Genomic DNA, 55,835 nt, shown 5'->3' with positions numbered 1-55,835 from the left:
TGGAAAAAATACCGTAAGGGTCAGATAACGATCCGACAGGCATTTTCCTCTATTTCACGACTCATTAAAGATGAATGGTGGGTTAATCAGCTTAAGGCACAGCGGATGCGCTGGCGCGAGGCGCTACTCATCGCTGCTGGTGAGGTCAACAAAGACCGTTCACCTTACGCAAGCAAAATGGCGATCCGCGATGTTCACGCGCGCCGCCTTGCTAATCTCGAATACCTTAAATCTTGCGAACTGGAAAACAAAGTCACCGGCGAACGTATCGACCTCATCAGTAAGGTCATGGGGAGTATTTCTAACCCTGAAATACGCCGCATGGAGCTGATGAACACTATCGCCGGGATTGAACGCTACGCGACCAGCGTTGGTGACGTGGGGATGTTTATCACGCTGACCACGCCATCGAAGTATCACCCGACCCGTCAGGTTGGCAAAGGTGAAAGCAAAACTGTGCAGCTCAATCACGGCTGGAACGAAACAGCATTCACACCCAAAGACGGCCAGCGCTATCTATGCCGAATCTGGAGCCTGATGCGTACAGCTTTCAAAGATAACGATCTAGAGGTTTACGGGATGCGCGTTGTCGAACCGCACCACGACGGCACGCCACACTGGCACATGATGCTTTTTTGCAAACCCGGTCAGCGTAAAGCCATTAACGATATTATGCGTCGTTATGCCCTCAAAGAGGACGGACACGAAAAGGGCGCGTCAAAACAGCGCTTTGAGTCACGCCATCTTTATCAGGGCGGAGCAGCGGGTTATATTGCTAAATACATTGCAAAAAATATCGACGGTTACGCGCTCGACGGTCAGCTCGATCACGACACCGGCAAGCCTCTGAAAGATACGGCCGCAGCCGTCACCGCATGGGCGTCAACATGGCGTATCCCTCAGTTTAAACCGATTGGTCTTCCGACGATGGGCGCTTATCGCGAGCTGCGCAAACTGCCGCGTGGGGTGAGTATTGCCTGCGAGTTTGACGACAGGGTCGAGGCCGCGCGAGCTGCTGCAGATGAGGGTGACTTTGAGCGGTACATCATCGCGCAGGGTGGGGCAAACATGCCGCGTGATGCTCAGGCCGTCAGGGTCGCCCGTAAGGTGACTGATGAGGTCAACGAATACGAGGAAGATATCGAGAGGGTTGTCGGGATTTATGCCCCTCATCTCGGGGCTCATCGTGTCCATGTAACCCGTACAGCCGAATGGCGCATCGTTCCAAAGGTTTTGGCCGTTGAGCCTTTGACCTTAAAAAGCGGCTCTGCCGCGCCTCGGAGTCCTGTCAATAACTGTGGAAAGCACACCGGAGGTGGCGATCCAGTTATGACCCCCACACCGTCTGAGCAAGCCGCAGCGGTGTTAAATCTGATTGAGCGCGGGGTTATCGGCTGGAATGAGCCGGACGTCGTGACGGTGCTTAACGGGGCGTTAAAGGCTGGCGCACCGCGCAAACGTCGGCAGCAAAGAAGCAATGCGCCGCTCAAAACCAGCGAGCGAGCACCATCAGCCAGGATGACAAAGCCCGAAAGGGAGCTCGTCGCTAAAATTCGTTTCGATTTGGCCCAGCAAGGCATTATACCGGAACGTTGGGCGCTCGACGTGCTAGCCCGAGGGGCAACAGTGATTTTTGATGGGACAAGGTGTTGCTACTCGCACAGGGATGATTTTTGTGATGACATTAATTCATTGAATAACTGGGCTGTAAGTTAAAGAAAAAATGAATCATAATTCATTCTGAATGCAAATATTTAACCCGCCCAGAATCTTTTTGAAAGGGATGTTTATGCTCATATATCAAGGTGGTAAGGAAATTGATGAGGATGATTTCCGTTCTCATGTTTATTCGCTGTGCCAATTAGACAATGTTGGAGTGCTCTTAGGTGCCGGCGCTTCGGTTGGTTGCGGTGGGAAAACCATGAAAGAAGTCTGGCAGTCCTTTAAGCAAGATCATCCAGATCTTCTATCGCTTCTTATAGAACGTTATCTTCTCGTTTCTAAGACTGATTCAGATTCTGATTCAGTAAATGTCGAGCTTTTAATTGATGAAGCAACAAAATTTTTATCAGTAGCTAAAACAAGACATAATGAGGCTGAAGAAAAAGAATTCAGAACGATATTAAGTGCATTATACAAAGGAGTAACTAAAGCAGCGTTATTAACAGGTGATCAATTCAGTCAAAAAAATCAAGGAAAAAAAATACAGTTTAAATATCACAAAGAATTAATATCAAAATTAATTTCAAATCGGCAGCCGGGTCAGTCAGCACCAGCACTTTTTACAACAAATTATGATTTGGCTTTAGAATGGGCTGCGGAAGATCTCGGTATTCAGCTGTTCAACGGCTTTTCAGGGCTACACACAAGACAGTTTTATCCACAAAACTTTGATTTGGCTTTTAGAAATGTCAATGCGAAAGGAGAGGCTAGGTTTGGTCACTACCACGCCTATCTTTATAAACTGCATGGTTCCCTCACATGGTATCAAGATGACAGTTTGACAGTTAATGAAGTAAGTTCTTCTCAAGCTTATGATAATTATATCAATGAAATTATAAATGGTGATGATTATTATCGAGGCCAGCATTTGATTTATCCCGGAGCAAACAAATATAGCCATACAATCGGGTTTGTTTATGGTGAAATGTTTAGAAGGTTTGGGGAGTTCCTTTCGAAATCCCAAACGGCTCTTTTCATAAATGGTTTCGGTTTTGGTGATTATCATATTAATAGAATAATATTAGGTGCGCTTTTAAACCCTTCTTTCCATGTTGTTGTGTATTATCCAGAATTAGCCAAGGCTCAACTCAATGTTGAGGCTGGTACTGCTTCGGAAGGTGAAAAAGCAATAATTACATTAAAACATTTAACATTAAATCAAGTGACCGTCGTAGGAGGCGGAGGTGATGCTTACTTTGATAGTTTTGTAAAACATCTACCATATCCAGTTCTTTTCCCTCGCGAAAATACTGTAGACGATTTGGTTGAAGCCATCTCAAAACTGTCTAAAGGAGAAGGTCATGTCCCATTTTAAACTATCAGAGCTTTCTGCTATCGGCTATGTAGTTGGGTTGGAAGGTGAAAAAATTAGAATAAATCTTCATGAAGGTTTACAAGGAAGATTAGCATCACATAGGGATGGGATTAGTTCGGTTACTCAACCAGGAGATCTTATTGGTTTTGATGCAGGTAATATACTGGTGGTTGCTCGCGTTACGGATATGGCATTTGTTGAAGCGGATAAAGCCCATAAGGCTAATATAGGAACTTCAGATATAGCGGATATGCCCCTGAGGCAAATCATTGCCTACGCTATAGGTTTTGTTAAAAGGGAGGTTGACGGGTATGTATTTGTTTCTGAAGATTGGCGATTACCAGCACTGGGGGCTTCTGCTGTCCCTTTAACCACTAACTTCTTAAACACTATCTATAGCATTGACAAAGGAGATTTAGATAAAGCAATTGAACTTGGAGTTGATTCACGTACAAAATCTGTACGAATATTGGCTAGTGTCGATAAATTGCTAACAAGGCATATAGCCGTATTAGGTAGTACTGGCTACGGTAAATCAAATTTCAATGCATTACTTACTCGTCGAATAGCTGAGAAATATACTAAATCGCGGATAGTTATTTTTGACATGAATGGTGAGTACTCTCAGGCATTTGTGGGACTACCAAATGTTAAACATACCATTTTAGGTAAGCGCCCAGACGGCGAAGTACCTCACTCACCTTTATTGCCGGGTGTCGCATACACAGAAAAATCGTATTTTTATAAGCAGATACCATATCAGGCACTTGGCTTTGCAGGTTTAATAAAATTATTGCGCCCTAGTGATAAAACTCAATTGCCAGCGCTGAGAAATGCTCTCAATGCTATTAACAGAACTCATTTCGATAAAAAAATATACTTCCTAAAAGATGCAAGTGGTAATTGCTTTAATATTTATGATGACTGTAGAGAAGATAATCAACTGCATCTTGCCGCTTGGTTAGCAGGTTTACGTAACAGAACATTGGATAAAGCTGGTAGGTGGGCACCATTTAAATGTTTAGCAAGTTTGGTAGCAGAGTTTGGCTGTGTAGCTGCGGATTCTAAGACGGGAGGAAGCAAGCGTGATGCATTTTGCTATGGTAATGTACTTCCTCTAATAAAAATCATACAGCAATTAGCGGACGATATAAGATTCAAAAATATTGTCGATATGAATGGTGGTCAAGTCTTGGCTGACAATGGAATGCATTGGGAAGCTGCTATGAAAGAAGAAGTGGACTATTTTTTTGGAACAGAAAAGGGAGAGCCAAATGGTTGGAATGTTCATATAGTCAATCTGAAAAATCTATCACAAGACCACGCTCCATTGCTGTTGAGTGCATTACTCGAAATGTTTGCGGAAGTTCTTTTCTTGAGAGGACAAAACAAAGCCTTTCCAACAGTGCTACTTCTTGAAGAGGCTCATCATTATTTGAGGGATCCCTACTCTGAGGTTGATGCACAAATCAAAGCTTACGAGCGTCTGGCAAAGGAAGGTCGCAAGTTCAAATGTTCCCTGATTGTAAGTACTCAGCGACCTTCTGAGTTGTCTTCTACAGTATTAGCCATGTGCTCGAACTGGTTCACATTGCGACTGACTAATGAGCGTGATTTACAAGCACTCCGTTATGCAATGGAAAGCGGGAACGAATTAATGATTCGCCAAGTTTCTGGCCTACCAAGAGGAGATGCTATCGCATTTGGTTCTGCATTTAATCTCCCTGTGAGGATTTCTATTCATCAAGCTGAACCCAGCCCACGTTCATCAGACGCAATATATTCTGAGGAATGGAAATAACCTTTTTTTCTTTGCTTGTTGCTTTGAATTAGGGGTGCATTAATTTGCATTCTGTTTACATGTCATGATTTGGATGCAATAGCCACACCTGGGGTTGCTCGGGGCTCCTGATACATCTGCATTAAAAGCATCTGGTTAAGCGGGCAGGCGAGGCGGGGATAGCACTGCGCGCCAGACGGAGTGACAGGATTTATTTTGCGCGTCTGTGCGCGTGGTGGCGGCGCGCTGAGCGATGAGGTCGAATCTCAGGCGGTGGCGGGGTTGCGTCGCGTGTGCGGCGTCTGACTTGCTCTGAGGGTGTGCCGCCCGGAGGCGGCATTTTGGGCGGGTTTAGTCGGTCTCGATGCTGTAATCCTTAAAGCGGATCACCTCCATTCCTAACCAATCATTAATCTCTTTAAACCGCTCCTGCAGCGGCGTCAGCTCGTTACGCACAAACACCCGCGCCACCTTCTCAATATCGCCCATTGAGCCGATATTCTCGGGCTTGCCGCCCATGAGCTGGAACGGTACGCGGTGCGCATCGAGCAGGTCGGCGGCGCTCACCTTCTTGATGTTAAAAAAATCATCCTTTGTTGCGACTTCACTCAGCGGCACGATCTTGATGCCATCCGGTTTCCCATTCGGGGCATAGAAAAACAGGTTTTTGAAATTCCCGAGCCCTTTCGAATCCCTCATCGCGGAGCGCAGCGACTCAACGTCAGTGCTGCTCTGCGCCGCGTCGGTGACGTACATGATGTAACCCGCGTGCGCGCCGTTCTGGTAATACTTGCGACGAAACAGCGTGGCGGATTCATTCAGCCAGGCTGAATTTAGCGCGCTAAGGTATTCCGGCATCCCGTAGAGCTCCTGATTGATGTCAGGCTCCAGCAAATGGCACACCGAGCCGGGCGCGAACTGGTGCGGGTGAGTGAAGTCCGACACGTACCAGTAAACGCCATCCTCGACGCCACGGCGGGTATATTTGGCCGGGGAGGTTTCCAGTTTAAAAAGCTGGCCGGTGACGCTCATGCGCTTTTCAAGATAGCCGTTTGCAAAGACCAGATAATCGAGCACAAGGCGGCTGAAATCCTGACGTGACAGCAACGGGTGCGGGATGTAGGTACTCGTCAGGATGTTGCGCTTTACGTAAATCGGAGAGCTGTGGTGCACGGCGGCGCGCAGGCTTTTCGCCAGCCCGGAGAAGTTGACCGGCGGCTCGTACCATTTGCCGTTATTAATGCATTCGACATAGTCGAGGATATCGCGGCGATCCAGAACGGGTGACGGTTCGCCAAAGGTGAACGCCTCGATTTTCTGCGGTTCGATGGCGGTCATGTTGGTCTGCTTTGTCTGTTTCTTTTGACGTTTTTTCATCTTAGTTAATGTCCAGAATTGAGCTTGATTGCATACCGCTACCGGCTGAAAGCGGCTCGTTTAACAGGGCGTGCATGGTCGCCCACGCGATATCCGCGTGGCTGGCTTCCTCACTGCGGCTGGCTTCATAGGTGGCGCTGCGGCCACTGCTGGTCATGGTTTTGCGGATAGCCATAAATGACTGAGTGATGTCGGTCGCACCGGCGTCATATTCCAGACATCCGCGCCTGATGGTGTCTTTTGCTTTCAGCACCATCGCGGTTTTCATTTCCGGCGTGTAGCGGATGGCGCGTGCCGCCGGGAAGAATGAGCGCACGAGCTGGTAAACACCCTGGCCGATGCCGGTCGCATCGATGCCGATATAGTCGACGGTGTATTTTTCGGTCAGCGCCCGGATGGCCTCGGCCTGCGCAGCAAAGTCCATGCCTTTCCACTGGTGACGCTCAAGAATGCGGAACTTGCCACCGGCAACCAGCGGAGGAGCCAGCACCGCACAGCCTGCGCTGTCGCCGGTGTGTGACGGGTCATAACCAATCCACACAGGACGCCAGTTAAACGGACGGTCGGCGAATGGCTCGAAGTCTTCCCATTCCTCCATCGCATCGACCATGCAACGCTGCAGCTCCTCGAACGGGAATACCGATGCCTTATCGTCGACGAACTCGCACATAAACAGGTTACGGAAGTCATCCGCGCTGTTTTCCTGCTTAAGCTGGTCAAGGTTAAACAGGGTACAGCCACCGGCAAGCGCGTCCTCAATGGTGACAATCTGCCGCCACTGTCCGTCACCGCACAGCACGCCACCGGCGAGCGCCTGATGACTGATATCGATGTCGACACGTTCGTCGCGGTTGCTGCGGCCACGGTTAAACAGCTCGCCTGACCAGAACGGATAAGCGCCGTGCGCCAGCGTCGACGGGGTCGAAAAATAGGTAGTGCGCAGGTGTGACTGCGAGGCCATGCCCGAGGCGACTTTGCGCAGCTTCTGGAAATTGGGTATCCAGAAAATTTCGTCGACGTACAGGTCGCCGTTGTGGCTCTGCGCGGTGTTGGAATTAGTCCCGAGAAAAATCAGCTCAGCGCCATTGTTGCCGATGACGATCGGGTCGCCTGACAGGTCGACGTCAACCAGACGGGCAAAGGCGATGATGTACTTACGGAACACGTAAGCCTGCGTTTTACTGGCCGACAAAAATATCTGGTTCTGCCCGGTCTTAAGCGCGCGCAGGAGGGACTCGCGCGCAAAGTAGAACGTCGCGCCAATCTGTCGCGATTTCAGGATATGACGGATGCGGTGCTCTAATCCCGCTTTATGCCAGCGGAGCTGATAGTCAAACGACTGGTCGAAGAAAATCTCTTCCAGCTTCTCAATTGCCTCCTCGCTGAAATAGTTTCGTTTCGGCTTTTTGCGATCCCCTTTGTTGCGGCTGGCGATCTTGGGATTTAAATCCACCTCGTTTCCGGTCTGGCCGTAGCGGTTCACGCGAGCAAGGCGCTCCATCTGGCGCGACAGAAAATCAGCGACCTTGAAGTCATGCGCCGTCAGGTCGGACTTAGCGTATATCTGAATGAGTCGCGCCTCTAACGTCGATTCCACGCGGTTAATCGGCGCGGTGTCCTCCCATCCATCACGCTGTTTCCAGCTTTGCACGGTAGGGCGCTTGAGCTGCAGTATGTCGCAGATTTGCGGCACGGCGAAGCCCTGCCAGTACAGCAATCGCGCCTGTCGTCGCGGGTCATTTAACAGTGAAAGGTCCGTTGAAATGGTCATGCTTACCTCGTTTTTTTCTCACGAGGCAAGGCTAATTAAATGGCCGGGTATTATCGCTAAACCCTTGTTGTGTAGGATCTAATCGGATCGCAATCGGTGGCTGATACGGGTCAGAGTCGGGAAACTAACCCCGACCCGAAAACCCAACATCAGGACACCTGAACAATGGCAAAGAAAGTTTCTAAATGGTTTCGCATCGGCGTCGAGGGTGACACCTGCGACGGCCGCGTCATCAGCGTCGATGATATTCAGGATATGGCCGACACGTTCGACCCGCGCGTCTACGGCTGCCGCATTAACCTCGAACATATCCGGGGGTTGATGCCTGACAGCCAGTTTAAACGTTATGGCGATGTGACCGAGCTTAAGGCGGAGATTATCAGCGATGGCTCTGCGCTCGATGGCAAAAAAGCGCTGTTTGGCAAAATTCAGCCGCTCGACGAGCTGGTCAGCATGGTGAAAGCCGGTCAGAAGGTTTACACCTCGATGGAGATCCGCCCGAACTTTGCCAACAGCGGCAAATGTTACCTCGTTGGCCTTGCCGTTACCGATGACCCAGCAAGCCTCGGCACGGAATACCTCGAATTCTGCAGCCGCGCCACGCAGAACCCGCTCGCCGGTAAAAAAGACCAGCCGGACGACGTTTTTTCTGTCGCCTCACTGGCTGAACTGGAATTTGAGGACGTTCCCGACACCATGCTCAACAGCCTGACCGACAAGGTTAAGGCCATCTTCAGCCGCAAACAGGCCAGCGATGATGCACGTCTCGCCGATGTGCATGAGGCTGTCACCACTGTCACCGAGCTGGTGCAAACCAACCTCACCGCCACCGACCAGCGCATCACCGAGCTGGAGACCGCTTTTGCGCAGCTTAAGCAGGACGTGACCAGCAAAGTCGATGAAAACGCGCAGGCGTTTACCTCACTGAAAAGCTCCCTCGACTGCACCGAAAGCCAGTGCCAGCCGCGCCGCGAGCTTTCAAAAGGCGGTACCGGCGACGAGCTGCTGACCAACTGTTGATAACCCGCCGGGCGTGCAGCCCGGCCTGATACCTATTACCCGAACAGGAATAACCATGCGTAAAGATACCCGCTTCAAATTCAATGCCTACCTGTCCCGCGTTGCGGAGCTGAACGGCGTTTCCACCGATGACGTGGCGAAGAAATTCACCGTCGAGCCGTCGGTCACGCAAACTCTAATGACCACGCTGCAGATGTCATCCGCGTTTCTGACCAAAATCAACATCGTGCCGGTCGATGAGCTGAAAGGCGAAAAGGTCGGGGTGGGCGTTAACGGTACGATTGCCAGCACTGCCGACACTGCCGGTGATGATGAACGTAAGACCGCTGATTTCACCGCGCTGGAATCCAATAAATACGAGTGCGCGCAGATTAACTTTGACTTCCATATCCGCTACAAACAGCTCGACCTGTGGGCGCGATTCCAGGACTTCCAGACGCGTATTCGTGACGCGATTATCAAGCGCCAGTCGCTCGATTTCATCATGGCCGGTTTCAACGGCATCGAGCGTGCGGCGACGTCCGACCGTAAAAAAAATCCACTGCTTCAGGATGTAGCCGTTGGTTGGCTGCAGAAGTACCGCAATGAAGCGCCAGCGCGCGTGATGTCAAAAATCACCGACGAGGAAGGGGCAGTGATTTCTGAAGTGATCCGCGTAGGTAAAAACGGCGATTATGCGAACCTTGACGCGCTGGTTATGGATGCCACCGGCAATCTGATTGACGAGATTTATCAGGATGACCCGGAGCTGGTTGTCATCACCGGGCGTAAGCTGATGGCGGATAAATATTTCCCTATCGTTAATCAGGAGCAGGCAAACACCGAGTCACTGGCCGCTGACATCATCATCAGCCAGAAGCGCATCGGCAACCTGCCAGCCGTGCGCGTGCCGTACTTCCCGGCAAATGCCCTGATGGTGACGCGTCTCGACAACCTGTCGATTTACTTCATGGATGACGCACACCGCCGCGCCATCATCGAAGAACCGAAGAAAGACCGCGTCGAAAACTACGAGTCAATGAATATCGACTACGTGGTCGAGGCTTACGCCGCCGGGTGCCTGATTGAAAACATCACGATCGGTGACTTCACCGCACCTGCAGCACCGGAAAGCGGAGAGTAAGCCATGACGAGTCCCGCAGCGCGTCACATGATGCGGGTCTCGGCCTCTGAAACTGCGCAGCGGGCTGCTGTCCCGCTGCGCAATGCAACTGCCTATGAGCAGATGCTCGTTAAGCTGGCCGCAGACAACCGCACGCTAAAACAAATCAGTTCAAAAGAGCGAAAAGCCGCGAAAAAACGCGAGCTGCTACCGTTCTATCTGCCGTGGGTAGCTGGCGTTCTCGAAAGTGGTAGAGGGGCGCAGGATGACATCGTCATGACGGTCATGCTGTGGCGTCTCGATGCTGACGATATCGCCGGGGCGCTGGATATTGCCCGTTACGCCATGACCTACGGCCTCACCATGCCGGTCGGCCGCCGTCCGACGCCGTGCCTGCTGGCCGAAGAGGTTACGCTCGCCGCGCAGCGCCTGCTCGCTGCAAAACAGCCGGTCGAACTGGCGAACCTGCTCGACACCATTGCGCTGACGGAGCGCGCGGATATGCCCGATATCGTGCGTGCGAAGCTGCACAAAATCACCGGCTACGTGCTGCGTGATGCGAAGCAACTGCCCGAGGCGCTGGCGCACCTGCAGCGTGCGATCCAGTTAGAAAGCACTATCGGGGTGAAAAAGGATATCGAGCAGTTAGAGCGTCAGCTCAGGCCAAAAGCCGAACCCGCCCCGAAAACCCAAAAGACTCAACCGCGCACGCGCAAACCTGCCGCTAAACCGGCGGCACGGCGCGGGCGTCCACCAAAGGCGGCAAAAGCCGCAGGTTAACCGAGCGCTCCCCGAGCCGGGCGGCACGCCGTTCAATGCGGGTATTCCTTACCCTGACAGCGAACGGCGTCCACCGCCCACCCATTACCCGAGGTTGTCATGACGACGCTGATTATTGAGCCAAAACAAGAGCCGCAGGATGTGCCGGGCGTGGTGATACCGCCACCGGGCGTGAGCGAGCCGGTAATCAAAAACACCCCGTTTTTTCCTGACGTGGATCCGAAGCGCGTGCGGGAGGAAATGCGGTTAGAACAGACCGTTTCCCCCGTGCGCCTGCGCCGGGCGATTAAGACCGCCATCGCGGAGACGAATGCGGAGCTGGGCGAATGGCGCGAGCGTCAGCTCGAAGCCGGTCACGCCACGCTGGCGGATGTCCCGACCGACCAGCTCGACGGCGAGAGCGTGCGCGTTTTCCACTATTTCAACGCCGTGTGTGCCATGACGACCGCCACGCTCTATGAGCGCTTTCGCGGCGTGGATGCGACCGCCAAAGGTGACAAAAAGGCCGACAGTATCGACAGCACTATCGATGAGATGTGGCGGGATATGCGCTGGTCAGTGGCGCGTATCCAGGATAAAGCGCGCTGTATTGTGGGGCAAATCTGATGAAAGCGTATGCGCTGCAGGGCGACACCCTCGACGCGATTTGTGCCCGGTATTACGGGCGCACCGAGGGGGTAGTCGAAACCGTCTTAGAAGCGAATCCCGGTCTGTCCGAGCTCGGCGTCATTCTGCCGCACGGCACGGCAATAGAGCTGCCCGAGACCGAGAGCGCGGCCAGAACCGAAACGGTGAATCTATGGGACTGAGCATGGAAAAAATCACCACGTTTATAGCCTACTGGCTGGCCGTTGCGCTGGCGTATCTCGGGGCAATTTCACCCGAAAAGATGGCGCTTTACGTGGGCGGCGGATGCGCCATTTTTACCGCGCTGACGAACTACTGGTTTAAGCGCAAAACCTATCTCTATCTGACGTCACTCGGACTCGATAAGGGGGCTATTCGTGAAATCAATCGTTAAAAAATGCAGTGTGGCCGCCGTGCTGGCGCTGGCAGCACTGGTGCCTGACTTTCGTCTGCTTAACACCTCGCCCGAGGGGCTGGCGCTGATTGCCGACCTCGAAGGTTGTCGCCTGACGCCTTACCAGTGCAGCGCGGGAGTGTGGACGTCGGGCATCGGCCACACTGCAGGCGTCGTCCCGAAAGGGGACATCACCGAGCGTCAGGCGGCGGCGAACCTTGTCGCGGATGTGATGAACGTCGAGAAACGTCTGGCCGTATGCGCGCCGGTGGAAATGCCGCAACAGGTTTACGATGCGCTGGTCAGCTTCTCATTCAACGTGGGAACCGGCGCGGCCTGCCGCTCAACGCTGGTCTCGTACATCAAGCGTCATCAATGGTGGCAGGCGTGCGACCAGCTCACCCGCTGGGTTTACGTGAATGGCGAAGTTAACAAAGGGCTGGAAAACCGCCGCGCGCGTGAGCGTGCCTACTGCATCAGGGGTATTCAATGAAAGTGATGTTGTTTTTACTGGCCGCGCTGATGGCGGTTGTGCTCTGGCAGCGCCATGAAAACGGCAACCTGATGCGCTCCTTTGAACGGGCAAACAAGGTGGCAGTTGAACAGAAATATGTGATCGGGATGCTGAAAAATCAGCTTTCCGTTTCGCAGGGAATTGCCAGGAAAAACGAAACCGCGCAGGTCACTTTACGCGGTGAGTTAATCGCCGCCGGTGCAATGGCCGTGCGACGGGAAGAAACCATTACAAGGCTGATAAATGAGAATGAAACGTTACGCCGCTGGTATAGCGACAAGCTGCCTGATGTTGTGCGCAGGCTGCACACCCGCGCCGGTTGCGCCTCCGCCGGTCATTGTTTACAGCGCCTGCCCGAAGGTGAGTTATTGCCCGATGCCGGAAAGCGATCCGGCCACTAATGGCGACCTGAGCGCCGACATTCGCAGGCTTGAGCACGCGCTCGCCGCCTGCGCGCTGCAGGTTGAAACCGTCAAAGACTGTCAGGATAAACTCGATGAAGAAAGCAATCAGCCTGCGCAAGGCGTTAACTGACGCCGTCCCGCAACTTAAAACCAATCCCGAGATGATGCGCATTTTTGCCGACGAGGGGAATATCGATGCGCGACTCGCGGCCTCGCTGTCACACGAAAAAAAATACACACTCAATGTGATCGTGTGTGATTTTGTTGGCGACCCTGATTTGATATTCGTGCCGGTGGCCGCATGGCTCAGGGAAAACCAGCCGGATATCTGCACGCTCGATGAGGGACGCAAAAAGGGCTACTGTTTCCTGATGGATTTGAACGACGAGGATAGTGTCGATATCAGCATCAGCCTGCAGCTCATCGAGCGCACCATCATTAAGGAGGAAAACGGCGCGCTGCATGTCAGTTATGCCCCGGAGCCGCCACTGCCTGAGCCCGTCACGCGCCCGAAAGAGCTCTATATCAACGGCGAACTGGTGAGCAAGTGGGATGAGTAACTTTAAGCCTTTTGATAACCAACTCGCCGGACTGCTTGCTGCCCTGTCACCCGCTGGGCGTCGAAAGCTTGCCGGTGAGATAGCAAAGCAACTCAGAACGGCACAACAGCAGCGTATCAAACAGCAAAAAGCCCCAGACGGGTCGCCCTATAAGGCAAGAAAACGCCAGCCACTTAGGGCAAAGACCGGGCGAATCAAAAGGGCGATGTTTCAGACATTGCGCACAAGCCGGTACATGAAAGCCAGTGGCCGTGAAAATAGCGCGGTGGTGGAATTTACCCGCAAGGTGCAGCGCATCGCGCGAGTTCATCAGTTCGGGCTAAAGGATCGGCCAAACGCTAGCGCGGAGGAGGTACAGTATTCAGAGCGACAGTTGTTGGGTTTTGGCAGACATGATGAAAAACTTGTTGAGAGGCTTTTACTCAAATGGATAGAATGAAAGCCTATCAATTCATAATGTTATAAACAAAATATCCCCTTTCCAAAGTCTTTGGTGCTGCATTTTCAGTAGGGGGTTATTATATAGTGAACTTGAAATTTTTATTTGCGTGATTAAATTTCAGTGCCTGAGATAACCCGGATATCGAAGGGTATATTTTTGATGTGACAAACCCAAGCTGAATTAATTCTGTTTTTATTGCGTAGGGGTTTGATATTAAAATCTTCTTAAGGTTTTGAGAGTGTTTTGGTGTGAATGGTTTTAATATATTATTTTGGAAGGTAAACATGCATTCCTGACCATCCATTCTTCTATCGAATTTAAAGTGTGTAATAGATATTGGAGTCTGAGGTACGAAGCCTATCATCTCTACCGCTAGTTTTCTGAATTTATAGGATGATATTTTGCCGGAACTCAAAAAGTTAAACGTCCCACTTTGAAGGTCTGGCAGTGAATCTAATGCTTTTTTGTCATAAGCATTGTAACCACATTGAAATCCTTCATAAAATTCTTCACCTGTGAGTGTTTCTTCACCTGTGTAGCTATAGACTGCAGCATTGTTTTGTGTTTTTGGCTCTGAAAACTCAACAGCAAAAAATAGAGCCACGAGTGGATTTAAACTCCAGTCAATAAAGCGAGTAGGAAATCCATAATGTTGGGCGAGTAGTAAAAGTGATAGGTCAGAGTTAAGGATGAACTCCTTATTTTCTATTTCATTAAGGAATGGAGGTAAGAGGTTTTTGAAGTTAACATACCCGTGAAATATGGTATTTAACTTTTCATTTAATTGCTTATTATATTTTTCAGTTTTAAATAGATCTTCAAACCTCTGGGAGTTTATAGTGATCTTGCCGTATTTGCTTTCTATATCTTCAATTGAAGGTATTACGCTTCGTGTAAGGGATGACAATATAGGCCATTTGGCGTCATGCTGCCCTCTAAATAAATTTCCATAAAGCCATTCACCGTTTGAACTTTTTACAAGTTTAAGAAAGTCTGCGACGTTTGAAATTGTTCCTACGCAATTTGTAGTATCATCTAAATACAATTCTTTCATAATTCACCTAGGTGTTGGGGTTGTCATATATATTGTAACTTGATGTTTTACCAATATAAACTTAATTGTTGTGAATGCAACCTAATTTATTGAGATTTGGAAGGGGACGCGATTCGCTAATTTAACATAGGGATGTATTGGGCGATGAAGAGTACGTTTGAATTGACTTCATTTCGTCCTCTTTTTAAATACTGAATAAGTGCGAGGTTGTGCTATATCTCACAAAACTTGGCTTCATTGCCGCTGGCCTCGCCCGGCGGCATCCTTTCCCTATGAATAATTTAAATTCTCTGCAGGAAATCGCACGCGCGATCCGCAACCTTATCCGCACCGGCATTGTGACCGACGTTAACCTCGACGAGGGGCTGTGTCGTGTCCAGACCGGCGGCATGCAAACCACTTGGCTTAACTGGCTCACCTGTCGCGCCGGTCGTTCTCGCGTGTGGTGGGCTCCCTCGGTCGGTGAGCAGGTGTTATTGCTGGCCATCGGTGGCGAACTCGATACGGCCTTTGTGCTGCCGGGCATTTTCTCGGATGAACATCCCGCGCCGTCTACCTCGCCCGATGCGATTCACGTCGCCTTTCCTGACGGGGCGGTTATCGAGTACGAGCCCGAAAGCGGCGCGCTCACCGTGACAGGTATTAAGACCGCCGACGTCACCGCGTCGGATTCTATTACGGCGACTGTGCCGCTGGTACTGGTGAAAGCCGAAACCCGCATCACGCTCGATACGCCCGAGGTGGTGTGCACCAACAAGCTGACGACCGGCACGCTCGAAGTAAAGAAAGGCGGGAAGATGTCCGGGAACATCGAGCATACCGGCGGGACATTTACCTCAAACGGCGTGCAGGTGGATGACCACGACCACGGCGGCGTCGAACGGGGCGGAAGCTGGACGGAGGGTACTAAATGACGGTGCGTTATCTGGGCATGAACAGCCAGACCGGCCTCAGTATCTCGGAGGTCGAGCACATCAGGCAAAGCGTGCGCGACATTCTGATTACGCCGATTGGCTCGCGCGTCATGCGCCGTGAATACGGCTCGCTCCTGTCGGCGCTGATTGACCAGCCGCAGACCAGGGCGCTGCGCCTGCAGATTATGGCCGCGTGTTATTCCGCGATCCAGAAATGGGAGCCTCGCGTCAGCCTGACAAGCATCACCTTTGAGCGGTCGGAGGATGACGGCGGGCTGTATGTCGACATCACCGGCACGCGCGCGGCCAGCGGCCAGCCCTTTTCCCTCACCATTCCACTGAGTTAAACGCTATGGCAATTGTTGACCTGAACCAGCTCGCCGCGCCCGATGTCGTGGAAGTGCTGGATTATGAGAGCATCCTGAGCGAGCGCAAGGCAACGCTCGTCTCGTTATACCCCGAAGAACAACAGGAGGCCGTCGCGTGCACCCTGACGCTCGAATCAGAGCCGATTGTTAAGCTGCTGCAGGAAAACGCCTACCGGGAAGTTATCTGGCGACAGCGCGTCAACGAGGCCGCGCGTGCGGTCATGCTGGCGTATGCAGAAGATGCCGACCTTGACCAGATAGGCGGAAATTATAACGTCGAGCGCCTCGTCATCACGCCTCCAGATGACACGACGTTTCCGCCCACGCCAGCCGTGATGGAATCGGACACTGACTACCGCCTGCGCATTCAGCAGGCTTTTGAGGGACTGAGTACCGCAGGCTCAACCGGCGCATACCAGTTTCATGGCCGCAGCGCTGACGGGCGTGTCGCGGATATTTCCGTCATCAGTCCCGAGCCTGCGTGTGTGACCGTGTCGGTGCTGTCGCGTGAAAATAACGGCGTGGCCTCTGACGAGCTGCTCGCCATTGTGCGCACTGCGCTTAACGACGAGGACGTCCGGCCGGTTGCAGACCGCGTGACCGTGCAGTCAGCAAAAATTGTCGACTATAAAATCACCGCGTCGCTTTACCTTTACCCCGGTCCCGAAAGCGAGCCGGTGCTCAGTGCGGCAAAAGCAAAGCTGCAGGCGTATATCACCGCGCAGCACCGCCTCGGGCGTGACATCCGTAAATCTGCCATCTATGCGGCGCTCCACGTCGAGGGCGTGCAGCGCGTTGAGCTGGCCGCGCCGGTGGCTGACATCGTGCTCGACGAGACTCAGGCGTCATGGTGCACCGAGTACAGCGTGACCATCGGGGGCAACGATGAGTAATACCCGACTGCTGCCGGTGGGCTCCTCGCCGCTGGAGGTCGCCGCCGCGCGCGCCTGCGCTGAAATCGAAAACACGCCCGTACCCCTGCGCCGTCTCTGGAGTCCCGACGACTGCCCGGCAAACCTGCTGCCGTGGCTGGCGTGGGCGTTTTCCGTCGACCGGTGGGATGAGAGCTGGCCGGAGGACACAAAACGGGAAGTGATCCGCGCGGCGTGGTTTATCCATGCGCACAAGGGAACGATTGGCGCAGTGCGCCGCGTGGTGGAGCCGCTCGGCTATCTGATAAACGTCTCTGAATGGTGGGAGACAAACGACCCGCCCGGCACGTTTCGCCTCGATATCGGCGTGCTGGAGACCGGCATCACCGAGGAAATGTATTACGAAATGGAGCGGCTTATCGCCGATGCAAAGCCAGCCAGCCGCCATTTAATTGGCCTCAATATTATTCAGGATATCCCCGGCTACCTCTACACCGGCGCTCTGTCCTATGACGGCGACATCATCACGGTTTACCCCGGATAAGTGAGAGCACAATGACAGTGAAATACAAAACGGTCATCACCAAAGCCGGTGCAATCAAGCTGGCTGCAGCGACCATCCCGAACGGGAAAAAGGTGAACCTGACGGCGATGGCCGTGGGTGACGGTGGCGGCACGCTGCCGGTGCCTGACCCGAACCAGACAAAACTCGTCAAAGAGGTCTGGCGTCACGCGCTGAACAAAATCAGCCAGGATAAAAAGAATAAAAACTACGTCGTGGCGGAGCTGCTTATCCCGCCGGAGACCGGCGGTTTCTGGATGCGCGAGCTCGGGCTCTATGATGACACCGGCACGCTGATTGCGGTCGGCAATATGGCCGAAAGCTACAAGCCAGCGCTGGCGGAGGGGTCAGGCCGCGCGCAGACCGTGCGTATGGTTATCATGGTAAGCGACATCGAGTCAGTCGAGCTGACGATTGATACCTCAACGGTGATGGCAACGCAGGACTACGTCGACGACAAGATTGCGGAGCATGAGCAGTCCCGCCGCCATCCTGACGCCACGCTCACCGCAAAGGGCTTTACTCAGCTAAGTAATGCGACCGACAGTGCGTCTGAGAGCGTCGCAGCGACGCCGAAAGCGGTTAAAGCGGCATATGACCTTGCGAAAGGTAAATACACGGCTCAGGACGCCACCACGGCGCAAAAGGGTATCGTCCAGCTCAGCAGCGCGCCCGACAGCACGTCTGAGAGCGTCGCAGCGACGCCGAAAGCGGTTAAGGCAGCGTATGACCTTGCGAAAGGTAAATATTCGGCTCAGGACGCCACCACGGCGCAAAAGGGTATTGTCCAGCTCAGCAGCGCGACCGACAGTACGTCGGAGGCGCTGGCGGCGACACCGAAAGCAGTTAAGGCTGCGTTTGATGCCGCTAAGTCTGCGAATCAAAATGCTGAAGGTCGCGTGCCAAAGGGTGCTGGCCTGAATACCTATGCTGAATCATTTGCCGATGTTGCAGTTGATTTAAGAACGCGAAGCGGTTTTTTTAACGGCTCCTCTGTAAAAAATGGCATGCCCGGCGGCCATGCGTGGAAGCAATACATCAACTCCGCACACTCTAATACTCAGGGCTATAACACCGTCATTGGGATTGATTTTGATGGCAATGTCATTGGTTTTGCCGCTGTTACGGCAGGCGTTTTTAAGGGCTGGAAACTTCTTCATCATGACGGATATAACAATTACCCGGTAGGTGCGCCTATTCCGTGGCCGTCTGATACGGTGCCAGCCGGTTACGCCATTATGGCCGGTCAAACGTTTGATAAATCAGCATATCCACTTCTGGCGGCGGCATATCCTTCAGGCGTCATCCCGGATATGCGCAGCTGGACGATTAAGGGGAAACCCGCAAGCGGACGCGCAGTGCTGTCACAGGAGCTGGACGGCATTAAGTCGCACGCCCACGGTGCATCGGCTTCATCAACCGATCTCGGCACTAAAACGACCAGCGCATTCGATTACGGGACGAAAACGACCAGCGCCTTTGACTACGGAACAAAGTCATCAAACAGCACGGGCGCACACACGCACAGTATTTCCGGTACAGCAGCAAGCGCGGGGGCTCATAACCACTCCGTTCCTGTTTGGGTTGGCAGCGGGGGAGCCGGTGCTGGCCGATATGTGGATCGTAATGAGTTTAATAACGCACAAAATAACAACCCAAATGGTCCGCCTACAACGAGTGCGGGTGCGCATACTCATACCGTTTCAGGCACGGCGGCCAGCGCTGGCGCGCATGCGCATACGGTAGCCGTAGGGGCTCACACGCATACGGTGGCCGTAGGCTCGCACACTCACTCGGTTGTTATGGGGTCACACACCCACACCATCACCGTTGCCGCCACCGGTAACGCAGAGAACACTGTCAAAAACATTGCTTATAACTACATTGTGAGGCTCGCATAATGGCTTTTAAATTTTCTGGTAAAGACCGCACTATCCGAATTTATAACCTCCGCGCAGACACTCGGGAGTTTATTGGCGCGGGTGATGCCTATATACCGGCTAATACGGGTCTACCGGCAGACTGCACCAGTATTGCGCCGCCTGACGTGCCGGAGGGCAAGGTCGCTGTATTCAACGGAACAACGTGGGCGCTGGTCGAGGACTACCGAAACCAAACGCTCTACAGCAAAGAGACAGGCGAGCGCGTTTATATCGCCGCGCCCGGTGCTTTACCTGCCGATGTGACGACCATTGCCCCTGACGGAAACTATATGCGCTGGGGTGGCGAAAGCTGGGAGAAAGACACAGAGGCAGAACGCGCCGCAGAGGTGTCATTTGCTGAAGGTGAAAAAAAACGGCTGATGCAGGAAGCTACGCTCACGATTGAAACATTACAGGATGCTGTCGATTTGGGGGAGGCGAGCGAGAACGAGGTCAGCATGTTGACGGTGTGGAAAAAGTACCGTGTTTATCTTAGCCGGGTTTCCCCTGATGCCGCGCCGGATATTGAATGGCCTGCACTCCCGGTGTGAAAGGTTTCTGACAGATATAAAAAACCCGCGTTAAGCGGGTTTAGTCATAGGGGCATTCTTCATAGTCTTTTTCTGTTTCGTCACCGGCAAACAGTCTGAGCCAGCAAAAGCCAAAGAGCCACCATGCAGCCAGACCACCAACAACCCAGAGTAAAATCGTCATTATCGCTTCCTCGTTAATGCCGAAACGATAGCGACAATACCCATTCATTGATAATGGTTATCAGCGATCAATTTACCGTGATTGATCGCTGATAACGATCAATGACGCTTTCCTCACACGGCAACCGGTCACTGCGCGTTGTGCTGTCACTCCCCCAACGGCCTTTCGTTTCTCATGTCCCGCACACAACAGAAAATAGTCGCACCCCTTAACCACGGAGTTAAACGGATGAGCGACTATCATCACGGCGTCGAGGTCATCGAGATTAACGATGGCACGCGTACCATTTCCACCGTTTCGACAGCTATCATCGGCATGGTCTGCACCGCCAATGATGCTGACGATTCAACATTTCCGCTAAATGAGCCGGTGCTGATTACCAGCGTGCAGAACGCTATCGGTAAAGCCGGTAAGCTCGGCACCCTGTCAAAATCCCTGCAAGCCATTGCCGACCAGTGCAAGCCGGTCGTTGTGGTTGTGCGCGTTGCCGAAGGTATTGAAGACCCGGACGACCCGGAAGCGGCGCAGAAAGAAACCATTTCCAACATCATCGGCACGACCGACGAAAACGGCAAATACACCGGTCTTAAAGCGCTGTTGACCGCCAAAACTGTCACCGGCGTTAAGCCGCGCATTCTCGGCGTGCCGGGGCTGGATTCTCTGGAAGTGGCGACCGCGCTCGCGGCGACCTGTCAGAGCCTGCGCGCGTTTGGCTATATCAGCGCGTGGGGCTGCAAGACCATTTCCGAAGCTATCGCCTACCGTGAGAATTTCAGCCAGCGTGAGCTGATGGTCATTCACCCTGATTTTCTGGCGTGGGACACCACGGCGAATCAGACCGATATTGCATGGGCGACCGCCCGCGCGCTCGGCCTGCGTGCCAAAATCGACCAGGAGACGGGCTGGCACAAAACGCTCTCTAACGTCGGCGTGAATGGCGTCACCGGCGTCAGTGCCTCGGTCTCGTGGGACTTGCAGGAGAAGGCCACCGACGCGAACCTGTTAAATCAGGCCGGTGTCACCACGTTGATCCGTAACGACGGCTTTAAATTTTGGGGCAACCGTACCTGCTCCGACGATCCGTTATTCCTCTTTGAAAACTACACCCGCACGGCGCAGGTACTTGCTGACACGATGGCGGAGGCGCACGCCTGGGCGATTGATAAACCCGTCACCGCAACGCTTATCCGCGACATCGTCGCCGGTATCAATGCGAAATTCCGCGAGCTGAAAAACAACGGCTATATCGTTGACGGCTCCTGCTGGTACGACCCGGAGTCAAACAGCGTGGAAACGCTCAAGGTGGGGAAACTGTTTATCGATTACGACTACACCCCCGTCCCGCCGCTGGAAAACCTGACCCTGCGCCAGCGCATCACTGATACCTATCTGGCGAACCTGTCAGAGTCGGTCAACAGCTAAGGAGCTCTGAGCATGGCATTACCACGCAAACTGAAATACCTGAACATGTTCAACGATGGCCTGAGCTACATGGGTGTTGTTGAATCCGTCACCCTGCCGAAGCTGACCCGTAAGCTTGAGAAATACCGCGGCGGCGGGATGCCGGGCTCGGTGTCGATTGACCTCGGTCTCGATGACGATGCGCTGTCGTGCGAGTGGACGCTCGGCGGTCTGCCTGACGTCGAGCTGTGGGCGCAGTACGCCTCACCGGGCGCAGACAGCGTACCGTTGCGCTTTACCGGCTCATACCAGCGCGATGACACCGGCGCGATTTCTGCCGTTGAGGTGGTCATGCGTGGCCGTCACAAGGAGTACGACGGCGGCGAAAACAAACAGGGCGAAAGCGGCACGACCAAAATCTCGACCGAATGCGCGTACTACCAGCTCACGATTGACGGTAAGGAGGTCATCGAGATTGACGTCATCAACATGGTGCTGAAAGTCGACGGCGACGACCGTCTGGCAGAGCACCGCAAGGCCATCGGCCTGTAACCCCTTAACCGGTCAGTCAGGCTGGCCGGTCACTAACTTTGACGAGACCAACATCATGGAAAACATCAACGAAACCGAAAACTCAAACATTGTGATCCTCGATAACCCCATCATGCGCGGTGAGCAGAAAATCGAACAGGTGACCGTCACAAAACCCAACGCGGGAACCCTGCGCGGTGTGAGTCTGGCCTCGCTGGCAAATTCTGACGTCGATGCGCTGATTAAGGTGCTGCCGCGCATGACGTACCCGGCACTCACCGAGCATGAGGTCACGCGTCTGGAAGCGTCAGACCTGATTTTGTTCGCCGGTAAGGTGGTCGGTTTTTTGTCGCCATCTTCGGCTCGCTGACGTTCCCCGATAACCTTTCGGTCGATGACCTGATGGCGGATATCGCGGTGATTTTTCACTGGCCGCCATCAGAGCTGAATTCCCTGAGCGTGACCGAGCTCATCACATGGCGCGATAAGGCGCTGCAGCGAAGCGGAAACCACCATGAGCAATAACGTCAGACTTGAGGTGCTGCTTAACGCAGTAGACCGGGCAAGCCGACCGCTCAAAGCTATCCAGAACGCCAGTAAATCCCTTGCTAGCGATATCCGCACTTCTCAAAACACCCTGCGCGATCTGAATGCGCAGGCGTCACGAATTGACGGATTCAGGAAAGCGAGCGCACAGCTTGCCGTGACCGGTCAGTCGCTTAACAAAGCGAAACAGGAGGCCGCAGCGCTGGCCGTCCAGTTTAAAAACACCGAAAACCCCACTAACGCGCAGGCGCGCGCGATGGAGGCGGCAAAGAAATCCGCCGCTGACCTGCAGCTCAAATATAACGGGCTCAGGCAGTCGGTGCAGCGCCAGCGCACGGAGCTCGCGCAGGCCGGGATAAATACCCGCACGCTGTCGGCAGACGAGCGCCGTCTGAAATCCAGCATCAGCGAGACCACCGCGAAGCTTAACCGGCAACGTGATGCACTGGCGCGCGTCAGTCAGCAACAGGCCAGACTCAGCGCGGTAAAAAGCCGCTATGAATCCGGGCAACAGCTCGCCGCCGGTGCGCGTAATGCCGGGATGGTGGGCGTCGGGGTGGCGACCGCCGGGCTTTATGGTGCGTCACGCTTTATTGCGCCGGGTATCGGTTTTGATAAGCAGATGTCAGGCACGCAGGCGATCCTCGGGCTCGATAAGGGCGACGATAAGCTCGCGGCCATTCGTCAACAGGCGCGTGATATCGGTGCGACAACCGCCTTTTCACCGGGTGATGTAGCGCGCACGCAGACCACGCTCGCACGCTCGGGCTATAACGCCGATGACGTGCTGGCCGCGACCGGTTCGACCGTAAACCTCAGCCTCGCGGCCGATGTGGATATCGCAGAAGCCGCCGACATTATCACTAACATGCAGTCGGCATTTAACCTGCCGACCACCGAGATTGAGCGCGTCGCGGATGTGATGACGAAAGGCTTTACGTCATCTAACACCGGTCTCGTCGAGTTGGGCGAGGCGATGAAATATGTCGCGCCAATTGCTGAGGCTGCAGGTGCGAGCATCGAAGACACGACCGCCATGCTCGGCATTCTGGCGGATAACGGGATTAAAGGCTCGATGGCCGGGACGGGCGCGAGTGCCATTTTCAACCGTCTGCAGGCTCCTATGGGTAAGGCCGTTGTGGCCATTTCAGAATTAGGCGTGATAACCCGCGACGGCAAAGGGAACATGCTGCCGGTCGAGAAAATCCTCAAAGATATTCACAAGTCCTTTGCGAAAAACAAGCTCGGCACCGCAGAGCAGGGCGAATATCTGAAAGTCATTTTCGGTGAAGAGGCCATGAAGGGGGCGATTAAACTCGTCGCCGCTGCCGGTGATGGCTCGCTCGACAATAAGCGTCAGCAAATCCGCGACTCAAAAGGCACGACCGAGCGCATTGCGAAAATACAAACGGATAACCTCGACGGCGATCTGAAAAACCTGCAGTCAGCATGGGAAGACCTGCAGATTGAGGTTTTCGAAAAAGAAGACTCAGCACTGCGTCGCCTGACGGTTTCCGCGACAGACTGGCTCGGCAAGGTGGCCGCGTGGGCGAAAGCTAACCCTGAACTGACGCAAACCATGTTTAACCTTGTCGCCGGTGGTCTGGCGCTGGTTGGGGTGCTCGGCGGGATTGGTCTGATTGCATGGCCTGTCATCGCAGGAATAAACGCGATTATCGCTGCTGCTGGCATGCTGAGCGTTGTTTTCACTACTGCCGGAAGTGCCATTGTCGCGGCATTAGGGGCAATCATTCTGCCGGTGGTCGCGGTGGTCGCTGCCGTGGTGGCCGGTGCGCTGCTTATCCGTAAATACTGGGAGCCAATAAGCGCATTCTTTTCGGGTGTGGTGGAGGGGCTTAAAGCGGCCTTTGCGCCGGTGGCTGAAATTTTCTCGCCGCTCGCGCCGGTGTTTGATTCCATCATCGAAAAACTGCGCGGGGTCTGGCAGTGGTTCACTGACCTGATAGCGCCGGTTAAGGCAACGCAGGAGACGCTCGATAGCTGCAAAAATGCGGGGGTGTTGTTCGGTAAGGCACTGGCCGACGCGCTGATGTTACCGCTCAATAGTTTTAACAAACTGCGCGGCGGCGTTAACTGGTTACTGGAGAAACTCGGGGTTATCAATAAAGAGTCGAGCGACCTTGACCAGAAAGCCGCAAAAGCCAATGCCGCAACGGGTTCAGTTAAAGAGTCCAGTATCAGATCAACCCCGTTGTTTGGCGATTCTCAGTGGTATCACCCGGTGCCGGCTCCTGCCGGAAAGACCTATGTTGACCAGAGCAAACCTGAATATCACATCACTTTACAGGGGGGCGTCGCCCCGGGCAGTGACCTCGACCGCCAGCTCAGGGAGGCCGTCGATAAACTCGACCGGGAAAATCGTGCGCGCCAGCGCTCAAGTATGCGCCATGACTGATGAGGGCTAAAACATGTTAATGGTACTGGGTTTATTTGTATTTGAGCGCCGAACGCTGCCGCATCAGTCGATGCAGTATTCGAAGGACTACCGCTGGGCGTCTAACGATCGCATCGGCAAACCACCGGCCTATCAGTTTCTTGGGGAGGGGGAAACCTCGCGCACGCTCTCGGGCGTGCTCTACCCGAAATCACCGGCGGTCGCCTCTCACTGACCGCCATCGAGCTGATGGCCGACGAAGGCAGGGCGTGGCCGCTGATTGACGGAACGGGCATGATCCACGGCATGTATGTCATCGATAAAGTGACCCACACGCACAGCGAATTATTCAGCGACGGCGCGGCCAGAAAAATCGAGTTTAGCCTCTCGCTGAAACGGGTCGATGAGTCGCTCGCGGCAATTTACGGCGACCTGAAAACGCAGGCCGACAATCTGGTGACGTCTGCCGGTAACTGGCTGGGAGGGCTGGCGGGATGATTACGGGTATGAATATTCAGGCCGGGGTGCAGATTGCCCCGGCGTTTATGCTGACGCTCGATGGCGATGATATCACGCAGAATTTCAGCGACCGGCTAATCAGCCTGACCATGACGGACAACCGCGGATTCGAAGCCGACCAGCTCGACATCGAGCTCGATGACAGCGACGGGCTTGTCGAGTTGCCTCCGCGCGGTGCAAAGCTGACGCTGTGGTTAGGCTGGCAGGGATCCGCCTTGCTGAATAAAGGGAGTTTCACGGTCGATGAAATCGAGCACCGGGGCGCGCCTGATACGCTCACCATCAGGGGGCGCAGCGCTGATTTTCGCGGGTCGCTTAATTCACGCCGGGAACAGTCATGGCATGACACCACGCTCGGGGTCATTGTGGAGACCATTGCGGCACGCAACAAGCTGACGGCCAGCGTGGCGGAAACGCTGAAAGCGATCCCCGTGCCTCACATTGACCAGACGCAGGAATCTGACGCGGCATTTCTGGCGAGGCTGGCGGAGCGCAACGGCGCATCTGTCGCGGTGAAGTTTGGGAAACTGTTATTCCTGAAAGCCGGTAGCGCACAGACGGCCAGTGGCAAGCCTATCCCGCAAATGACCGTCGAGCGCGGCGATGGCGACCGGCATCAGTTCGCCATCGCTGACCGGGAAGCCTACACCGGGGTAACGGCAAAATGGCTGCACACCAAAGACCCGAAGCCGCAAAAGCAAAAGGTGAAGCTCAGACGCAAACCAAAGGCGCAGCACCTGCGCGCGCTGCAGCATCCGAAAGCGACCAAAACCACTGCAAAGGCAAAAGCCCAAAAAGAGCAGGAAGCGCGTGAGGGTGAGTATATGGTCGGTGAGTCTGACAACGTGCTGGAGCTGGTGACCATCTACGCGACAAAGGCGCAGGCCATGCGCGCCGCTCAGGCAAAATGGGACAAGCTGCAGCGAGGTGTCGCGGAGTTTTCAATCTCGCTGGCGCTCGGCCGCGCAGATTTATTTCCTGAAACGCCGGTGGCGGTGAAAGGCTTTAAGCGCGTTATAGACGAGCAGGCATGGATAATCAGCCGGGTGGTGCATAACCTCAACGGGAACGGCTACACAACGGGCTTAGAGCTTGAGGTTAAGGTTTCGGATGTGGAGTACGAAAGCGAAGAATTAATGCAGTGATTTGATTTTAACTATTTATTATATAAAAATAAAGTGAGTAAAATTAACGCATCGGAAATTTTATGAGGTGCTCGCCATGTTTCACTGTCCAAAATGCCATTTCGCCGCTCACGCCCGCACAAGTCGCTATTTTACTGACACGACCAAGGAGCGTTACCACCAGTGCACAAACATCAACTGCAGCGCGACGTTTGTGACCACCGAAACGGTCGAGCGCTTTATCGTATCACCGGGGGTTGTAGTGCCAGCGGCACCGCATCCGACAACGTCAGGCCAGCAACAGATCCACTGGATGTGACCAAAAGATAGCCCCGTGTATACGGGGATATCTATTTTTTGTAGTTGATAAAACATCATTAATTGCTAATAATCTCATTGCGAATAACTTATTGATACAAATATTGCTTTATTGAAATGAGTATGAATAATATGTAAATATCTTTTCACTATTGCCTTCCTGTATTCAAAAAGGTTTTTCACTGAAATTATTTGCTCGATTCCGATTGGAAAATTTATTGCCACACATGTCGGTTTCTTGAGTTCACTTTTTGACTCTAGCCCATGGATAAAAATGAAAAATATTAAAGTTAGTACGCTTAATGAGTTGGAAGCGTTGATAGACGAATTTGGTCAAGACGTACTGTTTAGGGGGCAACTTACTCACTATGGTGAACCTGGAGAGCCATCCATTATCGCTTCATTTGATCGGCAGGATTGTATTCCAACAGAAACAATCAAATGGTCCCGTTATGCGAGCAAGGTTCTTGAGGTGCTAATTGGTGAGCATGTCAATGACATAGGTTATGTTCAGGCCCTTTTGCAACATTATGGATGGAGATCATTTTATATAGACTGCTCTTCTAGTCCTGCTGTAAGTGCATGGTTTGCTAGCCATAAGTATACCGAATCACCCAGCATCGACATGTGTGAAGATTGTGATGAAAACTTTCTATGGGAAAGAAAAAAATACGTTAGTTATGTCTATGAAGAGGGTGAAGGTCACCTTTATGTGATTGATAAATCGATTGCTAATGAGGTGGGGCTCATAGATCTTGCCACTTTAACAATTAAGGCGTCTCATCCTCGAACTGAAGCGCAAAAGGCGTGGCTCTTGGGACCTACGATGGGAAAGGTCGTTCCAAAAAATTGCTTCATTGCTCAAATAACAGCAAGTAGAGCTATTTTTCGTGATTATGCAGCCTTACATGGTTTAACGAAAACTGATTCTCTTTTCCCGCCTGTGTCAAAAGACCCCATTCTCAAAGCACTTTTAGATTTACCATGGAGAGAAATAGAGTCGCTACGTGATCCGGAATTCCCTGTGCCTGTATTTAAACGCGCGCTTGAAATACCTGAGTATCAGGATAGTTTTAAAAAAATTGCGTCACCAGATACAGCATTTTACCAAGGCGGTAAAATTAGTGAAATTTTCATGTCGATTGATACGGTTAAAGGTGAATTGACAGGGGGGAAGGTTGTTTCAGCTCCGGGGGTAATTATTTTTGGAACTGCACCAGCCGAAACTCCAATGAGATTTCCTAAAATCGAAAAAATGATTGAAGGTAAAACTTACCTTGCATTCGAAATCGATGAAATTATTAAGCATCCCGGCATGGGCCATAACGTCGTATATCAAAAAGGAATAGGTATAATCAATCATGCGCAGGATCTTTTTGAGGTTTGTGAGTTGGTGGTCATGCATCCTGGATTAGAGATGACAAACGCTGGTTTATGCCCTGGATGGTATTACCGCAGACAACCTTCTGGCTTATGGGAGCGTGAACATAACGCTAATGAATGTGACTGCAAAAACGACAGTATCCATCAACGACATATTTCAGCTCTTATTATAGCTGAGCATGAACTTCGTTAACTCTAGCGAAAACGATTTAATTAATGGATTTCTATTCACTGAGGACCGAAATTTGCTCATCAAGAGTAAGCCCCGCTACTGCTGGGCTTCTTGTAACGATGTGGTCAATCTGTGGACATGGCATGAAATAAATCCTTTTATTTCATTGTGTTGAGGCGCATAAAAAAGCTCCCGAGGGAGCCTTTTTAATGTTTGTATTCAGCCGCTGCACAATCTCCTTCAGCCAATACTGTTATCCATACAACGCCGCTATCACATAAATTTTCTCTTTCCCCGGCAATATTTCTGTTTCTCATCCGTCTACCTCATCAGAGACCATAATCATTCAACATAAACGAGGCACACATGAGAAATTTTGATATGCACGGAAAAGGTCACGGGCGTGGCTTGGGCCGCCATCGTATGGGTAAGGGCATCGTGATTGGCGCAGTCCTGTTCGTGGTGCTTGGCCTGCTGGTCATGTCCCTGTGGAACGCGTTGCTCCCGGCCATCCTGGGGGTTAAAGCCATTGGCTTCTGGCAGGCGTTGGGGATCCTGCTGCTGAGCCGCATTCTTTTCGGTGGGCTGGGTTTCCGTCCCGGTATGTTCGGTGCGCACCGCCGTATGCACGAACAATGGATGAATATGAGCCCCGAACAACGTGAGGCCTTCATTCAGCAGCGTCGGGCGGGATTTGGGCGCCATGGTCATTGCCGATGGCACGATGGCCGGGATGAAAAACGAGATGATAACGGTGCGAAAGCGCCGGAAGCCGAGTGAGCGATATGAAAGCCGGTGAGGCGGGGGAATCATTACTGATCTCGGCACTCAATGCCTGCCGCACGCGGCTAAAAGCATTCATTCGCGGAAGGACTGCGGTTCGTGATGATGTCGATGATATTCTTCAGGAAGTGACCTGGCAGTTGATGAAAGTGGAACAACCGGTCGAGAACGTCGCCGCCTGGCTGTTTCGCGCCGCACGAAATGAGATGATCGACCGGGCGCGAAAAAAGCACGAGGTTTCACTGCCGGCGTACCTGACAGCAGATGACGAGGACTTTCCGGAGCAGGAGATTGCAGAAACGTTATTCGGCGTACCGCAAACGCCGGAGGAGGAGTATCTCAACATGCTGCTATGGGAAGAGTTGGGGCAAGCCCTGTCGGAACTGCCGCCACCTCAGCGCGAGGTGTTTGAAAAAACGGAATTTGAGGGCTACAGCATGAAGGTGCTGGCAGAGGAAACAGGCGACAGTGTGCAGGCGTTATTATCCCGCAAACACAAAGCCGTGCGATTTTTGCGTAGTCGCCTCAAGGATATTTATGAAGCGTTGACAGGGCAATAAACTTCGACCACTCTGAAAAACAATATTTTAGAGGGGTCGTTATGCTTCAACGGTTAGCAAAGAAAAAGGTGCTGTTACTCTCTGCTCTGATGGTTTCGGGGCTGGTCAGCGCAGAGGAGTCGCTTCCGGATGTGGTGAAGCACTTCAGTGAACAGCAGGACATCAAGATCATTAAGAAAATTGACGCCCCCGGCGGCGCGCCAGCGTGGCTGGGGCAATATCAGGACATGGGCGTGACGCTCTTTCTGACCCCTGACGGAAAGCACGTCGTGTCTGGCTATCTGTATGATGAGAAGGGAACCAACCTCAGCGAGGCCTTTTTCCAGAAAGAGATCTACGCCCCGATGGGCCGCGAGATGTGGAAAAAGCTCAATGCGGCGCATCCCCTGAAGGAGGGCGCGGAGAGTGCCCCGCGCAAAGTCTTCGTCTTTGCCGACCCGTTCTGCCCGTACTGCAAGCAGTTCTGGGCTGAAGCGCAGCCGTGGGTGAAGGCTGGCAAGGTCCAGCTCAACACGCTGCTGGTTGCGTTTCTTAACCCGAACAGCGGGCGTAACGCCTCCGCGATCCTGAATGCGAAAGATCCGGTGTCGGCCTGGAAAGCGTACGAGCTGTCCGGCGGTAAAAAGCTGCCGAAACCTGAAGGAGCGGCGTCCCGGGAAACCGTTGAGATCCTGCAAAATCACCAGACGCTCATGGACAGTCTCGGCGCGAATGCCACACCGGCTATTTATTACCTGAATGAGCAAAACGAACTGCAACAGGTCGTGGGTATGCCAGACGCAAAACAGCTTGAGGCAATGTTCGGACCGAAGCCGTAAAAAGAAAGGCAGAAACAGGACGTTTCTGCCTTTTTTCAGTCAACTACCCCAGCGTCCCCGGAGGTAATTTACTGCTTCCTGCGTCTGCGGCTGGTTAAGATAGTCTTCACGGAACAGGATGGTGCCCTTAACGTCTGGCAGTGAATCATTGAGGTCGAGCTGTTTTTTCAGCTCCGGTACGCCGCCGTTCACCGTCCAGTCCGGTTCATTTCTGGAAGGCGCGCCCACTTTGTAGAACGCGATCCCGATATACAGACGGGTGTGGGTCGGTTTCACCACGTCAGCCCACCATTTTGTCAGCACATCGTAACGTGCCGCGTCGCGGGCGAAGGGCCAGTAGATCTGCGGCGCAATGTAATCCAGTAATCCCTGCTGTACCCATTTGCGCGTGTCAGCGTAGGATTCATCATAGGCTGCGGCGCCGCGCGTGTCCGAGCCTGCCGGGTCGAAGGAGCGATTGCGCCAGACCCCCGCCGGGCTGACGCCAAATTCGACCTCAGGTTTAGCCTGCTTGATCGCCCTGGAGACCTGCACAATCAACTGCTGCGTATTGTGTCGACGCCAGTCCGCTTTTGACGCAAATCCTTCGCCATAGCGCCTGAAGGTCCAGGCATCATTCAGGGGGGAGCCCGGCGTCTCGGTGTAAAAATAGTCATCGAACTGAACGCCGTCGACAGGGTAATGATTTACCACTTCCATCACCACCTGGGTTATCCAGTCCCGCACCTCGGGAATGCCCGGGTCGAGAACAAAACGATCCCCCGAGGTGCGAATCCACTCCGGATGCAGGACGTACACGCTCGAAGGATGAAGCGACGAGGTGCGGTTAAGCGCGGCGATGGTCGACGGCTTCGTGTTGGTGGAAACGCGGTATGGGTTAAACCAGGCATGAACCTTCATCCCACGCTTGTGCGCTTCATCCAGCATAAACTGAAGCGGATCGTAACCGGGATCTTCCCCGATAGTCCCCGTCAGGGTATCTGACCAGGGCAGTATTTTAGAAGCCCACAGCGCCGTACTGTCCGGTTTTACCTGAAAGAAGACGGTGTTGATCCCTAGATTTTTCAGCTTATCGAGCTTGTCCGTCAGCGCCCGCTGTTGCTGGGCGATGCGCTGGTCCGCGCTACGGCCATTCACCGATGAAACGGGAGGCCAGTCGAGACGGGAGACGGTCGCCAGCCAGATCCCGCGCATGGGTTCGTTAGTCTGCTGTACAGGTTTCGCCTGCGGCAGCGGGGTTACGAGTGATTTAGGTGGTTTGGAAGTGCAACTTACCAGTAAAAGCGCGCAGCCAAGCAGCGCGCCAGTCCGTTTTACGTGTCGCATCATTTGCGTGTTAGCTCCTGGGTGTCCGGCTATCCGTCCAGGGATTAAACGCCGGTTCGTCCTGTTCCCCGTTACCGTCATCGTGAAGGGAGTCGAGGTAGAGGGCTTCAACTTCCGCCCGCGCCCATGGGGTGCGGCGCAGGAACTTCAGACTCGATTTAACACTCGGGTCCTTGCGAAAACAGTTGATTTTGATTCGGTTGCCCAGTTCATTCCAGCCATATCGCGCAACCAGCGCGTTAACCTGCATTTCGAGGGTTACGCCATGCAAAGGATCGTTGGAAACATGTGCTGTCATAGGCGTCCGGTAGTCTCATTTTTTATGGGGATGTGATAAACGCTCAAAGGTTACAAGAAAGCAGGGGACGCGGCAATTTCAGCGTGAGGTTCTTCACCCGTAAAGGGTGAAGAGGATTTCCGGTTAATACTATTTTTTAAACAGTTCAGGTGCCCACGGCGTTGGGTCTACCTCCATAAAGGGCGCACGCTCAAAGCGGGACTTCAGCGCCCAGGGCACCGTACAGTCGAAAATCGTTTTGCAGGTGATCCCGTTGCCACGAATGGAGGGGCTGTAGTCCGGCGCCTGAGACGGATCGAGCTGGTGTCCGCGGATCCCCGGCAGATGGGTGATGCTGACATCGCCCTGCATACGGGTCGTCATCGCCCACAAGATGTCGTCGCTGTCGAAAATATCCACATCTTCGTCGACGAGAATAATGTTTTTAAGCTCGGAATAGGTGGCTAACGCGATGAGAGCCGCCTGACCCTGACGCCCTTCGTCAGAGGGCTGGCGTTTTTTCACCTGCAATACGCCAAGGAACTTGCCGCCGCCAGCGGTATGCGCATAGACGTTTTGCAGAAAACCGGGAATGGCTTCTTCCACCGCATTACGGATGCTGGCCTCCGTTGGCAAACCGGCCAGCGTGGTGTGCTCTTCGCCCGGTCCTACCAGGGTTTGCAGGATCGCCTGATGACGCATCGTGACGGCCTTCACTTTGATTACCGGTAAGGAGGGGTTAGCCTCCCCGCAGTAGCCGGGAAATTCCGGCATCGCGTGCCCGGTGTGGGTATGCTGATCTTCTTCTACGCGCACGCCCGGCAGCAGTTCGCCTTCGATGATAATTTCCGCACGCGCAATCGCTTTTTCATTTACGGCCACACCCTGCACCAGCTCGACGGGGGTCTGACGTAACGCACCGGCGACACCCAGTTCGTTGTAGCCGAAGGGCGTGGTAGGGGCTTCGAAACAGGCGCCAATATAGATAGCGGGATCGAGACCCATATTGATCGTGACCGGCAACGGTTTACCCGCCTCCTCGGCTTTCTTACGGAACACTTCAATATGGCGGCCCGCGGCAAGAAACATGGAGAGCTCATCGCGCTCCTGAACGCAGAGACGGTGAATAGTGACATCGGTCAGTGAGGCATCTTCCGGATCGCTTGCCAGCACCAGCCCCAGACAGAAGAACGGACCGGCATCTATCGGCGTGTTGGTCGGTGCCGGAAGCAATTTACGCAGATCGAAGTCCGGATCGTCGGCATAAAACACCTGCTCCTGACACGGCGCCTGGGCCGCCGGGACGACAACGGGAGCAATCGGGTTTTTCACGGCCTGGCCGACATGTTTTGCCAGTTCAGAGGGTTCGCAGCCCAACAGGAGCGCCGCCCGCTCGCGGCTGGCGTGCATTCCGACCAGAATACGGGAGTCGGGGTATCCCTTAATAGCGTTAAACATCATCGCCGGGCCAATGCGCGTCGGACGTTTTACCGTGCCGCCAGCACCAATATGCCGGTACACACCCGCCAGCTCCGCGTCAGGATCGACCGGATGGCTGGTTTCAAGGTATTGACCTTCATGGCGTTTTAGCAGTTCGATAGCACTTCTGAGATCGTTGATGTGGTTTTCCATATTTTTCCCCCCTCGGATGAATGCATCCATTCTTAACCGGACGAAGAGGGCTATCAATTGCATCATTTATGCTATTTTAATATGAATTTTATTATCAATAATAAAGGCATGGTATGCAGTTTCGACTGATGCGCAATTTTATCGTGGTGGCGGAAGAGCTTCACATGCATCGAGCGGCGGAGCGCCTTAACATGGCGCAGCCCGCGCTGAGTCAGCAGATAAAAACGCTTGAAGATCGTCTGGGGGTAATGCTCTTTAGCCGGGCGAATCGTCGCCTGACGCTGACGCCAGCCGGTGAGGCGTTTCTCAGTAAAGCCAGAGTCGCGATTTTAATGACCGATCAGGCGATTCTGGATGCCAGACAGACGGCCAGAGGAGAACAGGGCGTGCTGAATCTCGGATGTGTTTCAAGTGCGATATTCGACAGTAAGCTGCCCGCCGCGCTGCGGCTTTTACATGAGAAATGGCCAGCCATCAGCCTTTCCATGATGACGGGAAACGTGCAAACCCTTTATACCGGCGTGCAAAGCAACCAGCTGGATGTGGCCATTATTCGTGCCCCGTTACCGCTGCTGCCTGACGATCTGCAAAGCCGTCCTTTCACAACGGAAAAAGCCGTGCTGGCCTTACCTCGTCAACACAGCCTGGCGGGCTCCGCCGCGCTGACGCTTGCGTCGGTGAAAGAGGAGAAGTGGATCGCCCTGCGCGACCCGGAGGGGATGGGGCTGGAGCAATATTTCTATGATGCCTGCCACAGCGCGGGCATACAGCCTGACGTTGTGCAAAATGCCACCGATGTCCCCACGGTGATAAGCCTCGTCTCGGCAGGGTTTGGCATCGCCATGCTGCCGGCTTCAGCGAAGGCGATATGCGTACAAAACGTCGTCTTTGTGGATATTCTTGACCGACTCCGGGAGAGCGAGCTGACGCTGGTTTGCCACCGGATTATTCGCTCTGAGGTGCTGAAAAAATTGATGAGTATCCTCGATCATACCTGACGTCCGGCGGCCTGAAGAAGCTGTTCTCGCAGCCAGCGGTTAGCCGGATCCTGGCTGTTTTTCGGGTGCCAGTACATACCGATGACGATCGGTGGGAGATCCAGCGGCGGCGGAAAAATATCAAGCGTTTGCGTAAACCGTAGCAACATGCGTCTGGGTAAGGTGCAGAGCAAATCGGTACCGGCAACAATCGCAGGCGCCATCGCATAGCTTTGCGTCGACATCACTACGTTACGCTGGTGGCCAAGCCCCGCCAGGTGCTGATCGACAAAGCCCGCGAACGGGTCGCCCTCGGATGAAACCACCAGGTGGGAAAGGCTACAATAGCTATCCAGATCCATCGGACTCGTACCGCGCGGATGGCCTTTTCGCTGGGCTGTGGCATATTCATCGTCAAACAGCTTGCGTCTGACCCATGCATCGTGCGCCACCGCGTTAACGCCGACATAAATATCCACATCGCCATTTTCCATCTGCGCTGGCAGCAGTTGGGTTTCCGGGAGCGCAAAACGCAGGCGGATACCTGGCGCCGCACTGCTAATCTGATTCTGCAACTCTGCCCCCAGCATCAGCGCCGGGTTCTCGTGCAGGGCAATCACAAAGGTGCGGTTGCTGTTCTGCGCGTTAAACGTGGTGGGTTCAAGCATCGCCGATATACCCTGCAAAACCGTCGCGACCTGCGGCCTTAACCCCTCGGCGCGCGGCGTCGGTAACACCCCACGTCCGTGTGGGGAAGGGACAAACAGCGGCTCACCAAACAACACGCGCAGGCGCGCAAGGCGGCCAGACATCGCCGGCTGGCTGATGCCCAGCCGCGCGGCGGCATGGGTGATATTCTGGTCCCTGAGTAACGCATCCAGCGTCAGGATCAGGTCCATATCCATATCGGAGGGGGACATCTTATTTTGCGTCACGGTTGGTATAGGTCACCGGAACCCACGCGTAGCCGTCCCGCTCACCTTTCGTCACATAGCCGATCCCGGGGAAAGGCAGATGTGGCGCCGCAATCAGCGCTTTATTTTTCACAAACTCAGCGAAAGCAGCGTTGCGCACCCGGGCGGCGCCGTCCTGATCCTCATCGTAAGCAATCGTCACGTTGGGCTGTGGGAACTGAACCGCGGCAACGTGAATGATGTCGCCGACAAAAGTCATTTTTTCACCTTTGCTCTCCAGCGTGTAGAACGCGGAGCCTGGAGTGTGACCCGGGTGAACCGTACCGCTGATGCCCGGCAGAAGCTGTTCCGTGCCGGAGAAGGTCGTCACTTTTCCGGCATCCAGATAGGGCTTTAAGGTCTTGTGCGCGACGTCGAAGTAGTTCTGGTCATAGCCAGACTTTTTCTGGTTCTCGTCGTTAAAGAAGAAATCGATATCCGGTTTGCCGACATACACCTGCGCGCGGGTAAACACGCGCTGACCGTCTTTAACCAGGCCGCCAGCGTGATCGGAGTGAGCATGGGTGATCAGAATATCGGTAATATCTTCGGGTTTGATGCCCTGGGTCGCCAGGCTCTCAATCAGCCGCCCGCCTTTGCCGGGGCCAAACAGCTGACCAGAACCGGTATCCACCAGAATTTTGTGGCCGGGGATGGCGATATAGAACGCGTTAATCGACGCTTCCACCGGATTGGCCTGGAAGTTTTTAGCCAGTAACGCATCGGTATTTTCCGCCGTCGTCCGGCGCAGTAAGGCGTGCAGATCCTGCGGCACGCTCCCGTCCGTAAAGGCGGTGACAATCGTATCGCCAACCTGAACGCTGTAGCCGCCAGCCTGCTGTTTCACCACATGCTGCGGAACGCTGGCCACCGCGTGGATAGCGGGAAAGAATAAAACCGAACCGGCCAACAGGGTTGATATCGCAAGTTTTTTCACAGTAAACATGATGGGCTCCTCAATAGTAAGTTCATCATAGTTCAACTGCGATTTTTGAGAACCGCCGGGAAGTGAATGTGACCTATCCATGGAATGGATAGGTCTGAGAGGATGCTTTACAGCACGCCGGTACCGCCGTCAGAGCACCACACTTGCCCGGAGGCGTATGAGCAGGTATCGGAGGCAAACAATACATACAGCGGTGCGATTTCAACCGGCTGGCCCGGTCTGCCCAGGGGCGTATCTTCCCCGAACTTCTGAACTTTGGACTGCGGCTGGCCGCCGCTGGACTGAAGAGGCGTCCAGTATGGACCTGGCGCGACGGCATTCACCCGAATGCCACGCGGTCCCAGCTGCTGGGCCAGAGACTTGGTAAAGGCTACGTTACAGGCTTTGGTCTGCGCATAGTCCACCAGGATCGCGCTCGGTTTAAACGCCTGAACGGAAGTGGTGTTAATGATCACGGCGCCTTCCTGCAAATGGCGCAGCGCAGCTTTGGTGATCCAGAAGGGGGCATAGACGTTGGTCTTAAACGTCGCGTCAAAATCTGCCGTGGTGAGATCGTCGATAGATTCACAGTACTGCTGGCGTCCGGCGTTATTCACCAGAATATCCAGGCCGCCCAGTTCGGCAACGGCTTTTTCCACCAGCGTGTCGCAGAACGACTCCACGCGAATGTCGCCCGGAATGGCGACCGCTTTACGGCCTTCAGCCTGAATCAGCGCAATGACCGATGCCGCATCGGACTCCTCTTCCGGCAGATAGCCAATAGCGACATCTGCGCCTTCACGGGCATAGGCGATCGCTACCGCGCGACCAATTCCGGAATCACCGCCGGTAATCAGCGCTTTTTTTCCTGCCAGTTTTCCTGACCCGATATAACTTGTTTCACCATGATCCGGTATTGGCTTCATTTCCGATGCCAGCCCGGGGGCCCTTTGCGGTTGTTCAGCAAACGGTGGACGAGGGTAATGCAGCGTGTGATTATTTCCTGTAGACATACCGGCCTCCTTAATAGTGAATTCCAAGATTAGTCGTTAATTAAACGTAAGCGGGCAAAATTGACAAATTCAGACAAATCTATCTTCCGGTAGCGGATATAAAATATTTTCTCAAGCCAGCATGTAATACCAGAAAAGGGCGACCTCATCTTTTTCCGGCAGGGCGTTGTAAAGGTAGCGATCGTAACCGCCGAGAATAAACCCATAGTGACGATAAAAAAGACAGGCAGAAACATTAACGTTCTGCGTCTCCAGCCGTAACCCGGGCGCATTGAGGCTTCGCGCCCAGACGTGGGTGGCGGACATCAGCTTGTGCGCCGCGCCCGTACGACGCTTTGAACGCTCCACGGCAATGTAATCCACCGATATAAATTTATTCCAGTTGCAGGACGCGGTAATAAAACCGGCGATTTCACCGTCATCCGTTTCGGCGATAAGAAATATTGAATCCGGATTAACACAATGATTTTCCAGCGTCTGGAGATCCAGTTCATAGGTTTTAAGATAAGGTTCGGTCAGCGCCTCGATATGCAAATCACCATTGAGAAAAGGCTCTCTGGCAATCTCATCGACCGTAAAAGAAAAATCACAGCATTCAAGACGGGCAAGGTCGGTGCTTAATCCTTTTCGAATATGCATAGTATTCCTTAAGTGGGAGTTATAAATAGATAATAGACGAAGCGGCATACTCTGCTGGCATAACACTCTGTAGATCCTGGTCTAAGCTTGTATTTCGTTCCGCGTAAAATGTGGTCATTCGAGGACAATGAATGGAATTCAGAACATGTCGCAGGCACTGGGGTGCTGAGTTTATTTCCGATGACGTTGTACGTTTTCGCGTCTGGGCAGAAGGGCAAAAAGATCTCACGTTGCGTTTAACCGATACCGACATTCACATGGCGGCGGTGGGCGACGGCTGGTTTCAGATTGACGTGCCCGGCATCAGGCACGGTACGACGTATCAGTTTGTTTTACAGGATGGAATGGCGGTGCCGGACCCGGCCTCGCGCGCGCAGCAGGCTGACGTCAATGGCCCGTCGGTGGTGATCGACCCGCGTCGCAGCCTGCCCGCTCAGCGCGAATGGCAAGGACGACCGTGGGAAGAGACGGTGATCTACGAGCTGCATATCGGCACCTTCACCGGGGAAGGAACCTTCAGGGCGGCCATCGACAAACTGCCTTATCTGGCCGAACTGGGTATTACGCAACTGGAAGTGATGCCCGTGTCCCAGTTCGGGGGCGCGCGCGGATGGGGGTATGACGGTGTACTGCTGTATGCCCCGCACTCGGCTTATGGTACACCGGATGATTTTCATGCCTTCATTGATGCCGCCCACGCGCTCGGGCTTTCCGTGGTGCTGGATATCGTACTCAACCACTTTGGCCCGGAAGGGAACTACCTGCCGTTGCTCTCGCCGGCGTTTTTCCATCAGGATCGTATGACCCCGTGGGGCAACGGTATTGCCTATGAGGTTGAAGCTGTCCGGCAATACATCGCTGAGGCGCCGTTATTCTGGCTCTCGGAGTATCATCTTGACGGTCTGCGCTTCGACGCCATCGACCAGATCCATGACGACGCTGAGACCCATATTCTTCCCGAAATAGCGCAACGGATCCGCGACGCCTTTCCGGATCGGCATATCCATCTGACCACCGAAGACAGTCGCAACGTGATTTTCCTGCATCCGCGTGATGAGCATGGTCAGACGCCGCTTTTCACCGCCGAATGGAATGATGATTTTCACAACGCCGCGCATGTCTTCGCGACGGGAGAATCACACGCCTACTATCAGGATTTTGCCTTTGAGCCGGAGAAAAAACTGGCGCGGGCGCTAGCAGAAGGCTTTGTCTACCAGGGGGAAATCTCGCTTCAGACCGGAAAATCGCGCGGGGTAGAGTGTCGCGAGCAACCCCCACAGTTTTTTGTCGATTTTATTCAAAATCACGACCAGGTCGGCAACCGTGCCCAGGGGGAGAGGCTTATCTCTCTGGCTGGGGCGGATAAAACGCGCGTGCTGTTCGCGGCGCTGCTCCTGTCGCCCCATATTCCGCTGCTGTTTATGGGCGAGGAGTATGGCGAAACGCATCCGTTCCTCTTTTTCACCGACTTCCACGGCGACCTGGCGAAAGCGGTGCGGGAAGGGCGCGCGAAAGAGTTTACCGGCCATGCCGGGCACGATGAAACCGTACCGGACCCCAATGACGTAAATACCTTTATGCGGTCGAAGCTTGACTGGAACAAGGCAGACACGGAGGAAGGCAGGGCGTGGCTGCACGTCACGCGCGAGCTGATTGTGCTGCGTCAGCGCTTTATCGTCCCGTTACTGAAACAGCGGGGCACCGTGGAGGGTAACGTCCTGCAAACGGCGCTCGGCATGGTTGCCGTGAGCTGGCGTTTTCCGTCCGGCACGTTGTCGCTGGCGCTGAATATCGGCAAAAAGCCGCTCGCCTTACCGGACCTGCCCGGAAAAACGATCTTTAGCTGGCCGGAGGCAGTCGAAAACCTGCCGCCGAACAGCATTGTTGTTCGCTTTGCTGATGGAGAAGCAGCGCTATGATCCCTTCCTCTACTTACCGAATTCAGTTTCGCAACGGCATGACCTTTGACCGCGTGGCAGACCTGATTCCGTATATGAAAGACCTCGGTATCAGCCATCTTTACGCGTCGCCTGTTTTCACCGCAACCACGAATTCCACCCACGGCTATGACGTGACCGACCCCAACGAAATTGACCCGGCGATTGGCGGGCGGGAAGGGTTTGACCGCATGGCGGCGGCGCTGAAACAGGCGGGGATGGGGCTGATTCTGGATATCGTTCCTAACCATATGTCGACCTCGCTGGAAAACCGCTGGTGGCGCGATGTTATCGAACATGGCAGGCAGAGCCGCTATGCGGCGTATTTTGATATCGACTGGTCCCGACCGCTGACGTTGCCGTTTCTTGGCGACACCTTTGAAGCCGAGCTGGAGCGGGGGGCTATCACCTTAAAACGTGACAGTGTCACCAACAGCGCAGCGCTGGTTTACTATGATACCGCCTATCCGCTTAATCCCGGCACGTATGCCGAAGGCAAGAGCATCGCTGAGATCCACGAGGCGCAAAGCTGGCGGCTGATGTCCTGGCGTGAAGCGCCGAAACAGCTTTCATGGCGTCGCTTTTTTGAAATCACCGGGCTGGTCGGCGTGCGGGTAGAGGATGAGGCGGTATTCGCAGATACGCACCACCTGATCCTTGAGCTTGTCCACGCCGGGGTTGTCGACGGCCTGCGCATTGACCATGTGGACGGGCTTGCCGATCCGCTGGGCTATTTGCAGCGACTGCGTGCGGCTTCCGGACCGGATTGCTACATCACGGTGGAAAAAATCCTCGCCAAAGGGGAACAGCTTCCTCCGGAGTGGCCCATCTCAGGTACTACGGGTTATGAGTTTATCGCCTCCCTGGCGGAAGTGCTGGTGGATGATACCAACCTCTCGCGGCTGGAGATGCTCTACGACGAGACGCTGGGTACGACCGTGGACAGGCAGGCGGAACTTCGCAACGCCAAAGGGCTGATGACCGATCGTAATTTTGAGGGTGAATTTACCACGTTGCTCAAAATAGCCAGCGAGCTGGCCGGGCATAACGGCGCCGAAGTGGAGCATGATGATATCCGCCATGCCCTGCGTGAGCTGCTTATCGCGTTTCCGGTGTATCGCACCTACGGCACCGCTGAGGGACTGACGCCACCGGATGTGGCGCTGCTCAGCCGTGTGGTCGCCAGCGTCAACGCCTCTGAACCCGCTCTGAGCCTGATCGTGCGTATTCTTACCGGCGATCTGCCGGAGCATGACCACGCGCTGGCCTCGCTTTTCCGCACCCGTTTTCAGCAACTGACCGGGCCGCTGATGGCAAAATCGGTAGAGGATACGCTGTTCTTCCGCCATAACCTGGAGCTGGCCCTGAACGAAGTCGGCGCCGACCCGACGCCGCGCGCGTTTTCACTTTCCCGTTTTCATCAGGAAATGCGCATTCGTCTTGCCCGCCAGCCCGATGCGCTGCTGGGAACCTCCACCCACGACACCAAACGCGGCGAGGATGCACGAGCTCGTCTCTATACGCTGACGGAAGCGCCAGATCTGTGGGGAGAAAATCTGGCGCGCTGGCGGCAGATGAACCAGACGCAGGTCCGATTCCTCAACGATGGCACCGCGCCGAACGCCGCCGACACCTGGATGATCTTCCAGGCGCTGGCGGGCGTCTGGCCAGCAACCCTGTCGCCTGAGGATCGTGATGGCCTTAAGTCACTGGAAGAGCGTTTCCTCGGCTTTATCGAGAAAGCCCTGCGCGAGGCCAAGCAGCGTACCGACTGGATCGACAGCAACGAAGGTTACGAGAGCGTGGTCCTGGACTACGTGCGCCATCTGCTTTCCCCGGATAACACCCTGTTCCTGCGTGATTTCAGTGCCGCACTCCAGCCGTTTATTCGGGCTGGGTTAATGAACAGCCTGAGCCAGACGGTGATCAAGCTGACTGCGCCTGGCGTACCGGACATCTACCAGGGCAGCGAGGGGCTTAACTTCAGCCTCGTCGACCCGGATAACCGCCGCGAACCGGATTTCGCCGCACTGGCGGAAAACCTCAGCGTAGCGGATGGCACCGTTTTTAACGATGCGCAACGCTGGCGAGACGGCAGCGTGAAGCAGTACGTTACCGCCACGCTGTTACGGCTTCGGCCACATTACCCCGCACTTTTCCGCTACGGCGACTGGCTGCCGCTGAAGGTAACCGGTGAGCGGGAGGAGAATCTGATCGTTTATGCCCGCATAAAAGATGACGAGGCGCTGATCGTCGCCGTGCCGCGTCTGGTGTTTGACGTCACCGCCAATGCGATGCTGTGGGCCAACACTATCGTGGCCATACCCCAGGAGCTGGCCGGGAAGCACTACCGGGATCTGTTTACCGGTGAGCGTCGCCTTCTGCCAGAGACGCTGGATTTAACGTCTGAAAAGGGATGTTTGTTGGTTCTGCTTACCTGCGACTAATCGAGGAGAACAAAAATGCCAAAGGATACAACGTTTGAAATTCGGGCCGGTCATGGCCAGCAGTTGGGCGCAAATTATGACGGGAAAGGGGTAAACTTCGCCCTGTTTTCCGCCCACGCGGAGCGGGTGGAGCTGTGTCTGTTTGATCCTTCGGGAAAAACAGAAATCGCCCGCCTGGAACTGCCGGAATATACCCATGAGGTCTGGCACGGCTATGTGCCGGATCTGAAACCGGGGGCGCTGTATGGCTACCGTGTGTATGGCCCCTACGATCCGGAGAACGGTCACCGTTTTAACCCCAATAAGCTGCTTATTGACCCCTATGCCCGTGAACTGGTGAGTGACATTGAGTGGAACGATGCCCACTTCGGCTATGAGCTGGGACACGATGAGCTGGATCTCAGTTTTGATACGCGAGACAGCGCGCCATTTACGCCCAAATGTAAGGTCATCGACCCCAATGCCGTTGACTGGCAGGACTCACGCCGGCCCGATATCCCGTGGCCGCATACCGTGGTCTATGAAAGCCACGTAAAAGGCTTTACCCAGCTTAACCCGGCTATTCCGCCTGAACTGCGCGGTACGTTTGAGGGGATGGGGCATAAAGCCTCGGTGGAATACATCAAAAGCCTCGGCATTACCTCGGTCGAGCTGCTACCGGTTCACTGGTTCCCTGACGATCAGCACCTGCTCGATCGCGGCCTGAAAAACTTCTGGGGCTATAACTCGCTCGGTTTCTTTGCGCCAGCGTCCCGCTATTACGGCCCGGCGGGCATCCAGGGTTTCCGCGACATGGTGCGTGCCTATCATGACGCGGGCATCGAGGTGATCCTCGACGTGGTCTATAACCACACGGCGGAGGGCAACGAGCTGGGACCAACCCTGTCGTTTAAGGGGATTGATAACTTCTGTTATTACCGCACCATGCCGGATCAGCACCGGTATTACATCAACGACACCGGCACCGGGAACACCGTTAATACATCGCACCCGCGCGTGTTGCAGATGGTCATGGACTCCCTGCGCTACTGGGCGGAGTCGATGCAGATTGACGGTTTCCGCTTTGACCTCGGGACCATTCTCGGACGTGAGCCGGAGGGGTTCGATCCGCGCGGCGGCTTCTTTGATGCCGTGACCCAGGATCCGGTGCTGTCGAAGCTGAAGCTCATCGGTGAGCCGTGGGATATCGGCCCCGGCGGGTATCAGGTGGGGGGCTTCCCACCTGGCTGGGGTGAGTGGAACGACAAATACCGCGATACGGTACGTGAATACTGGAAGGGGGATAACGTTTCTAACGATTTTGCCGCCCGTCTGTTAGGGTCCGGTGATTTGTACGATCTGCGCGGGCGTCGTCCGTGGGCCAGCGTCAATTTTATCACCGCGCATGACGGCTTCACGCTGAACGATCTGGTATCGTACAACGAGAAACATAACGCCGATAACGGGGAAGATAATAACGACGGACATAACGATAACCGTTCGTATAACTACGGCGAGGAAGGGCCGACGGAAAACCCGGATATCATTGCCACCCGCGAGCGGCAAAAGCGCAACTTCCTCACCACGCTCTTCTTCTCGCACGGCACGCCGATGCTGCTGGCAGGCGATGAGTTTGGCCGGACGCAAAAGGGCAATAATAACGGCTATTGTCAGGACAGCGAGATCTCCTGGGTAAACTGGGAAGGACTCACTGAAAACGACGAGAAGCTGCGCGACTTTACCCGTCGGTTGATTGCCCTGCGCGCGACGCAGCCGCTGCTGCGACGTGAGAACTGGCGCGACGGGCTGGAGATCCGCTGGTTTAACGCCGGTGGCGGACCGCAGCAGTCGGAACAGTGGGACGAGGGTTCCACCCTTGGTCTTGCCATCAGCCGTCCTGATCTTGAGCAGGAAGAGGGCGTCTGGCAAGACGTGCTGATGCTGTTTAACCCGTTTGAAGGTACGGTGCCATTCCAGATCCCGCAGTTTGGCGAAGGGGGTTGGGTGCTCGAACTCTCGACGTCGGAGGATGCCACCACGGGGGAAATCATCACTGAATCTGTCGATTACGAGCTGGCCGGGCGGAGTATCATCCTGTTCCGCCGTCCTTAAAGCGAGGCCGCCGCGCGTGCGGCGGTATCATACAGGGAGGAGATCGCGCGGAGTAACTGCGCGGTCTCGCCAATCGACGCGCCCGGAATACCGCTTTCCGCATGAATGTTGATCAGGCAGGCCTCCCGCACCTCCCGGTACTTCATGCACAGCGCTTTTCCCTCCTCCGTAGTGGAGAAAAAAAGCTCTTTTCCCGCTTTCTCGCTGGTGACGTAGCCCGCCTTGACCAGCTTTTTCAGCGCATACGTCACCACGTGGGTATCTTCCACGTTCAGCACAAAGCAGATGTCAGCCAGCTTTTTCTTACGGTTGCGGTGATTCACGTGGTGCAGAAGCGAAACATCAAAGGCCCCCATATCCGGTTCACCCGCTGCGGTCATGCAGCGCACCATCCATTTGTTAAACGCATTGCTGGTCATGATCAGCGCATATTCCAGCTCTGATAATTCAGCACACCGCTCTGAGACGAGATGACGGGAGGAGACGATTCGCCCGTCCGCAATATCGTCGTGGTTTAACGCTGTCGTCTTTTTCTTTACTGTCATAACGATCCTTCCCCCGAAATGTAAACCCGTCGATAAAATAAGAACATTTTATTGATAAATTGTTTACATGTTTTTGACGTTCAGATATAGCTTTTTAGTGCAGGTTCTGTGGAGCCTCACGCAAAACACAACATCGCGCGCCGTAATGCACCGGCTTCGCTCTGCTGCGAAGTATAAAAAATAGCCGTCGGCGCGCAACGCTCACTTTGGATAGGGTAACGTTTATGGACAGTTCTACACTGTTGCCACTTATCGGGATTCCGGTGGTGGTTATTGGTTTTGCACTGCGTTTCAACCCGCTGCTGGTTGTCGTGGTGGCGGGCCTGGCGACGGGCCTGCTGGTTGGCATGGATTTCGGTATGCTGCTGGAAACCTTTGGCGAAAAGTTCGTGAATAGCCGATCGCTTGCCACCTTCATTCTGATCCTGCCGGTGATTGGCCTATTAGAGTATTACGGGCTGAAAGAACGCGCCCAGGCCTGGGTCGCGAAGATCGCCAGCGCCACCTCGGCGCGTATCCTGATGCTCTACTTTGTTGCCCGCGAAGGAACGGCTGCGCTGGGCCTGATGTCGCTTGGCGGCCACGCGCAAACGGTGCGTCCGCTGCTGGCGCCGATGGCGGAAGGGGCAGCTCTGAATGAATACGGGGAACTGCCGCAGACTATCCGCGACAAAATCAAAGCCCATGCCGCCGCGTGTGACAATATCGCGGTTTTCTTTGGGGAAGATATTTTTATCGCCTTTGGCGCGGTACTGCTGATTGATGCGTTCCTGAAAGAGAACGGGATCGAGGGGATCGAACCGCTGCATATCGGCCTGTGGGCCATTCCGACCGCCATTGCGGCACTGATCATCCATATGACGCGTCTGCTACGCCTCGATGCCAGCATTCGTCGCGACGTGATGGCCTGGAAAGCAGAGCAGGATACGCAGGAGATCGCACCATGATGACCCTCATCACCATTAACCGCGTGTACTACCTGATCGGCTTCGTCGTGATGCTGCTGGTTGTGATGACCCTTCGCGATCGCGCTAACCCGAAACGCTATACCACGGCGCTGTTCTGGTTTCTGTTTGGCGGGATCTTCCTGTTTGGCGATCTGATGGTGCAGGAGCTGGGTAAGCCCCTGGCGTATCGCATTATTGGCGGCGCCGTTATCGTGATTGCGCTGCTGGCCGGTTTCGGGCTGGTCGGGAAGGGGTATTATAAAATGTCCACCGAGGAGGAGCGTGTTGCCTCGTCGAACCGGCTGAAAAACTGGCTGTTTTTACCGGCACTGATGATCCCCGTGGTAACGGTCATCGGGACGCTATTTCTGAAAGGCGTGTCGATTGGCGGTGTTTATCTGCTCGACCAGAAACAGCTTACGCTGGCGGCGCTGTGCGTGGCCTGTGTGGCAGCTATCCTCACCGGCTGGTGGCTGACAAAAGGTACGCCGCTGCATGCGGTTCGTCAGTCGCGTCGGCTGGTCGATACCATTGGCTGGGCGGTGATCCTGCCGCAGATGCTCGCCATGCTCGGCGGGGTGTTTGTGGTGGCGAATACCGGCGAATCGGTACAAAAGGTGGTCAGCCTGTTTGTGAACCCGGACAGCCGCTTCATGCTGGTGGTCATTTATTGCGTGGGGATGGCGCTGTTTACCATGATCATGGGTAACGCCTTCGCAGCCTTCCCGGTGTTAAGCGCCGGTATCGCTCTGCCATTCCTGATTAACGTCCATCACGGTAACCCGGCGCCGCTGCTGGCTATCGGTATGTACGCTGGCTATTGCGGCACGCTGATGACGCCGATGGCCGCCAACTTCAACATTGTGCCCGCCGCGCTACTGGAGCTAAAAGACAAATATCAGGTTATCAAGATCCAGATCCCGACCGCGTTAACCCTGCTGGTGGTGAACGTGTTCTTAATGTATTTCCTCGTGTTTCGCTAAGGAGCTGCAATGGAATTAACGCAACATCAGGCTGACGCCTTCGCCAGAATGCCGTTGACCTATTTACGTCAGGAATACCCGAACCACATTATGCATCTGCTCAACGATGACGGCGACGTTCTGCCGCCTCGCGAGCTGCACCCGATCTTTTACGGCTGTTTTGACTGGCACTCTGCGGTGCATGGCTACTGGCTGCTGCTGCGCTGCCTGCGTCTCTGGCCCGAACTGCCGTGCCGGGAAGAGATCATCACTCTGTTCGAAGAACACCTGACCGACGAGAAGGTGGCGAAGGAGTTGGCCTATTTTACCGCGCCGTTCCGCGCGTCGTTTGAGCGGCCTTATGGCTACGGCTGGCTGCTGGCGCTGGCGCAGGAGCTGAAGCAATCGTCACTGCCGCAGGCGGAGCGCTGGTACCAGACGCTGCAACCGTTAACGCTGGATATTCGCCAGCGGCTGGTGGATTACCTCAGCAAGCTTACCTATCCGATCCGCGTCGGGACGCACTACAACACGGCGTTTGCGCTCGCGCTGGGGCTGGATTATGCCCGGGCGGTGAACGATGACACGCTTGAGCGCGCCATCCTGGACGCGGCAACGCGGTTTTACCTCGCGGACACGCAATATCCTGCGCATTATGAGCCGGGTGGCGACGAGTATATCTCCGGAGCGCTGACCGAGGCCCTGCTGATGAGTAAGGTGGTGGAGGATTTCCCGGCCTGGTTCGATGCGTTTCTGCCTGAAGTGGGCGCCGTTTCTGCGCTCATGAACCCGGCCGAGGTGAGCGACCGCACCGACCCGAAAATCGCGCATCTGGACGGTCTCAACCTCAGCCGCGCCTGGTGTATGAAGCACATTGCCCGTGCTCTGCCGGAAAATCATCACGCCCGGAAGCCATTACACGATGCCGTTGCGCGCCATCTCTCGGCAAGCGTGGAGCATGTTGTCGGCAGCCACTACAGCGGCGGCCACTGGCTGGCGAGTTTTGCGCTGCTGGCGCTGGAGTAGCGCTTAGTTATATTTTCGTGCTCATCCTGTTTCCGCAGGATGAGTGATTTTACGCAACCGACTCGCGCTGACGACGACCGCTACCGCAGAAGCTGCGGCTGCGACCCATAGCGCAACATGAATTGACCTTTCATCTGCGGCCAGCAGAACGGCCACGGCGGCGGCGCCCAGACACTGCCCGAACGTGCGCATAATGGATAAAACACCGGATGCATAGCTCGCATGCTCACGAATAACGTTGGAGAGCATTTCCCGGTTATTGGGACTCTGAAAGCAGCCAAACCCCATGCCGCATACCAGACTCCGCAGGCAGATATCCCACATTGTAGGGCGGTCGGGTAATGTCGCAAGAAGGATCAAACCCACGACAAAAATCACCAGCCCCAGGGTGGATATCGCCGGGGCTGAAATCGTGTCCGCCCACCGGCCTGCATGCGGCGCAATCAGTACGATCCCTAGCGGCCACGGCGTAAACAGCAGGGCAGACAACACCGGACTGTAGCCGTATTCGCTCTGAAACAGGAAAGGCAGTGCAATAAAAGTGATCCCCTGGCTGACAAAAGCAATCATTGACGTGAAGGCCGCGAGGGTAAAACGTTCATTTTTAAACATCGTCGGCGGCAGCAAGGGGTTATCCGTGCGGCGGATCTGCCAGATAAACGCCATGCCGCTCAGCGCAGCGAGCACCGTCCAGCAAAGACTGCCGGGGTGATAAGTAGCCTCCTGGAGGCTGTTCGCCGCCATGATCGTCGACCCCAGCAGCAGCGCCGACAATATGGCGCCCGGGGTGTCGAAGGGCGCTTGCTTTCGAACCGCATCCCGCGGCAGCGCTTTGACCGCCAGCAGTAAGGCGAGGGTGCCGGGAACCACGTTTATCGCAAACAGCCATTGCCAGCTCAGGGTGTGAAGGATCGTACCACCCAATACCGGCCCGATAGCGGAGCTGGAGGCGATGAGCAGAGCGTGTAACCCCAGAATGCGGCCAAGTAATCGCCCGGGAAATACGGATCGCAGGATTGCGGGGGCAATACTCAGCGTCGCCGCGCCGCCGATCCCCTGAAGCACGCGCATACCGATGAGCACTTCGGGCGTCTTCGCCAGCGCGCAACCCAGCGATGTCAGGGTAAAGGTTGTCAAACCTGCCAGAAAAACGGGGCGATAACCCAGGCGGGCCGCAAGCGCCGCGAATATTGCCAGCGACATCGCGGCCGCCAGCAGATACCCGTTGGCGAACCAGACGGCAATACTGGCAGGTACCTGCATCTCCTGGGCCATGGAGGGCAGGGCAATGTTGATCATGGTGCCATCAAACACGCCCATTAAGGTGGTGGTCATAATTGCGGCCATCACCCGTGCGCGCGCCGGGCCAGGCAGTCCTTCGTCGCCGGGTTGACTGGAAAAGAGCGTCATCAGGTTGTCCTCTGAGAAGAGTGTATGGATGACAAAACTATAAAGATGGCTTTTACAGGGCGGAAGGCGCACCATTTGCACTTTATCGTTGCATGAAACGCCTTATCTGAATGTACAGGAATGAGCGCTATGACCGATCCAGATTTTAACTTACTGATTTCACTCGACATATTGCTGAGCGAAGCGAGTGTCGCAGGTGCGGCACGCCGTCTGAACCTCAGCACCTCGGCCATGAGCCGGACATTAAGCAGGTTACGCGACGTTACAGGCGACCCGATCCTGGTGCGCGCCGGGCGTAACATGGTACTAACCCCGTGGGCCGAAGCGACCCGGGATCGCGCCAGGCGTGCAGTGCACGAGACCAGGGCGGTATTGCAGCCCTCAACTGAAACGTTCAGCGCGCGAAGTCTGGCGCGTCTTTTTACCATCAGGGCAAACGATGGTTTTGTGGTGGCGTTTGGGCCTGCGCTTATAGCGGCTGTGGCCGACGCCGCGCCGGACGTCTGTATACGCTTCGCGCCGAAGCCGGAAAAAACGTCGCGCTATCTTCGGGAAGGGCTGGTTGATCTGGAGATTGGCGTCCAGAGCAATATGGGGCCTGAAATACGGCTGCAACGACTGTTTGAGGATCGGTTTGTGGGCGTCGTGCGTATGGGGCATCCGCTGGCTAATCAGGCAGAAATAGGGGTGAAGGATTATGTCGCCTGGGGCCATGTGGTAGCGTCACCTGAGGGCGCGTTGCACGGTTCCGTTGACGATGCGCTGGCCGAACTGGGGACAAAACGTAAAATCGCCAGCGTCGTACCGGGATTTCCGACGGCGCTGTCCGTGGCGCTGGCATCAGATCTTATTGCCATGATACCCGCGCTCTATTTACTCAATCAGCAGATAACGGAGCAGTTACACGTTTTCGAGCTGCCGTTCAAAAGCCGTCGTATTACGGTTTCACAGATGTGGCACCCAAGAATGGAACGCGACCCTGGTCACCGCTGGCTGAGAGAGCAAATTCTTGCGATATGCGGTGTGGAGAGGTCAGACATGATAAAGAGCGCTGTATAGCGATTGCTATACACGCCGCTTATGTTATGCTTGTAAAGCAATTGCTATACAAGAGGTATACCCATGAAATCAGATGTTCAACTCAATCTCAGAGCCAAAGAATCCCAGCGGGCGCTTATCGATGCCGCCGCAGAGATCCTCCATAAATCACGTACAGACTTCATTCTGGAGATGGCCTGTCAGGCAGCCGAGAATGTGATCCTCGATCGACGTGTATTCAATTTTAACGATGAACAGTACGCAGAGTTCATTGACATGCTCGATGCCCCGGTCGCGGACGATCCTGCCATAGAAAAACTGCTGGCAAGGAAACCGCAGTGGGACGTGTAACAGCGCCAGAGCCCTTATCCAGCGTCCATCAACTGGCGGAGTTCGTCAGCGGAGAGGCCGTGCTTGACGAATGGCTAAAACAAAGAGGTCTGAAAAACCAGGCGCTCGGCGCAGCCCGAACGTTTGTCATTTGTAAAACGGGCACGAAGCAGGTCGCGGGATTTTACTCACTGGCTACCGGCAGCGTTAACCATACGCAAGCGACAGGTAATCTGCGGCGTAACATGCCGGATCCCATTCCCGTGATTATACTTGCCCGTCTGGCTGTTGATGTCTCGTTACGCGGAAACGGGTTGGGAGCCGATTTACTCCACGATGCGGTTTTACGCTGTTATCGGGTAGCTGAGAATATCGGGGTGCGGGCGATCATGGTTCATGCACTCACTGAGGAAGCCAAAGCGTTTTATATCCACCATGGTTTTAAAGCCTCGCAGACTCAGGAACGGACACTGTTTCTCCGGCTTCCTCAGTAGAGGCAAAGGAAAGGGTGGTATGCGATGGGCTTATCTGATGAGTGATAGGATTCATAATATCTTATTTAACATAATATACATTATGCGCACTAAGATTAATTAAGAACAAATCCAGCCGTTTCGGGCCCAGCCTTGTTCTGCTCATTCAGCGAATTATGCCCATAGATTCTATGCCATCAACGTTCATAACTGTCGTTACAGTCTTGCGTGTTCTCTACGGCAGTCACCTGCACATCCTGAAAGCGCAACCCATCCACACCGGAAATTTTCCCAAACTCTGTCGCGTCAATAAAAATCCCCTCCAGCGTTAACCCGGCCACAGGACGCTCCGGATACCCCGCAATGAAAAATGCCCGCGAGAAATATTTGTTGTCTGAGCGACGCGCCGTCATATTTTTAATCGTCAGTCCGCTGACCTCAGTAAGACCGGCTTCGCCCTCAACACCTTCAGCCAGCTTGCGCCAGTGTTCTGGTTTATCAGATAAATTGCTCTGGTCGCCATAGCTGTACTGCGGAAACCAGTTCAGCTGGATCAGCACCGGAAAACGTACTTCCGTAAGACGTAAATTTTGGACGGTGATATCACGGATAAACCCGCCACGGTTGCGGGCCGACTTAATGCGGAACCCGACGCCCGTTCCGTTAAACGCGTTATCTTCTATCAGGACGCGTTCAATGCCACCTGAAGTTTCACTCCCCAGCGTGATCCCGGATCCCTTATTCAGCGTACATCCTCGAATCACTATATCCCGCGCGGTACGTGCTTTTTGCGCCGCTTCGCGTCCTCGTCCAGATTTGATGCAAATATTGTCGTCATTGCAGGACACAATGCAGCGTTCAATCCGCGCCTGTTCGCAGGAGTCGACGTCAATCCCGTCGGTGCTCGGCCCCGCAGAATTGCTGATTTGCACACCCTCAACCGCGATACGGCGCGAATAACAAAGGTGTATGTTCCAGAATCCGGACTCCCGACTGGTAAAATCACGCAGCAGAATGTTCTGGCTTTCAAAGACCAGGATATTGCGCGGGCGCTGACAGTCGTAATCAACCACCCAGCGTAATCCTCTGGCGCTGTAATCGCCAACCATGCCGCTGCGTTCGTCATCGCCCCAGAAGCGTTGCCACCAGATGACACCCTGCCCGTCTATCGTGCCTGTACCGGTAATGCTGACGTTTTCACAATCAATGATATTAATAATGCCTGCCGGCCAGCGCATATCAATGCCGGCCACCCGGGTGTTTATCAGGGGATAATCAGCCAGATCCTGGCTTCCAACGAGCTGTGCGCCAGCATCCAGGCGAAGCGAAACACCGCTTTTCAGAAACAGTGCGCCGGTCAGAAAACGGCCTTGCGGAATAACAATGACATCGTTCTCTTGAGCACTGTTTATGGCCTGCTGAATGGCAGACGTTGACAGGCGTTGCGCGGTTGGGTCCGCGCCACACGCCAGAATGGAGATCGCTTTCATGGCTTGTCCTTAAACAGATGAAAGCCTTAGTCTAGAAATCCGCGTGAAGAATAACCTTTGTCTGTTTGACAGCCTGGCGGTCAGGCTGGCAAAAAAGCGGATATTTACTGGCTTGCGATCACCGTAACGCCCTTTTCTTTCATGGCGCTCACCCAGCGTTCATCCGTTGTGTTTTCAACAACCAGCGTATTCACCAGCGACAGGTCGCCAATCACGAACGCCGAGGCCGTGTTGATCTTTTCCGGTGAGGCCAGTACCACCGTTTCCGCCGCTCTGCCGGAAAATGCACGTTTGATGCACGCTTCTTCATAATCTCCGGTGGTCAGCCCGGCCTCAGGATGCACGCCGGTGACACCCATGAAAAACAGATCCGCATGAATATTATTGATGCCTTCAATTGCGGCCGCGCCGACCGTGACGATGGAGTGTTTATACAAACGACCACCAATCAGGATCACCTCTATGCACGGATGGCCGACCAGACCCAATGCGATACCCGGGCTGTGCGTCACCACGGTTATCGGTAAATCGGGTGGCAAGAATGTAATAAGTTCGGAGGTGGTCGTACCGCCATCAATGATCACCACCTGCCCCGGTGAAATGAGCTGCGCGCCTCGCCGTGCCACGCGTTTTTTTGCATCCATTTTGACGGACTGACGCTCGGCAAAAGGCGCAATCGCTGAAGATGCTGGCAGTGCACCGCCGTGAACACGCTGCAAACGCCCTTCTGCCGCCAGTTCACGTAAATCCCGGCGGATAGTGTCCTCAGACACCGAGAAAAAGAGGCTGAGCGCGGTTGACTGGACCTGGCCTTCCGCCTCCAGTTTTTCCAGAATCAACTGTTTACGCTGGCTTGTAAGCATGATTTATTCCTGATGTTGCACGATATACCTTGTATTTGCATGATGGTGCTGTTTATGATGCTTACTCTACGAGAGGAGAGCCAAACGTGCAATCAAAACGTGCAGATATACGCATCATCAACAGCGAAACGTTGTCCGACAACTGGTATAACCTGAAAAAATACACTTTTGACCTCCAGCGCAGCGATGGCGACTGGCAACGGCAAGAGCGTGAAGTGTATGACCGGGGGAATGGCGCGACGATCCTGCTCTATAATCGCGACAGCAAAACCGTCATTCTGACGCGTCAGTTCCGTTTCCCGGTGTTTATCAATGGTCACGAAGAGGATCTCATTGAGGCGGCCGCCGGGTTGCTCGATAACCTTGACCCGGAAAGCCGGATTAAGGCCGAAGCGGAAGAAGAAACCGGGTTTAAGGTGACGCGCGTAGAGAAAATTTTTGAGGCCTATATGAGCCCGGGCTCGGTCACCGAGAAACTCTACTTCTATCTGGCGGAATATCATCCGCAGGATCGGACCAGCGCGGGCGGCGGCGTTAAAGCTGAGGGGGAAGATATCGACGTGCTGGAAATGACGCTGGACGACGCGCTTCGGGGCATTGAAAATGGGCAGATCGTCGACGGAAAAACCATCATGCTGCTCTATCACCTGGCCCTCAAAGGCATTTTATAATCTCACCATTAGCCAGATACCTGCCTCGGCGCAGGTATTTGCCTGTGCTATTCTTGCTGAACACCTCAACATGGAGATGCGAAAATGGCCGACTGGGATCCCTCTCTTTATCTACAGTACAGCGCAGAACGCACACGTCCCGCCGCTGAGTTACTGGCCCGGGTGCCGCTTGCTGACATAACCTCAGCCGTGGATTTGGGCTGCGGGCCAGGCAACAGCACCGCGCTGCTGAAACAGCGCTGGCCTTCTGCGCAGATCGCCGGCGTGGATAACTCCCCGGCCATGCTGGAGGAAGCCCGACAGGCCCTGCCAGATTGCCACTTTGTTGAGGCGGATATCCGGCACTACAAACCTGACCAGCCGCTCAGCCTGATCTACGCCAACGCCTCATTGCAATGGATCCCGGACCATTACCACCTTCTGCCACACCTGGTTTCACTGCTCCAGTTAAACGGCGTGCTGGCGGTGCAAATGCCTGACAACTGGCTTGAGCCGACGCACGCCCTGATGCGTGAAGTTGCCTGGGAACAGGGCTACCCCGATCGTGGCCGCGAGCCATTGCCGGGTATCCATGCCTACTACGATATTCTGACGGAAGCGGGATGTGACGTGGATATCTGGCGCACCACCTACTTCCATCAGATGAGCTCTCATCAGGCGATTATTGACTGGGTCAGCGCGACGGGGTTACGGCCGTGGTTACAGGAACTCAACGAAAGCGAGCAGAAAAACTATCTGAAACGCTACCTTGAGCTGCTGGAAGAGCAGTATCCGCTCCAGGAGAACGGGCAGATACTGCTGGCTTTTCCGCGCCTGTTTATGGTGGCTCAGCGGGTTCCGTAAGCCGGATCAGGAACGCGCTTCCTTGAGCAACTGCTGAATCACGGCCTCCTGCTTGTCGTAGTTACCTTCGCCAAACGCGGTGTAACGCAGTTGCCCTTTCGCATCGAAATAGTAATGCGCTGGCCAGTACTGATTTCCGAACGCGCTCCAGATTTTGTAGTTATTATCCGTTACTACGCGGTACGGCAGCTGCCATTTATTGACCGCTTTTTTCACCGATGATAACGGCTTTTCCCAGGGGTATTCCGGGGTGTGG

Annotated in this window: 59 protein-coding genes and 1 pseudogene (2 of these 60 only partly in view); 44 read left to right on the top strand and 16 right to left on the bottom strand. The window is 54.4% G+C overall.

Annotated elements, in window-relative coordinates:
- The 3 genes from ACOTZD_RS14445 to ACOTZD_RS14435 form a co-directional block, all read left to right on the top strand.
- Positions 1-1,716: the 3' portion of a replication endonuclease gene (locus ACOTZD_RS14445; protein ID WP_421636328.1), read on the top strand. Its footprint begins 588 nt before the window's first position; 1,716 of the gene's 2,304 nt are visible here — the last part of the coding sequence; the start codon falls outside the window, past its left edge; the stop codon is at positions 1,714-1,716.
- Between the two features lie 73 nt (positions 1,717-1,789).
- Positions 1,790-3,037 (top strand): SIR2 family anti-phage-associated protein, encoded by a 1,248-nt coding sequence (locus ACOTZD_RS14440; RefSeq protein ID WP_421636327.1) that lies wholly within the window; start codon positions 1,790-1,792, stop codon positions 3,035-3,037.
- Positions 3,024-4,838: an ATP-binding protein gene (locus ACOTZD_RS14435; RefSeq protein WP_421636326.1), complete on the top strand. Its 1,815-nt coding sequence runs from the start codon at positions 3,024-3,026 to the stop codon at positions 4,836-4,838. The genes ACOTZD_RS14440 and ACOTZD_RS14435 overlap by 14 nt, the downstream gene beginning before the upstream one ends.
- A 330-nt stretch (positions 4,839-5,168) precedes the next feature.
- Here ACOTZD_RS14435 and ACOTZD_RS14430 read toward each other — a convergent pair whose 3' ends face one another.
- Entirely contained in the window at positions 5,169-6,194 is a 1,026-nt protein-coding gene (locus ACOTZD_RS14430) for a phage portal protein (protein ID WP_368958397.1), read from the bottom strand.
- Position 6,195: 1 nt separating this feature from the next.
- Positions 6,196-7,965, bottom strand: coding sequence for a terminase ATPase subunit family protein (locus tag ACOTZD_RS14425; protein WP_421636325.1), 1,770 nt, complete (start codon positions 7,963-7,965; stop codon positions 6,196-6,198).
- Between the two features lie 165 nt (positions 7,966-8,130).
- Between ACOTZD_RS14425 and ACOTZD_RS14420 the strand changes: the two genes are divergently transcribed.
- From ACOTZD_RS14420 to ACOTZD_RS14370, 11 genes are all read left to right on the top strand, one after another.
- Positions 8,131-8,985, top strand: coding sequence for a GPO family capsid scaffolding protein (locus tag ACOTZD_RS14420; protein WP_421636324.1), 855 nt, complete (start codon positions 8,131-8,133; stop codon positions 8,983-8,985).
- A 55-nt stretch (positions 8,986-9,040) separates the two neighbouring features.
- Positions 9,041-10,108: a phage major capsid protein, P2 family gene (locus ACOTZD_RS14415; protein ID WP_421636323.1), complete on the top strand. Its 1,068-nt coding sequence runs from the start codon at positions 9,041-9,043 to the stop codon at positions 10,106-10,108.
- 3 nt (positions 10,109-10,111) lie between these two features.
- Positions 10,112-10,867: a terminase endonuclease subunit gene (locus ACOTZD_RS14410; protein ID WP_250128949.1), complete on the top strand. Its 756-nt coding sequence runs from the start codon at positions 10,112-10,114 to the stop codon at positions 10,865-10,867.
- Between the two features lie 99 nt (positions 10,868-10,966).
- A complete protein-coding gene (locus ACOTZD_RS14405; RefSeq protein ID WP_050870929.1) occupies positions 10,967-11,473 on the top strand; it encodes a head completion/stabilization protein in 507 nt (168 codons plus the stop codon).
- Positions 11,473-11,676: a tail protein X gene (locus tag ACOTZD_RS14400; protein ID WP_023209074.1), complete on the top strand. Its 204-nt coding sequence runs from the start codon at positions 11,473-11,475 to the stop codon at positions 11,674-11,676. Before ACOTZD_RS14405 ends, ACOTZD_RS14400 begins: the two co-directional genes overlap by 1 nt.
- Positions 11,667-11,888 (top strand): hypothetical protein, encoded by a 222-nt coding sequence (locus tag ACOTZD_RS14395; protein WP_014170137.1) that lies wholly within the window; start codon positions 11,667-11,669, stop codon positions 11,886-11,888. Before ACOTZD_RS14400 ends, ACOTZD_RS14395 begins: the two co-directional genes overlap by 10 nt.
- Complete coding sequence (locus ACOTZD_RS14390) at positions 11,872-12,381, top strand: lysozyme (RefSeq protein ID WP_250128948.1); 510 nt, start codon at positions 11,872-11,874, stop codon at positions 12,379-12,381. The genes ACOTZD_RS14395 and ACOTZD_RS14390 overlap by 17 nt, the downstream gene beginning before the upstream one ends.
- The gene (gene lysB / locus ACOTZD_RS14385; protein ID WP_250128947.1) at positions 12,378-12,803 is read left to right on the top strand and encodes an Rz-like lysis system protein LysB; all 426 of its coding nucleotides are present in this window, start codon (positions 12,378-12,380) and stop codon (positions 12,801-12,803) included. The genes ACOTZD_RS14390 and lysB overlap by 4 nt, the downstream gene beginning before the upstream one ends.
- Positions 12,691-12,936: an Rz1-like lysis system protein LysC gene (gene lysC / locus ACOTZD_RS14380; protein WP_250128946.1), complete on the top strand. Its 246-nt coding sequence runs from the start codon at positions 12,691-12,693 to the stop codon at positions 12,934-12,936. Before lysB ends, lysC begins: the two co-directional genes overlap by 113 nt.
- On the top strand, positions 12,899-13,366 hold the full coding sequence (locus tag ACOTZD_RS14375; RefSeq protein ID WP_250128945.1) for a phage tail protein: 468 nt from the start codon (positions 12,899-12,901) through the stop codon (positions 13,364-13,366). The genes lysC and ACOTZD_RS14375 overlap by 38 nt, the downstream gene beginning before the upstream one ends.
- Positions 13,359-13,805, top strand: a complete 447-nt coding sequence (locus tag ACOTZD_RS14370) for a phage virion morphogenesis protein (RefSeq protein WP_250128944.1) — start codon at positions 13,359-13,361, stop codon at positions 13,803-13,805. Before ACOTZD_RS14375 ends, ACOTZD_RS14370 begins: the two co-directional genes overlap by 8 nt.
- A 79-nt stretch (positions 13,806-13,884) precedes the next feature.
- Here the strand turns inward: ACOTZD_RS14370 and ACOTZD_RS14365 are convergent, their stop codons facing one another.
- Positions 13,885-14,862 (bottom strand): FRG domain-containing protein, encoded by a 978-nt coding sequence (locus tag ACOTZD_RS14365; RefSeq protein ID WP_250128943.1) that lies wholly within the window; start codon positions 14,860-14,862, stop codon positions 13,885-13,887.
- Between the two features lie 272 nt (positions 14,863-15,134).
- Here ACOTZD_RS14365 and ACOTZD_RS14360 point away from each other — a divergent pair, with 272 nt between their 5' ends.
- Genes ACOTZD_RS14360 through ACOTZD_RS14335 form a run of 6 tightly spaced genes read left to right on the top strand, consistent with a single transcriptional unit; the run spans position 15,135 to position 20,051 of the window.
- The gene (locus ACOTZD_RS14360) at positions 15,135-15,776 is read left to right on the top strand and encodes a phage baseplate assembly protein V (protein ID WP_250128942.1); all 642 of its coding nucleotides are present in this window, start codon (positions 15,135-15,137) and stop codon (positions 15,774-15,776) included.
- Entirely contained in the window at positions 15,773-16,123 is a 351-nt protein-coding gene (locus tag ACOTZD_RS14355) for a GPW/gp25 family protein (protein WP_368958391.1), read from the top strand. Before ACOTZD_RS14360 ends, ACOTZD_RS14355 begins: the two co-directional genes overlap by 4 nt.
- Before the next feature lie 5 nt (positions 16,124-16,128).
- Positions 16,129-17,037: a baseplate assembly protein gene (locus ACOTZD_RS14350; protein ID WP_421636322.1), complete on the top strand. Its 909-nt coding sequence runs from the start codon at positions 16,129-16,131 to the stop codon at positions 17,035-17,037.
- On the top strand, positions 17,030-17,560 hold the full coding sequence (locus ACOTZD_RS14345; protein ID WP_063848539.1) for a phage tail protein I: 531 nt from the start codon (positions 17,030-17,032) through the stop codon (positions 17,558-17,560). The genes ACOTZD_RS14350 and ACOTZD_RS14345 overlap by 8 nt, the downstream gene beginning before the upstream one ends.
- A gap of 11 nt (positions 17,561-17,571) precedes the next feature.
- Entirely contained in the window at positions 17,572-19,479 is a 1,908-nt protein-coding gene (locus tag ACOTZD_RS14340) for a phage tail protein (RefSeq protein ID WP_421636321.1), read from the top strand.
- Positions 19,479-20,051 (top strand): tail fiber assembly protein, encoded by a 573-nt coding sequence (locus tag ACOTZD_RS14335; RefSeq protein WP_368958388.1) that lies wholly within the window; start codon positions 19,479-19,481, stop codon positions 20,049-20,051. The genes ACOTZD_RS14340 and ACOTZD_RS14335 overlap by 1 nt, the downstream gene beginning before the upstream one ends.
- A 40-nt stretch (positions 20,052-20,091) precedes the next feature.
- Here the strand turns inward: ACOTZD_RS14335 and ACOTZD_RS14330 are convergent, their stop codons facing one another.
- The gene (locus ACOTZD_RS14330; protein ID WP_255248574.1) at positions 20,092-20,214 is read right to left on the bottom strand and encodes a hypothetical protein; all 123 of its coding nucleotides are present in this window, start codon (positions 20,212-20,214) and stop codon (positions 20,092-20,094) included.
- Positions 20,215-20,442: 228 nt separating this feature from the next.
- On the opposite strand from ACOTZD_RS14330, the gene ACOTZD_RS14325 reads away from it, so the two are divergent.
- The 12 genes and pseudogenes from ACOTZD_RS14325 (at position 20,443) to dsbG (ending at position 30,764) form a co-directional block, all read left to right on the top strand.
- On the top strand, positions 20,443-21,636 hold the full coding sequence (locus tag ACOTZD_RS14325) for a phage tail sheath protein (RefSeq protein ID WP_421636320.1): 1,194 nt from the start codon (positions 20,443-20,445) through the stop codon (positions 21,634-21,636).
- 12 nt (positions 21,637-21,648) lie between these two features.
- Positions 21,649-22,167 (top strand): phage major tail tube protein, encoded by a 519-nt coding sequence (locus ACOTZD_RS14320; protein WP_421636319.1) that lies wholly within the window; start codon positions 21,649-21,651, stop codon positions 22,165-22,167.
- A 55-nt stretch (positions 22,168-22,222) separates the two neighbouring features.
- Positions 22,223-22,516 carry a phage tail assembly protein gene (locus tag ACOTZD_RS14315; RefSeq protein WP_088126665.1) on the top strand — a complete coding sequence of 98 codons (294 nt, stop codon included), beginning with the start codon at positions 22,223-22,225 and terminating at the stop codon, positions 22,514-22,516.
- A gap of 32 nt (positions 22,517-22,548) precedes the next feature.
- Complete coding sequence (locus tag ACOTZD_RS14310) at positions 22,549-22,671, top strand: GpE family phage tail protein (RefSeq protein ID WP_032658721.1); 123 nt, start codon at positions 22,549-22,551, stop codon at positions 22,669-22,671.
- On the top strand, positions 22,661-25,108 hold the full coding sequence (locus ACOTZD_RS14305) for a phage tail tape measure protein (RefSeq protein WP_421636318.1): 2,448 nt from the start codon (positions 22,661-22,663) through the stop codon (positions 25,106-25,108). The genes ACOTZD_RS14310 and ACOTZD_RS14305 overlap by 11 nt, the downstream gene beginning before the upstream one ends.
- Before the next feature lie 13 nt (positions 25,109-25,121).
- Positions 25,122-25,585, top strand: a pseudogene (locus ACOTZD_RS14300) (phage tail protein).
- Complete coding sequence (locus ACOTZD_RS14295) at positions 25,582-26,751, top strand: phage late control D family protein (RefSeq protein WP_421636317.1); 1,170 nt, start codon at positions 25,582-25,584, stop codon at positions 26,749-26,751. Before ACOTZD_RS14300 ends, ACOTZD_RS14295 begins: the two are co-directional and overlap by 4 nt.
- 76 nt (positions 26,752-26,827) lie before the next feature.
- Positions 26,828-27,049 (top strand): DNA-binding transcriptional regulator, encoded by a 222-nt coding sequence (locus ACOTZD_RS14290; protein WP_048975131.1) that lies wholly within the window; start codon positions 26,828-26,830, stop codon positions 27,047-27,049.
- 273 nt (positions 27,050-27,322) lie between these two features.
- Complete coding sequence (locus ACOTZD_RS14285) at positions 27,323-28,624, top strand: FRG domain-containing protein (protein ID WP_421636316.1); 1,302 nt, start codon at positions 27,323-27,325, stop codon at positions 28,622-28,624.
- 345 nt (positions 28,625-28,969) lie between these two features.
- Positions 28,970-29,383, top strand: coding sequence for a hypothetical protein (locus ACOTZD_RS14280; RefSeq protein ID WP_015570500.1), 414 nt, complete (start codon positions 28,970-28,972; stop codon positions 29,381-29,383).
- Positions 29,384-29,388: 5 nt separating this feature from the next.
- The gene (locus ACOTZD_RS14275) at positions 29,389-29,946 is read left to right on the top strand and encodes an RNA polymerase sigma factor (protein ID WP_172745095.1); all 558 of its coding nucleotides are present in this window, start codon (positions 29,389-29,391) and stop codon (positions 29,944-29,946) included.
- A 41-nt stretch (positions 29,947-29,987) separates the two neighbouring features.
- Entirely contained in the window at positions 29,988-30,764 is a 777-nt protein-coding gene (dsbG, locus tag ACOTZD_RS14270) for a thiol:disulfide interchange protein DsbG (RefSeq protein WP_060579897.1), read from the top strand.
- A gap of 39 nt (positions 30,765-30,803) precedes the next feature.
- Here the strand turns inward: dsbG and ACOTZD_RS14265 are convergent, their stop codons facing one another.
- The 3 genes from ACOTZD_RS14265 to ACOTZD_RS14255 form a co-directional block, all read right to left on the bottom strand.
- Positions 30,804-32,093 (bottom strand): glycoside hydrolase family 10 protein, encoded by a 1,290-nt coding sequence (locus tag ACOTZD_RS14265; protein ID WP_032658450.1) that lies wholly within the window; start codon positions 32,091-32,093, stop codon positions 30,804-30,806.
- A 7-nt stretch (positions 32,094-32,100) separates the two neighbouring features.
- Positions 32,101-32,388, bottom strand: a complete 288-nt coding sequence (locus ACOTZD_RS14260) for a VF530 family DNA-binding protein (RefSeq protein WP_003857097.1) — start codon at positions 32,386-32,388, stop codon at positions 32,101-32,103.
- A gap of 129 nt (positions 32,389-32,517) precedes the next feature.
- Positions 32,518-33,999 carry a UbiD family decarboxylase gene (locus ACOTZD_RS14255; protein WP_032658447.1) on the bottom strand — a complete coding sequence of 494 codons (1,482 nt, stop codon included), beginning with the start codon at positions 33,997-33,999 and terminating at the stop codon, positions 32,518-32,520.
- Between the two features lie 113 nt (positions 34,000-34,112).
- On the opposite strand from ACOTZD_RS14255, the gene ACOTZD_RS14250 reads away from it, so the two are divergent.
- Positions 34,113-34,997: a LysR substrate-binding domain-containing protein gene (locus ACOTZD_RS14250; protein WP_003857101.1), complete on the top strand. Its 885-nt coding sequence runs from the start codon at positions 34,113-34,115 to the stop codon at positions 34,995-34,997.
- Here ACOTZD_RS14250 and ACOTZD_RS14245 read toward each other — a convergent pair.
- The 4 genes from ACOTZD_RS14245 to ACOTZD_RS14230 form a co-directional block, all read right to left on the bottom strand.
- Entirely contained in the window at positions 34,988-35,896 is a 909-nt protein-coding gene (locus tag ACOTZD_RS14245; protein WP_129256214.1) for a LysR family transcriptional regulator, read from the bottom strand. The genes ACOTZD_RS14250 and ACOTZD_RS14245 overlap by 10 nt on opposite strands.
- Position 35,897: 1 nt before the next feature.
- Positions 35,898-36,875: an MBL fold metallo-hydrolase gene (locus ACOTZD_RS14240; RefSeq protein ID WP_023324665.1), complete on the bottom strand. Its 978-nt coding sequence runs from the start codon at positions 36,873-36,875 to the stop codon at positions 35,898-35,900.
- Between the two features lie 107 nt (positions 36,876-36,982).
- Entirely contained in the window at positions 36,983-37,867 is an 885-nt protein-coding gene (locus ACOTZD_RS14235) for an SDR family oxidoreductase (RefSeq protein WP_022651207.1), read from the bottom strand.
- Between the two features lie 111 nt (positions 37,868-37,978).
- Positions 37,979-38,506, bottom strand: a complete 528-nt coding sequence (locus tag ACOTZD_RS14230; RefSeq protein WP_003857109.1) for a GNAT family N-acetyltransferase — start codon at positions 38,504-38,506, stop codon at positions 37,979-37,981.
- Between the two features lie 131 nt (positions 38,507-38,637).
- Between ACOTZD_RS14230 and treZ the strand changes: the two genes are divergently transcribed.
- The 3 genes from treZ to glgX are packed head-to-tail and all read left to right on the top strand — an operon-like array spanning position 38,638 to position 44,981.
- Positions 38,638-40,425 carry a malto-oligosyltrehalose trehalohydrolase gene (gene treZ, locus ACOTZD_RS14225; RefSeq protein ID WP_104468623.1) on the top strand — a complete coding sequence of 596 codons (1,788 nt, stop codon included), beginning with the start codon at positions 38,638-38,640 and terminating at the stop codon, positions 40,423-40,425.
- The gene (gene treY / locus ACOTZD_RS14220) at positions 40,422-42,890 is read left to right on the top strand and encodes a malto-oligosyltrehalose synthase (RefSeq protein WP_174402305.1); all 2,469 of its coding nucleotides are present in this window, start codon (positions 40,422-40,424) and stop codon (positions 42,888-42,890) included. The genes treZ and treY overlap by 4 nt, the downstream gene beginning before the upstream one ends.
- Positions 42,891-42,905: 15 nt before the next feature.
- A complete protein-coding gene (glgX, locus tag ACOTZD_RS14215) occupies positions 42,906-44,981 on the top strand; it encodes a glycogen debranching protein GlgX (RefSeq protein WP_174402304.1) in 2,076 nt (691 codons plus the stop codon).
- On the opposite strand, the gene ACOTZD_RS14210 is transcribed toward glgX, so the two are convergent.
- Positions 44,978-45,526, bottom strand: coding sequence for a winged helix DNA-binding protein (locus ACOTZD_RS14210; RefSeq protein ID WP_003857118.1), 549 nt, complete (start codon positions 45,524-45,526; stop codon positions 44,978-44,980). The genes glgX and ACOTZD_RS14210 overlap by 4 nt on opposite strands.
- 224 nt (positions 45,527-45,750) lie before the next feature.
- Here ACOTZD_RS14210 and ACOTZD_RS14205 point away from each other — a divergent pair, with 224 nt between their 5' ends.
- Genes ACOTZD_RS14205 through ACOTZD_RS14195 form a run of 3 tightly spaced genes read left to right on the top strand, consistent with a single transcriptional unit; the run spans position 45,751 to position 48,461 of the window.
- Complete coding sequence (locus ACOTZD_RS14205; protein WP_047055514.1) at positions 45,751-46,473, top strand: DUF969 domain-containing protein; 723 nt, start codon at positions 45,751-45,753, stop codon at positions 46,471-46,473.
- Entirely contained in the window at positions 46,470-47,456 is a 987-nt protein-coding gene (locus tag ACOTZD_RS14200) for a DUF979 domain-containing protein (RefSeq protein ID WP_047055515.1), read from the top strand. Before ACOTZD_RS14205 ends, ACOTZD_RS14200 begins: the two co-directional genes overlap by 4 nt.
- Positions 47,457-47,465: 9 nt before the next feature.
- Positions 47,466-48,461, top strand: coding sequence for a DUF2891 domain-containing protein (locus tag ACOTZD_RS14195; protein ID WP_003857125.1), 996 nt, complete (start codon positions 47,466-47,468; stop codon positions 48,459-48,461).
- A 21-nt stretch (positions 48,462-48,482) separates the two neighbouring features.
- Here the strand turns inward: ACOTZD_RS14195 and ACOTZD_RS14190 are convergent, their stop codons facing one another.
- Positions 48,483-49,871 carry an MFS transporter gene (locus ACOTZD_RS14190; protein ID WP_023314162.1) on the bottom strand — a complete coding sequence of 463 codons (1,389 nt, stop codon included), beginning with the start codon at positions 49,869-49,871 and terminating at the stop codon, positions 48,483-48,485.
- Between the two features lie 129 nt (positions 49,872-50,000).
- Here ACOTZD_RS14190 and ACOTZD_RS14185 point away from each other — a divergent pair, with 129 nt between their 5' ends.
- The 3 genes from ACOTZD_RS14185 (at position 50,001) to ACOTZD_RS14175 (ending at position 51,733) form a co-directional block, all read left to right on the top strand.
- A complete protein-coding gene (locus ACOTZD_RS14185; RefSeq protein WP_421636315.1) occupies positions 50,001-50,930 on the top strand; it encodes a LysR family transcriptional regulator in 930 nt (309 codons plus the stop codon).
- A gap of 63 nt (positions 50,931-50,993) precedes the next feature.
- On the top strand, positions 50,994-51,260 hold the full coding sequence (locus ACOTZD_RS14180) for a DUF1778 domain-containing protein (protein WP_003857131.1): 267 nt from the start codon (positions 50,994-50,996) through the stop codon (positions 51,258-51,260).
- Positions 51,248-51,733: a GNAT family N-acetyltransferase gene (locus ACOTZD_RS14175; RefSeq protein ID WP_032609220.1), complete on the top strand. Its 486-nt coding sequence runs from the start codon at positions 51,248-51,250 to the stop codon at positions 51,731-51,733. Before ACOTZD_RS14180 ends, ACOTZD_RS14175 begins: the two co-directional genes overlap by 13 nt.
- A 176-nt stretch (positions 51,734-51,909) precedes the next feature.
- On the opposite strand, the gene ACOTZD_RS14170 is transcribed toward ACOTZD_RS14175, so the two are convergent.
- Positions 51,910-53,202 (bottom strand): glycoside hydrolase family 28 protein, encoded by a 1,293-nt coding sequence (locus tag ACOTZD_RS14170; RefSeq protein WP_174402336.1) that lies wholly within the window; start codon positions 53,200-53,202, stop codon positions 51,910-51,912.
- A gap of 104 nt (positions 53,203-53,306) precedes the next feature.
- On the bottom strand, positions 53,307-54,065 hold the full coding sequence (locus tag ACOTZD_RS14165; protein WP_171854307.1) for a DeoR/GlpR family DNA-binding transcription regulator: 759 nt from the start codon (positions 54,063-54,065) through the stop codon (positions 53,307-53,309).
- Between the two features lie 86 nt (positions 54,066-54,151).
- On the opposite strand from ACOTZD_RS14165, the gene ACOTZD_RS14160 reads away from it, so the two are divergent.
- Together ACOTZD_RS14160 and tam are read left to right on the top strand one after the other, a co-directional pair.
- On the top strand, positions 54,152-54,736 hold the full coding sequence (locus ACOTZD_RS14160; protein ID WP_001190898.1) for a GDP-mannose pyrophosphatase nudK: 585 nt from the start codon (positions 54,152-54,154) through the stop codon (positions 54,734-54,736).
- An 84-nt stretch (positions 54,737-54,820) separates the two neighbouring features.
- Entirely contained in the window at positions 54,821-55,579 is a 759-nt protein-coding gene (tam, locus tag ACOTZD_RS14155; protein ID WP_023314159.1) for a trans-aconitate 2-methyltransferase, read from the top strand.
- 6 nt (positions 55,580-55,585) lie between these two features.
- Here tam and ACOTZD_RS14150 read toward each other — a convergent pair whose 3' ends face one another.
- Positions 55,586-55,835, bottom strand: partial view of a cytochrome c biogenesis protein/redoxin gene (locus tag ACOTZD_RS14150; RefSeq protein WP_174402335.1) — the 3' end only. The gene runs 941 nt beyond the window's last position; 250 of the gene's 1,191 nt are visible here — the last part of the coding sequence; the start codon falls outside the window, past its right edge — the gene reads right to left on this strand; it ends in the stop codon at positions 55,586-55,588.

It is taken from the genome of Enterobacter cloacae complex sp. SHL022, from assembly GCF_049237785.1.
Classification (GTDB): Bacteria; Pseudomonadota; Gammaproteobacteria; order Enterobacterales; family Enterobacteriaceae; genus Enterobacter; species Enterobacter hormaechei_C.
Note: the sequence above shows the minus strand (reverse complement) of the source record. Positions and strands in the feature narration are given on the sequence as shown.

Coding starts and splice junctions, on each gene's coding strand:
- ACOTZD_RS14245 (WP_129256214.1), bottom strand. CDS start 35,896: ATGTCCCCCTCCGATATGGATATGGACCTGATCCTGACGCTGGATGCG.
- lysC (WP_250128946.1), top strand. CDS start 12,691: ATGTTGTGCGCAGGCTGCACACCCGCGCCGGTTGCGCCTCCGCCGGTC.
- ACOTZD_RS14280 (WP_015570500.1), top strand. CDS start 28,970: ATGAGAAATTTTGATATGCACGGAAAAGGTCACGGGCGTGGCTTGGGC.
- ACOTZD_RS14365 (WP_250128943.1), bottom strand. CDS start 14,862: ATGAAAGAATTGTATTTAGATGATACTACAAATTGCGTAGGAACAATT.
- ACOTZD_RS14425 (WP_421636325.1), bottom strand. CDS start 7,965: ATGACCATTTCAACGGACCTTTCACTGTTAAATGACCCGCGACGACAG.
- treY (WP_174402305.1), top strand. CDS start 40,422: ATGATCCCTTCCTCTACTTACCGAATTCAGTTTCGCAACGGCATGACC.
- ACOTZD_RS14305 (WP_421636318.1), top strand. CDS start 22,661: ATGAGCAATAACGTCAGACTTGAGGTGCTGCTTAACGCAGTAGACCGG.
- ACOTZD_RS14165 (WP_171854307.1), bottom strand. CDS start 54,065: ATGCTTACAAGCCAGCGTAAACAGTTGATTCTGGAAAAACTGGAGGCG.
- ACOTZD_RS14375 (WP_250128945.1), top strand. CDS start 12,899: ATGAAGAAAGCAATCAGCCTGCGCAAGGCGTTAACTGACGCCGTCCCG.
- ACOTZD_RS14265 (WP_032658450.1), bottom strand. CDS start 32,093: ATGATGCGACACGTAAAACGGACTGGCGCGCTGCTTGGCTGCGCGCTT.
- ACOTZD_RS14430 (WP_368958397.1), bottom strand. CDS start 6,194: ATGAAAAAACGTCAAAAGAAACAGACAAAGCAGACCAACATGACCGCC.
- ACOTZD_RS14275 (WP_172745095.1), top strand. CDS start 29,389: ATGAAAGCCGGTGAGGCGGGGGAATCATTACTGATCTCGGCACTCAAT.
- glgX (WP_174402304.1), top strand. CDS start 42,906: ATGCCAAAGGATACAACGTTTGAAATTCGGGCCGGTCATGGCCAGCAG.
- ACOTZD_RS14230 (WP_003857109.1), bottom strand. CDS start 38,506: ATGCATATTCGAAAAGGATTAAGCACCGACCTTGCCCGTCTTGAATGC.
- ACOTZD_RS14410 (WP_250128949.1), top strand. CDS start 10,112: ATGACGAGTCCCGCAGCGCGTCACATGATGCGGGTCTCGGCCTCTGAA.
- ACOTZD_RS14420 (WP_421636324.1), top strand. CDS start 8,131: ATGGCAAAGAAAGTTTCTAAATGGTTTCGCATCGGCGTCGAGGGTGAC.
- ACOTZD_RS14190 (WP_023314162.1), bottom strand. CDS start 49,871: ATGACGCTCTTTTCCAGTCAACCCGGCGACGAAGGACTGCCTGGCCCG.
- ACOTZD_RS14195 (WP_003857125.1), top strand. CDS start 47,466: ATGGAATTAACGCAACATCAGGCTGACGCCTTCGCCAGAATGCCGTTG.
- ACOTZD_RS14400 (WP_023209074.1), top strand. CDS start 11,473: ATGAAAGCGTATGCGCTGCAGGGCGACACCCTCGACGCGATTTGTGCC.
- ACOTZD_RS14435 (WP_421636326.1), top strand. CDS start 3,024: ATGTCCCATTTTAAACTATCAGAGCTTTCTGCTATCGGCTATGTAGTT.
- ACOTZD_RS14185 (WP_421636315.1), top strand. CDS start 50,001: ATGACCGATCCAGATTTTAACTTACTGATTTCACTCGACATATTGCTG.
- ACOTZD_RS14360 (WP_250128942.1), top strand. CDS start 15,135: ATGAATAATTTAAATTCTCTGCAGGAAATCGCACGCGCGATCCGCAAC.
- ACOTZD_RS14325 (WP_421636320.1), top strand. CDS start 20,443: ATGAGCGACTATCATCACGGCGTCGAGGTCATCGAGATTAACGATGGC.
- ACOTZD_RS14320 (WP_421636319.1), top strand. CDS start 21,649: ATGGCATTACCACGCAAACTGAAATACCTGAACATGTTCAACGATGGC.
- ACOTZD_RS14355 (WP_368958391.1), top strand. CDS start 15,773: ATGACGGTGCGTTATCTGGGCATGAACAGCCAGACCGGCCTCAGTATC.
- ACOTZD_RS14255 (WP_032658447.1), bottom strand. CDS start 33,999: ATGGAAAACCACATCAACGATCTCAGAAGTGCTATCGAACTGCTAAAA.
- ACOTZD_RS14340 (WP_421636321.1), top strand. CDS start 17,572: ATGACAGTGAAATACAAAACGGTCATCACCAAAGCCGGTGCAATCAAG.
- ACOTZD_RS14170 (WP_174402336.1), bottom strand. CDS start 53,202: ATGAAAGCGATCTCCATTCTGGCGTGTGGCGCGGACCCAACCGCGCAA.
- ACOTZD_RS14235 (WP_022651207.1), bottom strand. CDS start 37,867: ATGTCTACAGGAAATAATCACACGCTGCATTACCCTCGTCCACCGTTT.
- tam (WP_023314159.1), top strand. CDS start 54,821: ATGGCCGACTGGGATCCCTCTCTTTATCTACAGTACAGCGCAGAACGC.
- ACOTZD_RS14200 (WP_047055515.1), top strand. CDS start 46,470: ATGATGACCCTCATCACCATTAACCGCGTGTACTACCTGATCGGCTTC.
- ACOTZD_RS14395 (WP_014170137.1), top strand. CDS start 11,667: ATGGGACTGAGCATGGAAAAAATCACCACGTTTATAGCCTACTGGCTG.
- ACOTZD_RS14210 (WP_003857118.1), bottom strand. CDS start 45,526: ATGACAGTAAAGAAAAAGACGACAGCGTTAAACCACGACGATATTGCG.
- ACOTZD_RS14250 (WP_003857101.1), top strand. CDS start 34,113: ATGCAGTTTCGACTGATGCGCAATTTTATCGTGGTGGCGGAAGAGCTT.
- dsbG (WP_060579897.1), top strand. CDS start 29,988: ATGCTTCAACGGTTAGCAAAGAAAAAGGTGCTGTTACTCTCTGCTCTG.
- ACOTZD_RS14295 (WP_421636317.1), top strand. CDS start 25,582: ATGATTACGGGTATGAATATTCAGGCCGGGGTGCAGATTGCCCCGGCG.
- ACOTZD_RS14180 (WP_003857131.1), top strand. CDS start 50,994: ATGAAATCAGATGTTCAACTCAATCTCAGAGCCAAAGAATCCCAGCGG.
- lysB (WP_250128947.1), top strand. CDS start 12,378: ATGAAAGTGATGTTGTTTTTACTGGCCGCGCTGATGGCGGTTGTGCTC.
- ACOTZD_RS14205 (WP_047055514.1), top strand. CDS start 45,751: ATGGACAGTTCTACACTGTTGCCACTTATCGGGATTCCGGTGGTGGTT.
- ACOTZD_RS14330 (WP_255248574.1), bottom strand. CDS start 20,214: ATGACGATTTTACTCTGGGTTGTTGGTGGTCTGGCTGCATGGTGGCTC.
- ACOTZD_RS14440 (WP_421636327.1), top strand. CDS start 1,790: ATGCTCATATATCAAGGTGGTAAGGAAATTGATGAGGATGATTTCCGT.
- ACOTZD_RS14405 (WP_050870929.1), top strand. CDS start 10,967: ATGACGACGCTGATTATTGAGCCAAAACAAGAGCCGCAGGATGTGCCG.
- ACOTZD_RS14415 (WP_421636323.1), top strand. CDS start 9,041: ATGCGTAAAGATACCCGCTTCAAATTCAATGCCTACCTGTCCCGCGTT.
- ACOTZD_RS14290 (WP_048975131.1), top strand. CDS start 26,828: ATGTTTCACTGTCCAAAATGCCATTTCGCCGCTCACGCCCGCACAAGT.
- ACOTZD_RS14260 (WP_003857097.1), bottom strand. CDS start 32,388: ATGACAGCACATGTTTCCAACGATCCTTTGCATGGCGTAACCCTCGAA.
- ACOTZD_RS14345 (WP_063848539.1), top strand. CDS start 17,030: ATGAGTAATACCCGACTGCTGCCGGTGGGCTCCTCGCCGCTGGAGGTC.
- ACOTZD_RS14315 (WP_088126665.1), top strand. CDS start 22,223: ATGGAAAACATCAACGAAACCGAAAACTCAAACATTGTGATCCTCGAT.
- ACOTZD_RS14370 (WP_250128944.1), top strand. CDS start 13,359: ATGAGTAACTTTAAGCCTTTTGATAACCAACTCGCCGGACTGCTTGCT.
- ACOTZD_RS14310 (WP_032658721.1), top strand. CDS start 22,549: ATGGCGGATATCGCGGTGATTTTTCACTGGCCGCCATCAGAGCTGAAT.
- ACOTZD_RS14240 (WP_023324665.1), bottom strand. CDS start 36,875: ATGTTTACTGTGAAAAAACTTGCGATATCAACCCTGTTGGCCGGTTCG.
- ACOTZD_RS14350 (WP_421636322.1), top strand. CDS start 16,129: ATGGCAATTGTTGACCTGAACCAGCTCGCCGCGCCCGATGTCGTGGAA.
- ACOTZD_RS14285 (WP_421636316.1), top strand. CDS start 27,323: ATGAAAAATATTAAAGTTAGTACGCTTAATGAGTTGGAAGCGTTGATA.
- treZ (WP_104468623.1), top strand. CDS start 38,638: ATGGAATTCAGAACATGTCGCAGGCACTGGGGTGCTGAGTTTATTTCC.
- ACOTZD_RS14335 (WP_368958388.1), top strand. CDS start 19,479: ATGGCTTTTAAATTTTCTGGTAAAGACCGCACTATCCGAATTTATAAC.